This is a genomic window from Cohnella sp. WQ 127256, from assembly GCF_024519285.1.
Classification (GTDB): domain Bacteria; phylum Bacillota; class Bacilli; order Paenibacillales; family Paenibacillaceae; genus Cohnella.
On sequence record NZ_JAMZCY010000001.1, the window covers coordinates 1,153,428 to 1,211,098 of the forward strand.

56 protein-coding genes (2 of these 56 cut by a window edge) are annotated in these 57,671 nt (G+C 43.3%); 40 read left to right on the forward strand and 16 right to left on the reverse strand.

Annotated features, from left to right (window positions below):
* Positions 1-320: the final stretch of a hemolysin family protein gene (locus tag M1K58_RS04980; protein WP_256757552.1), read on the forward strand. 1,006 nt of this gene lie to the left of the window's left edge; only the last 320 of its 1,326 coding nucleotides appear in the window; its start codon lies beyond the left edge, outside the window; the stop codon is at positions 318-320.
* Between the two features lie 5 nt (positions 321-325).
* On the opposite strand, the gene M1K58_RS04985 is transcribed toward M1K58_RS04980, so the two are convergent.
* Both M1K58_RS04985 and cdaS read right to left on the reverse strand, forming a co-directional pair.
* Entirely contained in the window at positions 326-1,537 is a 1,212-nt protein-coding gene (locus tag M1K58_RS04985; RefSeq protein ID WP_256757553.1) for an MFS transporter, read from the reverse strand.
* A gap of 180 nt (positions 1,538-1,717) precedes the next feature.
* Positions 1,718-2,335 (reverse strand): sporulation-specific diadenylate cyclase CdaS, encoded by a 618-nt coding sequence (gene cdaS / locus M1K58_RS04990; RefSeq protein WP_256757554.1) that lies wholly within the window; start codon positions 2,333-2,335, stop codon positions 1,718-1,720.
* Positions 2,336-2,485: 150 nt separating this feature from the next.
* Between cdaS and M1K58_RS04995 the strand changes: the two genes are divergently transcribed.
* The 4 genes from M1K58_RS04995 (at position 2,486) to M1K58_RS05010 (ending at position 5,502) form a co-directional block, all read left to right on the forward strand.
* Positions 2,486-3,391: an aldo/keto reductase gene (locus M1K58_RS04995; protein WP_256758249.1), complete on the forward strand. Its 906-nt coding sequence runs from the start codon at positions 2,486-2,488 to the stop codon at positions 3,389-3,391.
* Positions 3,392-3,477: 86 nt separating this feature from the next.
* Positions 3,478-4,086, forward strand: coding sequence for a hypothetical protein (locus tag M1K58_RS05000; protein ID WP_256757555.1), 609 nt, complete (start codon positions 3,478-3,480; stop codon positions 4,084-4,086).
* Between the two features lie 15 nt (positions 4,087-4,101).
* Positions 4,102-4,752 (forward strand): HAD family hydrolase, encoded by a 651-nt coding sequence (locus tag M1K58_RS05005; protein WP_256757556.1) that lies wholly within the window; start codon positions 4,102-4,104, stop codon positions 4,750-4,752.
* A 12-nt stretch (positions 4,753-4,764) separates the two neighbouring features.
* Complete coding sequence (locus tag M1K58_RS05010) at positions 4,765-5,502, forward strand: peptide arginase family protein (protein WP_256757557.1); 738 nt, start codon at positions 4,765-4,767, stop codon at positions 5,500-5,502.
* Between the two features lie 235 nt (positions 5,503-5,737).
* Here M1K58_RS05010 and M1K58_RS05015 read toward each other — a convergent pair whose 3' ends face one another.
* On the reverse strand, positions 5,738-6,616 hold the full coding sequence (locus M1K58_RS05015) for a pentapeptide repeat-containing protein (protein ID WP_256757558.1): 879 nt from the start codon (positions 6,614-6,616) through the stop codon (positions 5,738-5,740).
* 129 nt (positions 6,617-6,745) lie between these two features.
* On the opposite strand from M1K58_RS05015, the gene M1K58_RS05020 reads away from it, so the two are divergent.
* Positions 6,746-7,204 (forward strand): NUDIX hydrolase, encoded by a 459-nt coding sequence (locus M1K58_RS05020; RefSeq protein WP_256757559.1) that lies wholly within the window; start codon positions 6,746-6,748, stop codon positions 7,202-7,204.
* A 46-nt stretch (positions 7,205-7,250) separates the two neighbouring features.
* Here M1K58_RS05020 and M1K58_RS05025 read toward each other — a convergent pair whose 3' ends face one another.
* Positions 7,251-8,330 carry a DUF418 domain-containing protein gene (locus tag M1K58_RS05025; RefSeq protein ID WP_256757560.1) on the reverse strand — a complete coding sequence of 360 codons (1,080 nt, stop codon included), beginning with the start codon at positions 8,328-8,330 and terminating at the stop codon, positions 7,251-7,253.
* Positions 8,327-8,914, reverse strand: coding sequence for a TetR/AcrR family transcriptional regulator (locus tag M1K58_RS05030; RefSeq protein ID WP_256757561.1), 588 nt, complete (start codon positions 8,912-8,914; stop codon positions 8,327-8,329). Before M1K58_RS05030 ends, M1K58_RS05025 begins: the two co-directional genes overlap by 4 nt.
* Positions 8,915-9,562: 648 nt before the next feature.
* Between M1K58_RS05030 and lepB the strand changes: the two genes are divergently transcribed.
* The 5 genes from lepB (at position 9,563) to M1K58_RS05055 (ending at position 12,600) form a co-directional block, all read left to right on the forward strand.
* Positions 9,563-10,144 (forward strand): signal peptidase I, encoded by a 582-nt coding sequence (lepB, locus tag M1K58_RS05035; protein WP_256757562.1) that lies wholly within the window; start codon positions 9,563-9,565, stop codon positions 10,142-10,144.
* A 65-nt stretch (positions 10,145-10,209) separates the two neighbouring features.
* Positions 10,210-10,986, forward strand: coding sequence for a hypothetical protein (locus M1K58_RS05040; RefSeq protein WP_256757563.1), 777 nt, complete (start codon positions 10,210-10,212; stop codon positions 10,984-10,986).
* Between the two features lie 32 nt (positions 10,987-11,018).
* Positions 11,019-11,579 carry a hypothetical protein gene (locus tag M1K58_RS05045; protein ID WP_256757564.1) on the forward strand — a complete coding sequence of 187 codons (561 nt, stop codon included), beginning with the start codon at positions 11,019-11,021 and terminating at the stop codon, positions 11,577-11,579.
* A gap of 355 nt (positions 11,580-11,934) precedes the next feature.
* Complete coding sequence (locus M1K58_RS05050; protein ID WP_256757565.1) at positions 11,935-12,435, forward strand: GNAT family N-acetyltransferase; 501 nt, start codon at positions 11,935-11,937, stop codon at positions 12,433-12,435.
* Positions 12,436-12,447: 12 nt separating this feature from the next.
* Entirely contained in the window at positions 12,448-12,600 is a 153-nt protein-coding gene (locus tag M1K58_RS05055; protein WP_256757566.1) for a hypothetical protein, read from the forward strand.
* 48 nt (positions 12,601-12,648) lie between these two features.
* Here M1K58_RS05055 and abc-f read toward each other — a convergent pair whose 3' ends face one another.
* Positions 12,649-14,205 (reverse strand): ribosomal protection-like ABC-F family protein, encoded by a 1,557-nt coding sequence (abc-f, locus tag M1K58_RS05060; protein ID WP_256757567.1) that lies wholly within the window; start codon positions 14,203-14,205, stop codon positions 12,649-12,651.
* A 160-nt stretch (positions 14,206-14,365) separates the two neighbouring features.
* Between abc-f and M1K58_RS05065 the strand changes: the two genes are divergently transcribed.
* A complete protein-coding gene (locus M1K58_RS05065; protein WP_256757568.1) occupies positions 14,366-15,310 on the forward strand; it encodes a hypothetical protein in 945 nt (314 codons plus the stop codon).
* Here the strand turns inward: M1K58_RS05065 and M1K58_RS05070 are convergent.
* Together M1K58_RS05070 and M1K58_RS05075 are read right to left on the reverse strand one after the other, a co-directional pair.
* On the reverse strand, positions 15,303-15,662 hold the full coding sequence (locus tag M1K58_RS05070; protein ID WP_256757569.1) for a GIY-YIG nuclease family protein: 360 nt from the start codon (positions 15,660-15,662) through the stop codon (positions 15,303-15,305). The genes M1K58_RS05065 and M1K58_RS05070 overlap by 8 nt on opposite strands.
* Positions 15,663-15,674: 12 nt before the next feature.
* Positions 15,675-16,430 (reverse strand): DUF2087 domain-containing protein, encoded by a 756-nt coding sequence (locus M1K58_RS05075; protein ID WP_256757570.1) that lies wholly within the window; start codon positions 16,428-16,430, stop codon positions 15,675-15,677.
* Positions 16,431-16,647: 217 nt separating this feature from the next.
* Between M1K58_RS05075 and hisC the strand changes: the two genes are divergently transcribed.
* The gene (hisC, locus tag M1K58_RS05080) at positions 16,648-17,715 is read left to right on the forward strand and encodes a histidinol-phosphate transaminase (protein WP_256757571.1); all 1,068 of its coding nucleotides are present in this window, start codon (positions 16,648-16,650) and stop codon (positions 17,713-17,715) included.
* A 49-nt stretch (positions 17,716-17,764) separates the two neighbouring features.
* Positions 17,765-18,295 (forward strand): YfiT family bacillithiol transferase, encoded by a 531-nt coding sequence (locus M1K58_RS05085; RefSeq protein WP_256757572.1) that lies wholly within the window; start codon positions 17,765-17,767, stop codon positions 18,293-18,295.
* A gap of 148 nt (positions 18,296-18,443) precedes the next feature.
* Here the strand turns inward: M1K58_RS05085 and M1K58_RS05090 are convergent, their stop codons facing one another.
* From M1K58_RS05090 to M1K58_RS05110, 5 genes are all read right to left on the reverse strand, one after another.
* Entirely contained in the window at positions 18,444-19,151 is a 708-nt protein-coding gene (locus tag M1K58_RS05090; RefSeq protein ID WP_256757573.1) for a response regulator transcription factor, read from the reverse strand.
* Between the two features lie 86 nt (positions 19,152-19,237).
* Positions 19,238-23,038 carry a response regulator gene (locus tag M1K58_RS05095; protein WP_256757574.1) on the reverse strand — a complete coding sequence of 1,267 codons (3,801 nt, stop codon included), beginning with the start codon at positions 23,036-23,038 and terminating at the stop codon, positions 19,238-19,240.
* A 187-nt stretch (positions 23,039-23,225) separates the two neighbouring features.
* A complete protein-coding gene (locus tag M1K58_RS05100) occupies positions 23,226-24,464 on the reverse strand; it encodes a sensor histidine kinase (RefSeq protein WP_256757575.1) in 1,239 nt (412 codons plus the stop codon).
* Positions 24,461-25,135, reverse strand: a complete 675-nt coding sequence (locus M1K58_RS05105) for a response regulator transcription factor (protein ID WP_256757576.1) — start codon at positions 25,133-25,135, stop codon at positions 24,461-24,463. The genes M1K58_RS05100 and M1K58_RS05105 overlap by 4 nt, the downstream gene beginning before the upstream one ends.
* A 32-nt stretch (positions 25,136-25,167) precedes the next feature.
* Entirely contained in the window at positions 25,168-26,943 is a 1,776-nt protein-coding gene (locus M1K58_RS05110; RefSeq protein WP_256757577.1) for an ABC transporter ATP-binding protein, read from the reverse strand.
* A 281-nt stretch (positions 26,944-27,224) separates the two neighbouring features.
* Between M1K58_RS05110 and M1K58_RS05115 the strand changes: the two genes are divergently transcribed.
* From M1K58_RS05115 to M1K58_RS05225, 23 genes are all read left to right on the forward strand, one after another.
* Entirely contained in the window at positions 27,225-27,854 is a 630-nt protein-coding gene (locus tag M1K58_RS05115) for an HD domain-containing protein (RefSeq protein ID WP_256757578.1), read from the forward strand.
* 3 nt (positions 27,855-27,857) lie between these two features.
* Positions 27,858-28,409, forward strand: a complete 552-nt coding sequence (locus M1K58_RS05120) for a GNAT family N-acetyltransferase (protein WP_256757579.1) — start codon at positions 27,858-27,860, stop codon at positions 28,407-28,409.
* Positions 28,406-29,266 (forward strand): VanW family protein, encoded by an 861-nt coding sequence (locus M1K58_RS05125; protein WP_256757580.1) that lies wholly within the window; start codon positions 28,406-28,408, stop codon positions 29,264-29,266. Before M1K58_RS05120 ends, M1K58_RS05125 begins: the two co-directional genes overlap by 4 nt.
* Before the next feature lie 223 nt (positions 29,267-29,489).
* A complete protein-coding gene (locus tag M1K58_RS05130) occupies positions 29,490-30,506 on the forward strand; it encodes a glycoside hydrolase family 130 protein (protein WP_256757581.1) in 1,017 nt (338 codons plus the stop codon).
* 61 nt (positions 30,507-30,567) lie between these two features.
* Positions 30,568-31,872, forward strand: coding sequence for an extracellular solute-binding protein (locus tag M1K58_RS05135; RefSeq protein ID WP_256757582.1), 1,305 nt, complete (start codon positions 30,568-30,570; stop codon positions 31,870-31,872).
* Between the two features lie 137 nt (positions 31,873-32,009).
* On the forward strand, positions 32,010-32,882 hold the full coding sequence (locus tag M1K58_RS05140; RefSeq protein ID WP_256757583.1) for a carbohydrate ABC transporter permease: 873 nt from the start codon (positions 32,010-32,012) through the stop codon (positions 32,880-32,882).
* Between the two features lie 19 nt (positions 32,883-32,901).
* A complete protein-coding gene (locus M1K58_RS05145; RefSeq protein WP_256757584.1) occupies positions 32,902-33,732 on the forward strand; it encodes a carbohydrate ABC transporter permease in 831 nt (276 codons plus the stop codon).
* Between the two features lie 43 nt (positions 33,733-33,775).
* Positions 33,776-35,569 carry a cache domain-containing sensor histidine kinase gene (locus tag M1K58_RS05150; RefSeq protein WP_256757585.1) on the forward strand — a complete coding sequence of 598 codons (1,794 nt, stop codon included), beginning with the start codon at positions 33,776-33,778 and terminating at the stop codon, positions 35,567-35,569.
* Positions 35,562-37,151, forward strand: coding sequence for a response regulator transcription factor (locus M1K58_RS05155; RefSeq protein WP_256757587.1), 1,590 nt, complete (start codon positions 35,562-35,564; stop codon positions 37,149-37,151). Before M1K58_RS05150 ends, M1K58_RS05155 begins: the two co-directional genes overlap by 8 nt.
* 29 nt (positions 37,152-37,180) lie before the next feature.
* Complete coding sequence (locus tag M1K58_RS05160; RefSeq protein WP_256757588.1) at positions 37,181-39,487, forward strand: glycoside hydrolase family 3 N-terminal domain-containing protein; 2,307 nt, start codon at positions 37,181-37,183, stop codon at positions 39,485-39,487.
* A gap of 293 nt (positions 39,488-39,780) precedes the next feature.
* Complete coding sequence (locus tag M1K58_RS05165) at positions 39,781-41,064, forward strand: stalk domain-containing protein (protein ID WP_256757589.1); 1,284 nt, start codon at positions 39,781-39,783, stop codon at positions 41,062-41,064.
* Positions 41,065-41,066: 2 nt separating this feature from the next.
* Positions 41,067-42,077, forward strand: a complete 1,011-nt coding sequence (locus M1K58_RS05170; protein WP_256757590.1) for a phosphotransferase — start codon at positions 41,067-41,069, stop codon at positions 42,075-42,077.
* Between the two features lie 255 nt (positions 42,078-42,332).
* Positions 42,333-43,136, forward strand: a complete 804-nt coding sequence (locus M1K58_RS05175; protein WP_256757591.1) for a class I SAM-dependent methyltransferase — start codon at positions 42,333-42,335, stop codon at positions 43,134-43,136.
* Entirely contained in the window at positions 43,112-43,915 is an 804-nt protein-coding gene (locus M1K58_RS05180) for a hypothetical protein (RefSeq protein ID WP_256757592.1), read from the forward strand. Before M1K58_RS05175 ends, M1K58_RS05180 begins: the two co-directional genes overlap by 25 nt.
* A gap of 30 nt (positions 43,916-43,945) precedes the next feature.
* Entirely contained in the window at positions 43,946-44,617 is a 672-nt protein-coding gene (locus M1K58_RS05185; RefSeq protein WP_256757593.1) for a VOC family protein, read from the forward strand.
* Positions 44,618-44,687: 70 nt separating this feature from the next.
* Positions 44,688-44,999, forward strand: a complete 312-nt coding sequence (locus tag M1K58_RS05190) for an ArsR/SmtB family transcription factor (protein WP_256757594.1) — start codon at positions 44,688-44,690, stop codon at positions 44,997-44,999.
* A 100-nt stretch (positions 45,000-45,099) separates the two neighbouring features.
* A complete protein-coding gene (locus tag M1K58_RS05195) occupies positions 45,100-46,227 on the forward strand; it encodes an NADH:flavin oxidoreductase (protein ID WP_256757595.1) in 1,128 nt (375 codons plus the stop codon).
* Between the two features lie 175 nt (positions 46,228-46,402).
* Positions 46,403-47,338: a cysteine synthase A gene (cysK, locus tag M1K58_RS05200; protein ID WP_256757596.1), complete on the forward strand. Its 936-nt coding sequence runs from the start codon at positions 46,403-46,405 to the stop codon at positions 47,336-47,338.
* Positions 47,339-47,486: 148 nt separating this feature from the next.
* The gene (locus M1K58_RS05205) at positions 47,487-48,284 is read left to right on the forward strand and encodes a PhzF family phenazine biosynthesis protein (protein ID WP_256757597.1); all 798 of its coding nucleotides are present in this window, start codon (positions 47,487-47,489) and stop codon (positions 48,282-48,284) included.
* Complete coding sequence (locus M1K58_RS05210; RefSeq protein ID WP_256757598.1) at positions 48,277-48,810, forward strand: DinB family protein; 534 nt, start codon at positions 48,277-48,279, stop codon at positions 48,808-48,810. Before M1K58_RS05205 ends, M1K58_RS05210 begins: the two co-directional genes overlap by 8 nt.
* Before the next feature lie 422 nt (positions 48,811-49,232).
* Positions 49,233-50,996 (forward strand): Rieske (2Fe-2S) protein, encoded by a 1,764-nt coding sequence (locus tag M1K58_RS05215; RefSeq protein WP_256757599.1) that lies wholly within the window; start codon positions 49,233-49,235, stop codon positions 50,994-50,996.
* A gap of 165 nt (positions 50,997-51,161) precedes the next feature.
* Positions 51,162-51,653, forward strand: coding sequence for a GNAT family N-acetyltransferase (locus M1K58_RS05220; protein ID WP_256757600.1), 492 nt, complete (start codon positions 51,162-51,164; stop codon positions 51,651-51,653).
* Positions 51,650-52,375, forward strand: coding sequence for a metallophosphoesterase family protein (locus M1K58_RS05225; protein ID WP_256757601.1), 726 nt, complete (start codon positions 51,650-51,652; stop codon positions 52,373-52,375). Before M1K58_RS05220 ends, M1K58_RS05225 begins: the two co-directional genes overlap by 4 nt.
* 43 nt (positions 52,376-52,418) lie before the next feature.
* Here the strand turns inward: M1K58_RS05225 and M1K58_RS05230 are convergent, their stop codons facing one another.
* Together M1K58_RS05230 and fumC are read right to left on the reverse strand one after the other, a co-directional pair.
* Positions 52,419-52,757 carry a DUF3889 domain-containing protein gene (locus M1K58_RS05230; protein ID WP_256757602.1) on the reverse strand — a complete coding sequence of 113 codons (339 nt, stop codon included), beginning with the start codon at positions 52,755-52,757 and terminating at the stop codon, positions 52,419-52,421.
* Between the two features lie 43 nt (positions 52,758-52,800).
* A complete protein-coding gene (gene fumC, locus M1K58_RS05235) occupies positions 52,801-54,186 on the reverse strand; it encodes a class II fumarate hydratase (protein WP_256757603.1) in 1,386 nt (461 codons plus the stop codon).
* Between the two features lie 146 nt (positions 54,187-54,332).
* Here fumC and M1K58_RS05240 point away from each other — a divergent pair, with 146 nt between their 5' ends.
* Entirely contained in the window at positions 54,333-54,986 is a 654-nt protein-coding gene (locus tag M1K58_RS05240) for a DUF3990 domain-containing protein (protein ID WP_256757604.1), read from the forward strand.
* Positions 54,955-55,212 (forward strand): hypothetical protein, encoded by a 258-nt coding sequence (locus M1K58_RS05245; protein WP_256757605.1) that lies wholly within the window; start codon positions 54,955-54,957, stop codon positions 55,210-55,212. The genes M1K58_RS05240 and M1K58_RS05245 overlap by 32 nt, the downstream gene beginning before the upstream one ends.
* A 36-nt stretch (positions 55,213-55,248) precedes the next feature.
* On the opposite strand, the gene xerS is transcribed toward M1K58_RS05245, so the two are convergent.
* Positions 55,249-56,334, reverse strand: a complete 1,086-nt coding sequence (xerS, locus tag M1K58_RS05250) for a tyrosine recombinase XerS (protein ID WP_256757606.1) — start codon at positions 56,332-56,334, stop codon at positions 55,249-55,251.
* 181 nt (positions 56,335-56,515) lie between these two features.
* On the opposite strand from xerS, the gene M1K58_RS05255 reads away from it, so the two are divergent.
* Positions 56,516-57,671, forward strand: the 5' portion of a protein-coding gene (locus tag M1K58_RS05255) for an ROK family protein (protein WP_256757607.1). Its footprint extends 59 nt past the window's final position; the window shows 1,156 of its 1,215 coding nt (coding positions 1-1,156); it begins with the start codon at positions 56,516-56,518; its stop codon lies off the right edge, out of view.

The following is a 57,671-nucleotide window of genomic DNA, read 5'->3' on the forward strand; positions in this document are numbered from 1 at the left end:
AAATTCGTGATGAATTCGATAGTGACGAGAAAAAAGAGATTGAAGCCTTGGCGAATAACCGCTTTTTGGTCGAAGGGGTTGTACTCATCCAAGAAGTGAATCAGTTATTAGGCGTTGAACTGGAGCATGATGATGTGGACTCCATTGGCGGCTGGTTATATAGCAGACTGCCTGAATTCAATGAAAATGATGAATATAAATATGAAGATCTAACCTTCATCATTCGCGAGAAGGATAAAAACCGCATCATGAAAATTGAAATTTCCAAGGACGGGACCATTAATAACAATGAGTTCATTGAGGCTGCATCTGTAAATTAAGCGACTCAACGATACCCACGTCCGGGACGAATTGTAAAAGCCGCCAATAGAGCTGCTGCTAATCCGGCAGTTGCGATAACGAAGAACAACGTCGACATGGAGCCACGCATTAATAAAGCACTAATAGGCGGTCCAGCGGCTACACCGATAAAACGCATGCTACTGTACAACGAGGTCACCGTGCCTCGTTGTTTTTTGTCTATTCCTTCTGTAATGAGCGCGTCCAAGCTCGGTAATGCTGCACCAATGCCGGCTGAGGCAATCGTTAGCATGAGAACAATCCACCAGGTTTGATCCCATTTCACAAAACCTAATAGGTACAAAACAGCGGCAGTAAGAACTAATCCGATGAAGCTCGTCCACTTCATAACTTGCTTATTTTGTCCAATCCATTTGCCACTTAAATACGATAATATACATAAACCAGCTAATGGAATGGCTAGCACTAAGCCTTTAATAATGGGCTTGATGCCACGAAATTCCAACGTTTCCGACAGATAAAATAAGCTGCCGAAAATGATAAACATGCTAATACCGCCAATAGCAAAGATGCCATACAACCATTTACCCTTCATACGTAATAGTGCTATGATCGCTTGGAGAAATTTCTTCAGCCTTATCTTAGAAACTTCTTCTTTATCTTTAGCTGGAGATTTGACCAAGAAAAGAACAAGAATAAAGGAAATCATGCTAAACACGGGAATTGCGAAAAAAGGAATATACCACGCCCAGATTGCAAGCGAAGCTCCTAAGATCGGACTGACGACCTTCCCGAACGTATTCGATGTTTCCACTAGTCCGAGGCTACTACTAACATCCTTATCACTTTTGAACAGATCACCTACTAATGGCAATACAACTGGGAAGCAACCTGCTGAACCCAAGCCTTGTACTAACCTCGCTATAAGAATAAAAATGTAAGCTTTATCCGACCACACAGCGGCTAATCCTGCTCCTACACCTGCTAAAGAGACAAGAATGAGCCCAGGGAGAATAACCGCTTTGCGGCTAAACCGATCAGACAAATACCCGGCAAGAGGAATAAACAAAATAGCTACTGCTGCATATGCCGTAATGATGAGACTAGCTTGTAGAGAGGAAATTTTTAATGCCTTTTGCATGGCAGGTAATACAGGGATGAGCATTGAATTAGCTAATGTCATCGTTAGGGGGATTGATGCAATCGAAATGAGATCCCACTTCTTTTTGGCTTCCATAATGGTCCTCCGGAATTGTGCAATATAGCTTCTTGGAATTCCTAGGAGTGACACATTTACGGTTATCCGTTCAATGATGTCAAGTCTAGCTTAGCCTGTAGTATAGTCAACAACAACTATGCTTAAACGTAACGAACAGAGGATCATCATGGCTGTCAACAAGAGTAGTTATTAGATTGTTTAGGGAGTGATGACCGGGTAAAGCTGCCCCTTGTTCGCGAAGGAAGCTTTACCTGTTTCTTCGGATACAACGAGGACAATGGCATCGCTTATCTCGGATAGACCAACAGCAGCTCTGTGACGCGTACCTGTAATGCGATCATTCCCTTGAGAAGCGGTTAAGGGAAGGATGTTCTTCGCAGATACGATTTGATTGGCTCGGATGAGAACTGCTCCATCATGTAGTGGGCTGCCAGGATAAAATATGGATTCAAGCAATGAATGCGTGATGGGTGCGCCAATGGATATCCCCGGCTGAAGGAGGGAGTCGATAGGATCTTGTCTTTCGACTGCGATTAAGGCTCCATGCCTTCTATCGGACAAGCTTTGGATCGTAAGTGAAAGGTCCATATATCGTTCGATGAAGGGTGACAGATAGCAATTCAAGTAAAAGGTTGCTGCGTTGGATTCGATGCCTAGAAAGTTTTTTTTTATTTTCTCAAAATCACCAAGTAAGCAGTCTTCTTCATTGTCGATAGTGATCATAAGATGTTCTAGCTTCGATACAATTTGTTGGATATCTTCTTTGATTAGTTTCTTCATAGGTGAGAAATCGCACGCGGTCGATTCTGGTGTCATTTCGATATACAACTCCTTGATCATACTCTGAAATAGTATGTAAAATTTGGTTAGCTAATATGCAGGACACGTTCCTTTTTTGAGTGATAGCGTTTTCCTTCAGGAAAGAGAAGAGTATAATGATAGAAAAAAGAAGGAGCGTGGATTGTGATGGAGCAAGCAACTTTGGGTAAGACCGGCTTGAAAGTAACCAAACTCGGATTTGGGGCAATGGAAATTCGCGGACCTCGGGTGTGGAGTGGAAGACCTGTAACGGATGCCGAATCTGAGCAAATCCTAAATGCTGTTCTTGATTGCGGAATTAACATTATAGATACTGCTTACGACTATGGCCGAAGCGAAGAGTTAATTGGACGCTTCATAAGTCATCGAAGACAGGAATTTATTCTGGCAACCAAGTGTGGCTGCACATTAGTTGATCATGGAGATCATGACGAAACTCCACACGTATGGACAAGGGAAAACCTCTTACATAATATTGATACGAGTCTGAGTAGGATGAAGACGGACTATATTGATCTGCTGCAATTACATGGACCTACTGTTCAACAAACGGAAGAAGGACATCTAGTAGATGTTCTCAAGGAAATCCAAGCAACGGGTAAGGTACGCTGGATAGGGATTTCAACTTACTTGCCTCATATTACTTCCTATATTGAATCTGGTCATTATGATACCTTTCAAATCCCTTACTCTGCACTTGAGAGAGAGCATGAGAAGTTAATTCAAGCAGCAGGAGAAGGTGGCGCAGGAGTCATAATCCGTGGTGGCGTCGGTCAGGGTGAACCTGGGGCAGGGCTTGGTCACGCGGATCGTTGGGCCATGTGGGAAAAGGCAGGATTGGATGAGCTTCGTGAGGAAGGCGAGAGCCGCACAGGCTTATTGCTTCGCTTCACCCTTACTCATCCACAGCTGTCCACGACAATCGTGGGTACGAAAAATCCGGAGCACTTAGCAGAAAATGTTCGTTATGCTCAGAAAGGTTCGCTATCGCAAGAAGTATATGAGGAAGCGAAGCGACGTCTTGACGTTGTTGGCTGCGTGCCTATCATTTAACCTCATTAAATAACGGACACTTAGCAGAAGTTTGGCAATGGTGTTCGTTTTTTTAATTCCAATTAATTATGAATTGAGGTGAGAAGATGAACTCCTTTATCCTGTTTCTGAGAAGCAAACGCTTCATTATTCCAGCACTATCATTGATTTTGCTCATTGGCATATTCGTCCTTGTGAGAATATATCAACATGATCAATTGAAGAAAGAGATGATGGATATTGAAATTAATGAAATCCATCTGTTCATGAATCGTGAGGAAGTCGGAAAGCTTTACGGACTAGGTATAGATAAGACAATCGGATGCTTTGGATGCGAGATGAACTTTATTTATCCGAAGTTAAAGCTATTTGGTCGGTACTCTGAAACTTTTGGTAGAATGAATGGCAAGGAGATTAACGACTATAAGAGTCCGCAGGTTAAAATGATAACGACAGCCGATCCAACAAGTAACGTTATGGGGATCAGGATTGGACATTCATTCGATGATGCGACTCGAATTCTAGAATCTAAAGGGTTTCACAAGGTAGGAACAAGCTTTGAATACGTTAAACGGGACTATTATATTCATCTGTGGAATGATGGAAACATTAACTACTACGTTAAAAATAGGATGGAAGCCCCTAGTGGTGAGGATAACATCGGAAGCATAACGATTGGGTATCGTGTGGAGAAGGATGAAGAGATTCAATATTGAATGGAGGAAAATGAAATGAGCTTAGCATTTATTTTTGACATGGATGGGGTAATTATCGACAGTGAGCCGCTTCATTTTGAAGTCGACATACTTACATTGGAACACCTTGGCACTAAGATTACGAAAGAGCAATTAGAGAGGTTTGTCGGGATGACGAATCCCGAGATGTGGAAAATAATAATAGAGGAGTATCAGTTGTCCCAAACGGTACTTGAGATCATCGATTATCAGCTATCAATGAAGCTTAATCATCTTAGGGATATGGATTTTGAACCGATTGATGGAATTAAGGAGCTTCTGGATCAACTAAAGACGCGGAACATCCCAATCGGAATCGCGTCTTCATCCCCTAGGTTATTTATTATGGCGGTATTAAAGAAGTTTCAAATTGAACATTATTTTAAACAGGTTGTTAGCGGTGAAGAAGTGGAGAAAGGGAAGCCAGCACCGGATGTTTATATTGAAGCAGCGAGGCTTCTCGGAGTATCGCCAAGTCAATGTACGGTCATAGAGGATTCCCGGAATGGAATCATTGCCGCTAAGGCAGCAGGGATGACGTGTATCGGGTACATAAATGAAAACTCAGGTAACCAGGATTTGTCGGCGGCAGATCGGATTGTGGCTTCGATTAGGGATATTAACATCAACGATTTGTTAAATGAGTAGGGAGTTATACATATGAAGTTCGACTCTAATTATAGGGTGTGTTTTCCAAAGGAACGGGTATACATATCGAGAAATCATCAATGGGCTTTTGCCGCTTGGGCAATGGGAAGAAAGGTAGGGAACCTCGGGCCTCAAACGACATTATTTCATGTAGATGCTCATTTGGATGATACTTGGGACGGAGTTATTGTAGATGGCTTGTATGAAATGAACGATGAGGTCGATTTCATGCAAGTCGCCGGCAAGCTTGAGATTGATAACTTCATATGGGCTGGATTTGCTGCTCAATTAATCGATCATATTGTTTATGTATGTCCTAAGGATGTCGATCCTTCCGATCCCTTTGACCTGTCTGATTGGAATCTGGAGGGGGAGCAATTACAGCCGATTAAATCTTTACTTATGGAGAGGGAGTATAAAGGCTCGCGATTCGACTCCGTTGTACAGCTAAAGGATCAGCTTGGAAGCCTTACGACTGGAGAGCAGGTATTAAATCTACCTAGCTCTGTCATCCTTGATCTAGATTTGGACGTGTTCAAGCTCAACTTAAATGATCCAAATGATCTGAAGCTAATGCCTGAGGAGCAAATCCGCGATGAGCTCAATTTCCTGAAGGCTCTATACCCTTACGATATGATCACAGTGGCTTTATCACCCTCATTTTGCGGAGGAGAGGACAATTGTGAGCGGCTGTATCAGATATTCCTTGAAGTTTTTGAATTAGAGTTGGCCGATGCGGAGCCCTGGTGAAGAGTGTTCGTGGGAATCAAGTGTTTATAATAGGATTAATTTTTGAAGTCTCTTAAATAAGAGTAAGCAGCTGATAAAGCGCCAACTAGTGCTGTAATTGAAAAGCACATATAAATGTACTGTTTGTAGTACACCAATTCATTTGGAACGATAAAGGTAAAAATCGTGAATAAAATGATAAGCGATATAAACATCTTATTCGTCACTGACCCAACTATGGCGCTTGAGGCTTACTTTAAGCACCAACGGTGGACCAGTGAGATGGGCGCGTGAATGAGGGTGGTAGCTTAGTGTTGGCGTCACCCTTTGCTGCGTTAAGCTGGGCCTGGGTGAGAAAGATACTATCAGTGAGATTGGCACCCCGGAGATCTGTATCTCGCAAATCTGCCCCGATAAGGTCGGCTACTCTCAGATCAGCTCCTCGGAGATCAGCTGCAATCAGGTATGCCCCTCTTAAGTTGGCCCCTCTGAGGTCTGCTCCTTTAAGTTTGGCACCGATGAGATCGGCTCCTCTGTCGTAGGATTTTCGACGACCTACGGAGCTCTTTAACTGGCGAAGAGCTTCGGCTCGCACGAGTTCACTTGTCTGTTGGAGAAGAGCGTTGACATCTGCACGGTGAGCAACGACGTCTATTACTAAGAGCGAATCGGGATCGAGGTCAGCGAGTCGTTCCGTCTCTACGAGCGCCAAGCTCATCGCACCATGAATTGATCTAGCGGCTTGCAAAGTTAGCGCTTCTGACAAATACCAGAGGAGCTCATGGAGCTGTCGCATGAGGGGTAACAATTCGAACATTTGTTTCGCGGTTTCTGGTGCTTGGCGCCAGTCGCGTCCGCCGTAAGTACTTTGCGATATCTTTTGCCCCGCGCCGAAGCAATCATATACTGTACATCCTTTTAATCCTCGTTGTCTGAGGGTAGTGTGAATGCCACAACGGAAGTTATCTTGCAGGTTATGGCATGGCTGCCCGGCAGCTTTGTCCATCGCGAAGTCTACAGAGGCTGCAAATGGCAACGCGACACAGCACAAGCCGAAGCATTTCTCACAGTCAGCTTGCAAACTGAGGCGGCTTCTATGGGGAAGAGCACTTGAATTATTGTAATTCGTAGACATTATGGGGCTCCTTTAGCATCAACGTTAGAAATGATCTTTTTACAATTCTTATATGATAGTATCGGATCTCAGATCCGTCAATCTTTGTTATGAAATGGAAATAGGTTCAGAGAACGAAGGGAGTAAGATATGATAAATCTCGGGATTGTATTGGTTGTAAGTGTGTCCATCATTCGAGAAAGTAAAGTTTTGATCGTACAAGAAAACAAGCCGCAGGTCAGGAATACCTGGAATTTTCCATCTGGAAGGATAGAGCATGGAGAAGATATTCTAGCTGCTGCTCGTAGAGAAGTAAAAGAAGAAACTGGATATGATGTCAAGTTAACGGGAACAACCGGAACCTATAATTTTATTAGCAGGTTAGGCTCTCAAGTGATTATGTTTCATTTTACCGGTGAAATTGTTGGTGGTTCTCTTCAAATAGAAGCAAATGAGATCAAAGATAGCAGGTGGATAATGGTTTCTGATTTATTAAGCTCTGGTCTTATTGAAATTCGGGAGCCCGGTGTGATGAAACAAATAGCAGATAACCTCATCAAGGGAAACAACCATTCATTAGCGTTCTATAACACCCAATTGACCGAGTAGATACGGCACTATTTTCCCAATAAATAGTAAATTTCTCACAAATGAATCAACCCAATCTTCTCATGAGTAGTTCGATTGGGCCTCTTGTCAGCCATCTTCTCCACCTATAAGAAAAATAGAGGGAGATAATAAAATAACCGCACCCATAGGCAATTGCAAAAGCGAGATTTCCATTGTCCAACCTGCCAACTGCCTCTAGAAAACCTAATCCGATGACCACGTGTCCGATATAATGAGTTAACGATAGCTGACCGGTATTGATGAGTGTCTGCACCAGAAGGGATTTTTCAAATTTATCGACGATATAAACACTGACCGCAATGATGGCAATAGCTGAACAGGTCGCTGATAATACATAGAGAATGGTGGGTGGCATCGGTTTTGTCGTAAACAAATAACTTGTACTTTCATTATCTAATACAGATGAAGTCCATTGTATCAGTGAATAGGAAACCATCTCGAAAAAAACAATCCCTAATAAAGAATAGAGTAGTAACTTTAGTCGGTTTTCCGGGTCTAGCCAACGCTGCCTACCCATCCACATGCCAAAGAGGAAAAAGCTCAACCAGGGAAATAGGGGGTGAAATCCATTGAACAACAAATTGCGGAAAAACCCTTCAATCGTCCATAAGCTCGCATATTCGTGGAAGGTCGTGTCCCAGCCCTTACTGTAATCAAATACGATTAGAAACAACTGGGAAGCTAACAGGATAACAACAGTCAAACCAAGTATTCTGTTGTTGGACACTGTGATTAAGCCCGCGGCTACAAGCATAAACCCAGCATAATAATGTAAAATGTCAGCACTCCAGCCCACAAGCAGCAATAACATTCCCGTGATTAAAAGGAAAATAGCCCTCCTGTACAAGCTGCGCCGATTGTTTAGAATGAGGTCTTTGTTCATTGAACTTCTTGCTTTCCGAGTCATTAATGACACTCCGAGCCCTGCAAGCATGACAAACAGTGCCGAAGCTCTTCCTTCGAACAAACCCGCTATTTCGATCAACCATTTAGCTCCGTTGTTTTCGGCCTGCATCGCAAGCTTATAGTTCACGATAATCATTCCGAAGATCGCCCATGCCCTTGCAAAATCAAGAGCTGTTATACGCTGTGTCGAGTGGCTCATTTAGAATCCTCATCCTGAACGAGGGTAAGAACTGCTTTTGTCCATATGTCGGCATAATCATACTCGAAGCCGTAGCTGATAAAATGATCTATACTGTCAATGATCATGTTCAGTGTCTGTGCTTTGATCAATATATCATGGTCATGGATTGCCCCAATAGAAGCCCCGTGCTGCAATAAGTTGGCAAACCCCACAGTAAATCCATCTAATAATTCAAGCAATTTTTGCGAATATTTTGGGTTTCTGTAGCCCAATACTTGATACTGCTTCATGATGCGCGAGTAATTTTCATCTTCTTGCTGACTAGAAATCATTCTAAGGCCATCAGATATAAGCTTCTCTTTGAAGTTGTTGTTGGTGTAGTCCTGGATATTGAAAAAGTTTGTAAACCCGATACTCTTGCATATCTCATCAAACAGCACATCGATAATGATTTCTTTAGACAAAAAGTGGTAGTACAAAGCTGGCTTTGATATGTTCAGTTGTTTAGCGATCATGCTCATACTTGTCTTTTCAAATCCGTGTTCTGCGAATAAACGGTACCCCGCATTCAAAATATCAGTATACGTCGAAGTCATTTTCATTTTAACATCCCCCATTGAACTTACTTACCGATCGGTAAGTAAAGTTTATCGGATATCGTGGTTATTTGCAATATTTATTATGGATGATGGGATGGATGGGGTACTACAAAAGTTAGAACTACTGAATCTTAGGAGAACGGATATAATTCAGATAACTAGATTTTACATTCTAGAATTCGTGAGTGACTCGATTATATCTCAACTAGAGGAAGTGGAACTTGCTGTGCGATTTTATAAAAACCTATGTTTATTATTTGCATTTGTTTTATCCTATTGGATTGGTTTCCTCATGTATAAAAGTGCTCTTTGGGTGATCTGGAAGGAGAGACTGGGAGGGGACAACTATTCGGTCGTATTTTGGTCAGCGTTCGCATTTATTCCAATAGGGCTAATTTATCTGTTAATATGCGTTGTTATCAATCGTAAAGTGGGTCAACCCTTACTTCGCTATTCACTCTATCCGATTTGTTGTGGGCTAATTTTTGTGATACCAACTACATTCATTATCATATTGAATGGTGGTGGCAGTTTCTTTTCACCTGAAGCCCAGCTATTTAATATATTTTTTATCTCAACTGGTGTAACTTTTGGATTGGGATATCCATTCGTTTCAAAAGCGATTTCCTAAATAGGAAAGGGTGAAAATCAATGCTGGGACGAAAAATAACAGTCCTTGGGATTACTTTACTCATTGCTTTGATTTTGAACGGTTGCACGGATACTATCACCGACAACGTGTCTCAAAAGCAAATAAAGGCGATCGAGAACCCTGATTTGTCGTTAACGAAGGTAAAGGTAAGAACAGATGGCATGTTATCAGACGTTGGTTATCGTCACCCACATCCTTTTAGTGTGCAAAATGAGGTGTTAGTAGACTTGCAATACTACGAGCAACACGAAATTTCTCGTGGGGATATTGTGGTGTTTAAGACTAAGGACAAAACAGATCAAGAGCAAAACACAGATATCGCAAGAATCGTAGGGCTTCCTAATGAATCGGTGAGCATTAATAAGGGGCAAGTCTATATCGATAACAAAAAACTGGACGCTTTCTACGGTGATGATTCTACTTTTAACAACAATGATTCTTGGGACGCGGTAGCGTTGAAAGAATATGAGTACTATCTCTTAGCGGATGTGCGCTGGAGAGGCTTTAATGACAGTCAAACGGCAGGAGCATTCCTTAAGGACGAACTGTTAGGAAAAGTAGTCGGTTATCAAAATTGGTAAAATGTTGGATAATCTCGAAACATCGAAAGCAGTAAACTCGTCTATAGCGTTTGAGGTGATTGGCTATGAAATGGATGATGCATTTGGGAAAGACGTCGCTTTACCTTTTATTAATGATGATTGTTGTCAGCTGCGGAGCAATAGGCAATGGGGAAGTGACACGACAATCCCAAGTAGCTGATCCTGAGTCTGTCGTAGAGAAGGAAACAGAACCATGCATGGAAATTCTTGAATGGGTCGATTTCTTGATGATTAATAACATTAAGTATTATCACAACTACGATGGAACCAAAGCAGTAGCGGAGGAGATACTCGGAGACAAGGTAGGTTCAGTCTCTTATATGTTGAATGAGCATGCTTGCACGGATCATGTGGTGAAGAACGGGGATGCGGCATTTCTTCCGATAGGAACAGTTATATATGCTTTGCAGGGCTATAAGTCGGATTTCCGTGTCGTAGCGAATAACAAGATCTACGAAGTTAAGGATAATCCGAATGCGGCAACCATGGGAGAGCTATTAGACATCGACGGGCGAGTGGAGAAAGTTAGCCTAGAAAGCGCATACGACGGCAGTCCGATTGGTGACTTCAGTGAGGAGGCGTCCATAGCTTTCATTCAGGAGCTTCTGCCTCTGCCCTATGTCGGCTTCGATGCGGTATATATGAAAACAAAACATGAATCCGGTATTTTTCTACGCGTACATCTACAAGATGGTACGTCTTTTCGGATGGTCTATTATCCCAAAGCGAATGGTTTTACTGCGGGTGGTTTTGGAACAGAAAAATTGAAAGAGTTAATTATGGCTCAAAGAGCACAAATAAAAGCAGCGGCAGGATTGTAGAGAGAGAACCCTTTAAGGAGATGATATTTCCGGTGACCCTATTTTATTATTTTGCTACAAGCCATGAGTTTCCGACAGGCTCGTTTGGACAGAAGAAAACGGTTATGACTCTTATGCATTACGTGACGCATGTGAATCCTTCTGAGAAGGAGAATCCCTTCATGCAAGTGCTACTGGAGAAATATCCAGAGGGTGATAAGCTAATGGATATATACGAGACTGAAGAGGATGCAGCTGGCTTGTATATCACCGGACCCATACCCATTCAAGATCCTTCGCATGTATTTCGTCATCCATTCGTGTATCAAGTGAACTCTGAAGGCGGTTCTTTCCACATTAATGACGAAATTAAAGAGTCTTTCCCCACCAGCTACCAGAAGAACAAAAAATGCTTAACAGAGCTATTCGATTACCTTCGTCAAAATATGGAATTAGGTGAAGAGTTAGAGCTCTATTCTTGTTGGGCGCATGGGCGCGAACGACTGTTGGAGCCACCAAATAAGGAGCTCGATCTCGTGCTTGATCTAACCACATTTCGCTTAGAAAATGAGTTCGAGTGGAAAGAGCGTCAGTATATACGCGTAATAAAGTAAGCCTATCTTGATACAACTTTGACGTCCCCGACGTGCTAGCAACGTTCAGTTGTGTGTATGCGAAGGCCAAAAAAGTGCCTTGGTGGAGCGAGATTTTGAGTTGAACTGAAACCCGAGAGGGAATGAAAATGTGAAGTGTAAATGAGGAACCCTAGAATGTGCTTAAGTATGTGTTTTTGTTAAAAGAAAATAAAGTGTTAGTAGTCGATGCATTTAAAAGCAATTTTCCTTTTACCGCTGCTGACAATTTTGTATTTGAGCAATGTGGATATGAAGAGTTATAATTGGCTTAGAGAATTTAGAGATTACACATTAAACACACACCTAGAAGGACTTCATAGTGGGGGAATATGAGATGCAGCTAGCATATGAAATCGTTCATGCAACAAGAGATGAATTAGAAACCATTGTTGAAATTTATAATTCAACAATCACAAGTCGTATGGTAACAGCAGACTTGGAAATGGTCTCCGTTGAGGACCGAGTACATTGGTTTGATGAGCATTCTGAGCATCATAGACCACTGTGGGTGATGAAGGTCGACGGCGAGATTATCGCATGGCTTAGCTTCTCAACCTACAATGTTAGAGCCGCATATGATGCTACAGCTGAGATTAGCATCTATATTTCTCCGAAGAGTCGTTCGCGTGGTATCGGAAGTATTTTTCTTCAGAAAGCACTCGAGGAATGTCCGCGGTTACATATTCGCAATATCGTAGCTCTAGTTTTCGGACATAACCAGCCTAGTTTAGCGTTATTAAGAAAATTCGAGTTCGAGCAGTGGGGGTTTCTTCCAGGTGTCGCGACTTTGGATGGAATCGATAGAGACGTGGTCATCATGGGGAGAAAAGTGTAAGAAGGAGAGTGAATGAAGATGACTTTACTCATTGTCATTATCATCATTATTGGATTAGCAGGCATTATTGGAAATCAATATTCTTCATTACAAAGAATGAACCAAATGCAGAAGACGTTAGAGGAAATCAGGGATACCTTAAGAGAAAAGAAAGGTCAATCTTAAAATAAGGGACAGCCCACAAGCTAAACACTTGTGGGCTGTCCCATTTCATTAGAATAATTTAGTTGTCCAAGATTCGCAGTTCCAAATCTCGGTCGCAACTTCACGGTAAAATTCCGGTTCATGGCTAATGAGGAGGATGCTACCCTTGTAAGCTTGTAGCGCACGCTTCAATTCGTCCTTCGCATCAACGTCTAGGTGGTTCGTCGGCTCATCGAGTACGAGTAGGTTGGTTTCCTTATTGATCAGGTTACAGAGACGAACTTTGGCTTTCTCGCCACCACTGAGGACATGGATTTTACTTTCTATATGCTTTGTTGTTAGACCACACTTGGCAAGTGCAGCACGAACTTCGAATTGGGTCATAGACGGGAAGTTCTTCCATACGGCTTCAATACAAGTCTCGTCTTGATTTCCTTTGACTTCTTGCTCGAAGTAGCCGGTATACATGTTCTCACCTTGCTTCACAGAGCCTGAGAGAGGTGGGATCTCTCCGAGAAGGCTACGTAGCAACGTTGTTTTACCGATTCCGTTAGCTCCTACAATCGCGATCTTCTGTCCGCGTTCCATGAGTAAATCGATATTCCTACAAAGAGGCTCTTCATAACCGATGACCAAGCTCTTCGCTTCAAAGATGAGACGACTCGATGTACGAGCTTCCTTAAACCGGAATTCAGGCTTCGGCTTCTCTCTAGCAAGCTCGATAATATCCATGTTGTCGAGCTTCTTCTGACGGGACATGGCCATGTTACGAGTGGAGACACGAGCTTTGTTACGGGCTACAAAGTCTTTCAGATCATCAATTTCCTGTTGCTGACGTTTGAACGCGGATTCAAGCTGCTGCTTCTTAGCCTCGTGTAGGAGCAAGAAGTTATCATAATCACCCACATAACGGTTTAACTCTTGGTTACCCATGTGATAGATCAAGTTGATAACACTATTTAAGAAGGGGATATCATGAGAAACCAGAATAAAGGCATTCTCATATTCCTGCAAATAACGGCGAAGCCATTCGATATGTTGTTCGTCCAGGTAGTTGGTAGGCTCATCGAGTAAAAGAATGTCTGGCTTCTCAAGAAGTAGCTTAGCCAATAGCACCTTAGTCCGTTGTCCACCACTTAAATCATGCACATCCCGATCTAATCCGATATCTCCTAAACCGAGGCCACGAGCGATTTCTTCGATTTTGGCATCGATTAAATAGAAGTCATTATTCGTTAGGATATCTTGACTATTCCCTACTTCTTCTAAGAGCTGCTCCAGTTCCTCTGGTGTTGCAGATCCCATCTTCTCATACATGTCGTTCATTTCTGCTTCAAGATCCATCAGGTATTGAAATGCTCCACGAAGAGCATCGCGAATGGTCATACCCTTCTGTAAGACAGAATGCTGATCCAAGTAACCTACACGAACTTTTTTAGACCACTCGACTTTACCTGCATCTGGCTCCAAGCTTCCCGTTATGATATTCATAAACGTTGATTTTCCTTCGCCATTGGCACCAATAAGTCCTACATGCTCACCTTTAAGCAAACGAAATGAAACGTCATTAAATATCGCACGATCGCCAAAACCATGAGTTAAATTTTTAACTGTTAGAACGCTCATAATTAGACACCTTTTTCTTTATTCATCGTTTTTTTGCACACTAAATCTTATTATAATCTGGAGAAGGTGCAAAACTCAACGATTTCAAGTTTTATGCACATTACTGTTATAATATAGGAATTGAAATGAACTTAAATTTATATAAGGAGGAGGACTCTCAATGAACAAATGGATCATTCTAATAGCAATCACATTCATGCTTACAGGCTGTAATGAGAAATCAGCACCAAATGCAAGTAAACCCACGGCTACGGCTATTCCGAAAGAAACAACCTCAGTAACACCCGCTCCAACAGCTCCTTCTGCAGAACCAATACCCGTAACGTCAGAGTTGCTGGATACTAATAAGTTGCCTAACACTTTTGGATTCGCAAACAATGAGGGTAATCGCATCATTACGGTAGCAAGTCAGCAAGAACAGACGGATCAAGAGGGAAATGTGAGTGGGGAGTTAAAGGAACAATTAACGAAGGCAATCGGAGAACAGGGTCAGATACTTACAATACGGTATGTTAAGCATCAAGCCCGTTCAGAGAAAGATAACGGTAGACAAGCTGCTCATAATTTCGATAATCTTGAAGGCGACTTATATGAGGTTATCGAAGGTACTGCAGTTGCAAATGACAGCTATTATTTGATCAATGAAACCAGCTTCAACTTGAATTCTCTAATCAAGATTAACCCGTCAGAGCCTCAGGAGCCGCAAACAGCGATTGCCGATAAGATATCTAAATCTAAGAATAGAGCCATTACCCACAGCTGGCTATTAGCAACGACGGATAAAAACCAACAGATCTTCTTAGTTCAATTCGAACGGCAAGAAGATCAAATGTTGGCTAGTTTAGTCTTATATGATGGAGTACAAATGGTGTTTATGGATTACCCAGCCACATATGATGCAAATTCGACATGGCGGGTAGATGACCAAGGTGAAGTTATACCTGAGATGTTCTCATTTCTCTTCGCTGCAGCATCCTCAGACGGGATTGTAATCGCCGTGAAGTGGATGGGGGCGGAAGGTGAGAACATTACTGTACTCAAACAGTCAGGACAACGCTTTGTAGAGACGAGTATTGAAAGTGGACGTTACTTATCACCTATTTAACGGTATGATAACCGCGATCTCCGAAAGGCTGAAGCTGATCGATCCATTTGTCCGCTAATTTCTTTAATTCATCCTTTTGAATGACAAATGGATTATCACTTGGTTTGAGTACCTCTAATACTTCCATAACGAATGCATCCGGTCCTAGTTCGTTCCAATCCTTCTGAAGTTCTTTGTTCTTATCGGTACCCATGCGAAGAGACATACTGCGTCCGTTTAGTGATTTTAAATTGGGTGTAGTATCTACGGCTAGTTTGCCACTTATTGTGTTCCTAATCTGGTACACTCCGGCTTCAATTGGAATTTTTTTATACTGGTCCACCAATCGTGCTCGTTCTTCTTTGTTATTCATAGTCATCTTCTCCTATTCTTTAAGCCAATACTGGCTGCCATCAGGCTGTCGGTCTAGAAACCCGTAATCGATCAAATAACGTCTCAATGTGACATGATCCTCATATACCGTTTTGAGGATGTCATTGACTTCCTTCTCCGTATAATTGTGATTGCCCTGGAATCGTTTGGTGATTTCACGTAATACGATCAACTTATGCTTCTGCTGCATTTTGAAAGTAGAGAGGGGGCCATCCGTTCCATCGGGAAAATACTTCTTTAGTACTTTCTCAGCTTCATCTTGGGTGATGTTGTAACGATCATCGACCATTGTCGCTGACTTGTGTATGTCAACTATGGACGGCGCATGCTGGTCTTTTTCCTTCAGTAGCTCCATCATGACCAAGAATACTTTGGATTGGCGTTCCTTTTCCTTCAGGACAAAGCGATGATTGCGAATGGTGGAGGCACTACCTATGTCCATTTCCTTCTGAATTTCGCTGTCACTTTTCCCTTGATGAAACAGATGGAGTAGGCTGTTCTGATGGTCTGTAAGGCCGGTCAGCTTCTTATCCAAACCAATCAGATAATCAAATACCGAGCCATGGGTATGCTCAATATGAATACGCATATATTTCTCAGCGTCATAGTAAACGCCATCCTCTGGATAAATGACACCAAGCTCTGTCCTCTTACCGCACAATAAACATACATAATAATCGTTTTCCCGAATATATCCTTGTTTGAGCTCGTCAATCGAGGAATTCCAGAAGAACTCTGACACATTCATTATTCAAACACATCCTAATAATGTTTATAATTATATAGACAATATATAATTATGTTTGTTTAATGTCAACTTGGAGGAGATATAATCCATACCTAATCTATACCTCGGATCATCAGTGATGTATAATTATGGAAGTGATTTAAGGCGTTCATACGAAGTAACGACATGATTACACAAACGGAATCAAAGAGTAGTACACTTCAGGGAGGTAGCTTAAATGAGTAAATATTGGAGTGAATTAACCGCATCACTTGTTCCGTACGTTCCGGGAGAGCAACCTAAGGACCAACAATATATCAAATTGAATACAAACGAGAACCCGTATCCACCTTCCCCTAAGGTGATCGCAGCTATTCATGCCGCTACGAATTCTGATCTACGATTATATCCTGATCCAACGTGCGACGAGCTTAGAGAATCACTAGCTACATACTATCAGCTATCGAAAGAGCATATTTTCGTAGGCAATGGCTCGGATGAAATATTGGCTTTCGCTTTTCAAGCCTTCTTCTCCGCAGCAAAGCCCATCTTATTTCCGGACATTTCCTACACATTTTATCCAGTTTACGCGAAGTTATATGGTATTAATTATGAGACGATACCGACGGGTGATCAGTTTGAGATCGATGCGAAGCGCTTCTGCATCCCGAATGGCGGCATTATTATCCCGAATCCCAATGCGCCTACAGCCCGCTTTATGTTGGTTGAGCACCTTAAGGAAATTCTAGATGCTAACCAGGATCAGGTGGTCATCGTGGATGAGGCGTACATCGATTTTGGCGGGGAGTCGGTCTTGCCGTACGTTATGGATTATCCCAATTTGCTAGTCGTACAAACGTTATCCAAATCACGTTCGTTAGCTGGTTTGCGTGTGGGGATGGCAATGGGGCATCCTGATCTAATTGAAGGATTAAACAGGATCAAGAATTCATTTAATTCTTATACGTTGGATCGCTTAGCGTTGGCGGGTGCCGTTGCTGCAATAGAGGATAAAGCCTACTTCGAGGAAACAAATCGTAAAGTTGTCGCAACAAGAGAGTGGACCCATGAAGCGTTGAAGCCGTTAGGGTTTCAAGTCATAGCATCCAAAGCTAATTTTATCTTCGTCACCCACCCACAAATTTCGGCGCAGGAGCTATTCCATACGTTGAAGAGCAGAGGAATTCTCGTTCGATACTTCAACAAACCGAGGATAGATCAATATTTGCGTGTTAGTATTGGAACCGATGAGGAAATGAAAATATTCATGACAGCTCTAAGTGAAATCGTCGCGCAAAAAGTTTAGCAATTGGTGTACGGAGCAATTATTTAACCACATAAAGGAGTTGTTTCTCATGACAGAGGATATGAAATATCCAATAGGTCATTTCAACCATGAAGGACCAATTACCGTTCAGCAACGAGTCGACTGGATCACGGAGATTTCAGTCCTGCCAACGAGGCTTGCTGCCGCTTTACAAGGTCTAAGCTCTGAACAGCTTGATACCCCTTATCGACCAGAGGGGTGGACGATTAGGCAGGTCACCCATCATATTGCGGACAGTCATCTGAATAGTTTCACACGATTTAAGCTGGCTTTGACTGAAGAGCAACCCACTATTAAGCCTTATTATGAAGATCGCTGGGCGCTACTCTCTGATACGTTAGAAGCACCAGTGGAGCTGTCTACAACTTTAATTAAAGCTCTACATGAACGCTGGGTGATATTGCTTCGTTCTATGACAGACGAAGATTATGCTCGAACGTTCTTCCACCCTGGTTCGAAGCAGGTTAATCGCTTGGAGCATGCGACAGGGATGTACGCATGGCATGGACGACATCACGTTGCGCACATTACTTCTCTTCGAGTGAGAATGGGCTGGTAATAAGAGCAAGTCAAATGTAGCAAAATTGGTTTTACATGGCTTAGTTCATTACTTCTCCTATGGAGATCGAGTGATCATTTGATGGCTGTAATCCTGCGCGAATAGGGCTACCTTCGATAAGAAGGAGCCCTGATCTATCTCACCTATGTTAATTAATGAACTTATAGCCGACACCCCAAACCGTCTTAATAAATTGCGGTTCTTTTGGATTGTTTTCCAGCTTGCGTCTTAGATTGGTAACATGAACGTCAATGGCACGATCATTTATGAAAGAATCAATTCCACGAACAGTATTAATTAATTCCTCCCGACTGAATACTCGGTTAGGATGCTGGTAGAATAACTTCATGATCTCGTATTCGGAGAAGGTGGTCTCGATATGCTCACCGTTAAGTACGATTGTTCTGCGTTCTAGATCGAGTTGTAGCCCTAGTTGTGGTTCAGCAGGTTGGGAAACACCATGATGCATGGGCTGAGCTGCGGCTAGACGAGGACTTGCTGTTCTTCGAAGTACGGCATCCATTCTAACCTTAAGCTCTTGCATACTGAATGGTTTAACGAGGAAATCATCCGCACCAGAGCTAATCGCCTGGATTCGAACGGTAACAGATGGCTTCATGGAAATCACAATGATCGGGATTGCGGTGAGCTGCCTAAACTCTGAACACAGCTCTGTTCCACTAGCATCCGGTAGCATCAGGTCAAGCAGCAATATATCTGGGTCAAATGTGCTTAATGCAAATTTGCCTTCTCTAGAGGACTCCACGCGATGTACTTCAAAACTCTCTTCTGTTAGATAGAGGGTGAGCATTTCTCCGATGATAGGATCATCTTCAATAACGAGTACTCTCGTCAATTCAGTCACACCCTTTAAGAGTTTGTTAGGAATACTCATACTTTACTAATATTTAACTCTATTATATATTGTCGAACGGTGTTCGTCTAACTCCTTTTTTGCAAGGTTAGGCTGTTAATCGATTCTAGTCCTTCTTGAAGTGCCCTGGAAAGGGCGTCTAAAGGCTGAAGGATGTCTTCATTGTCTTCTAGCGTTTTTTCCATCGTAGATGCAGCTTCCTGTATAGCTGTTGCCCCTAAGTGACCTGCAGCACCACTTAAGGAGTGGACTAGACGAATAGCGCCTTTCCGATTTCCTTCATTTAGAAGAATGTTAAGCTTACTATAGGTTTCGGTATGCTGGGCTAAAAATTTATCTAACAGCTGCAAATAAAGCATGCTTTTGCCATCCAATCTACTTAATGCAAGTGATACATCAATTCCTGGCGTGATCGGCCATTCAAGGATATCCTTATCAATCATGCTAGGAGAAACAGGTAGAGGTAACGGCAGCCACTTACTTAGTACAGCTAACAAGATATCAGGTTCAATAGGCTTTGTAAGGATATCATTCATTCCGGCTGCTAAGCATTTCACGTGTTGCTCCTTCGTAATGTCAGCCGTTAATGCGATAATTGGCAATTGTTCAGAGCTAAATCTTCTACGAATTTCAATCGTAGCTTCAATACCATCCATCCCAGGCATATGCAAGTCCATAAGGATCAAATTAACATTCGAATGTTCCAGGTCCGTCACAGCTACAGCCTCTGAACCGCTCTCCAATAACTCAACCTCAAATCCACTTTGGCTAAGCAATTGTTTTACAACTAATCTGTTAATAATCTGATCATCAACGACTAATATCCGTAAAGAACTATGGAAAGGGCTTTGATTGGGATACTTGATGGCCTCTTCAGAATGAGGGATAAGCTTCTTGTCAGCTTTGGAGTTAGTAAATACTTGCAAAGCCTGCTGCAGCTGTAATGGAGTCACGGGCTTAACAAGTACAGCCATTGGCTTATACTCATCAGGAAGCTGGTGAAGAGCATCTCTACCTAGTAACGAGGTATTGGAGATGATCTTAATCTCATGCGCATCCAATACAGTCTTCCAGTTCTTCCATGTTTCTTCACCATGCATATCTCCGGCTTCCATATCCACAATAAACAGATCCCATTTTAGCTCATGCAGATGTGTCTTAGCGTGCTCCCAAGAGGATACTGTAACGACATGACAGCCAAATGAAGAGAGAAGGGAGCTCCAGTATTTGGCGATCAGATCATTGTCCTCAAGTACGATGATTTTCAGTCCAAGAGGGTAAGGCTTTATTGGAAGGGGCAGCTTGTTGTCTATCGGGAAAATCAGCTCGAAGCTAAAGGTGCTGCCTCCATGATAGAGGCTATCCACGTTAATCTTTCCACCCATACTTTCGATTATCGTTTGTGAGATCACTAGACCAAGACCTGTACCGCCATATTTGCGACTTGTTTTCTCATCCACTTGTACGAAGGGTCTGAATAATTGATCAAGCTGTTGCTGAGTCATCCCAATTCCTGAATCAATCACCTGAAAGTTAAGGCGAGCTTGTCCATTGGCTATGTCGACCAATGAGATGGCAAGCTCTATTAAACCGATATTCGTAAACTTAATCGCATTGGTGCCTAGATTAAGGAGCACTTGCTCTAACCGTGTGGGATCTCCGATAAGCCAATCCGGCACTTGGGGGTCTAAGTGAATAATAAAATCAATATTCTTAGTGCCTAACAGCACAGAGAAAATACCTCCGAGTCGGTTGAGTGATTCCTCTACCCGAAATGGCAATTGCTCAAGTGTTAATTTGTCGGCTTCGAATTTGGAAAAATCCAAAATATCATTCAGTATACGCAACAAGTTTTGAGAGGAATCCGAGATTTGAAGCAAGTAATCTGCTTGGATTTTCGTTAATTCTGAACGTTGAAGTAAATAAGTTAAACCGATAATTCCGTTAAGAGGTGTGCGGATTTCATGACTCATCCTAGCGAGGAAGGTGCTCTTCGCTTCATTGGCTAAGTCCGCTTCATTTTTCGCATTAACAAGCTGAAGCTCGATTTCCTTCTGCTCGGATATATCTCGTACGATCGTGGAGAAGAAAGTGTCGGAATCATCATGCGTTCGATGTGCGACAACGGTAATCGATGTCATCTGAACTTCGTTGTTAACATTAATAAATTCAATTTCACTTTGCCAGAAGCCATGCTTCTGAGCTTCTGTTAAACCATCCGCGAATTTGACCGTCATCGGTATCGGCATGTACTGACTAAGCCGTTGATTATGTTCACTGATGGCTTCAATGCCAAGAAAAGCATGGCCTGCCTGGTTAAGATAAAAGATAGATCCCCGCAAATCGAAGGAAGCGATCATATCATGAGCACTAGCCATTATTTCTAGTAGCCGTGTGTTCATTTCAACAGCTTGTTTAATCTCGCTAATATCCCTTGCAATCAGTACATACCCCTTGATGGTTCCATCCGGATACCGCATGACGCTAGGATTTAAGGAGACCCGTATACGGGTTCCTTCACGATTAATCCATATCCATTCCCAATCCGGTAAAAATCCATTTTGTGAGAGCAAGAATAAAAGGGATTCATCCATCGCTATTGTACGTTTAAGCGTGTCTGAGTAAAAATTGGCCCGATCATGCAATTGATCATGATCATGCCAGAGTAGGAGAGACTTCCTTCCGATGACCTCGTTCTCCTCGTAGCCTAATATTTCCACAGCTCTTTGGTTAAACGCTGTAATAACGAACTCGGAATTGGTTACGATCATCGCATACTGATTGTGGTGAATGAAAGCCTGGAAAGGCTCGAATAAGTTCTGCAAGTTTTCGATCATTCCATTAACGGAGCTAGACAATGTTCCCATCTCATCTTGGCTTTGAATGTCTAACGGTCGAGTGTAGAAATTACCAGCGGCAACATTCTTCGTGACTTCAACGACCTGTTTAAGTCTATTAAGGATAGACTTTTGTGCAATAATAAATAAACAAATTCCCAGAATGATCTCAGTCAAAGCGATTAAACCTACATTCATCCATGATGCACGACGAAAAGGCGCTTCAAATTCTTCCTTTGCAATTGAAAAAACGGCATACCAGTCTTTATTCGGTATTTTTAAATAGAACATTTTCAAAGAGCGCCCATATAATTGACCTTCACCATAACCTTCTTCAATATCGCCCATTTGCTGGGCAAAATCACGAATGGCGGGTTCGTCTTTCGAGGAATCTTGCATTAAGATGGGAGATTCCTTGGAGTAATATAAAATATTAGTATCCCGATCAACCAAGATGATCGCACTTTCTTCATATTCTGAAGAGCGTACATTTAATTGATCTCCGAACAACTGGGAGGGATCAAGCGCGAAACCGATCGTTCCTATGATTCCATTAAAAGAATTGTATCGAGGAACCATTAGCCATAACATGGGTTTACCTTGAACATCCAATAAAAGGTGAGAGTAGCCGGAATCTCCTTTCAAAGCTTGCTGGTACGCTTCAATTCCTCCTACGGGTACAACTGTACCGTCGAGCATGATCATCGAACCATCAATTCCTGCTATCCCGATTTGAGTTGTCAATAAGTTAGATAGAGGGACGTCTTCCCTTAAAAAGGCAAGCTGCAATTCAATCGTCTTCAGATCTTGAGGAATCGTATGTCTCACTAATTCTGCTTCTTTAATTCGAAGTGCCAGCTTTGTATTGAGATTGGCAACGGTGCTCTTCAGATTGATCATACTATGCTTAATTAATTGCTTGTTCATTTGTTTATTTGAGGTTTCATAGTTAATTAAATTCATCATGATAAAGGAAATGGAGTTTATTAAGATGAGCACGAGAACGATCTTAAAGCGAAGGGACCGGAACAAATTGGAGTACACCCCCGAGTAGGTTTTGGGTAAATCTTCTAATCCTGACTCTCTCTATCATAACGAATCAAGGCGTAATTCGACAGACCCAACTTTATTGATCCTATATGCGCAAGATCAAAAAAAGCTTCCAACCCAATGGGTGGAAGCCAAATGATCAAATCTATTAATGACATTAATCCATTTATTAATGTAGGATGGGTAGCACAACAGTCAATACCGCTCCTAAACGGACATGATTGCTGGCGGATACTTCACCCCCATGCATATTCACGATCTTCTTCACAATCGATAATCCCAACCCGCTTCCGCTACCAGAACGTTCGCGGGCTTTGTCTTCTTTATAGAACCGTTCGAACAGATGGGGGAGAGCCTCATCGGACACCCCATCACCACTGTCGGTGATAACAATTCGAATAAGATCAGCATTCCTAACAAGCTCTACGCTAATTGTCCCGCCTTCAGGCGTGAACTTGATACTGTTATGCAGTAGATTTACCCATACCTGGCTAAGTAAATCTTCATCCGCATGAATAATGAGCTCAGGTAATTCAACATCCATCTCAATGTTTTTTTCTTGCCACAAGGGTTCACACGAGAGAATGATATGTCGAATTTGTCTATCTAACCGATATGGCTTTACTTCGAAGGGATGATGCTTAGATTCCAATGAGGTAAGCTTGAGTAAGTTATCGCTCATGCGGGAAAGACGCTTGCTTTCTGTTTCGATAATCTCTAGGTAGTGTTTTCGCGTTTCAGGTGAAAGCTTGTCGTTCTGCAGAGCTTTGGCAAACCCAGTTATCGAGGTAAGTGGAGACTGGATTTCATGAGAGACGTTCGAAACGAATTCTTGTCGCATCTGCTCCATCTGGCTAAGCTCAGTAGCCATTTCGTTAAAGCCGGTTACCAATGGACCGAATTGCCCCATAAATCGAGTGTTCGTTTCTAAATTCACGTTGAAATCGCCTTTAGACAGCTTTTTCATCGCGTCAAGAAGCTGTAAGATCCAATCCATGCTTCGGCGCACCGGAGCAAAAAAGCGACGGACCAGAAGCGTCGTGTAAAATAAGATAAACAATCCTAGGACAACGGTTAAATATTGACGAAGTAGATCGTGTCCGTATTCTGGGAACCAAGTGTTATAGATGAAGCCCATAAGAGCGTAGGCAAGTCCCCAGCTTGCGGCTATAGTGACTTGAATGCCGATCGTGGTTAAGACAACCCACTTCTTCGGAGGACGAAATTGTAGACTTAGTTCTTTCATTCGTCTCCGATGTTCCGCATCCTCCGGCTGACCTCCATCAAACCAACGATTCTTTTCGTTAGGGTTCCTTCGCAGATTCCGGGAGGCTCTACCAAACCCACGTTCCCGATCTTTGTGCTCCTGATGCTGCTCGGGGTTTCCTGTATCACGGTGTCGTTTCATGACGTCACCTCCAGTCGATAGCCAAGCCCACGAATTGTCGTAATACGAAATCCGAACTGTCCATCGGGAAACCTCTCACGCAGCCTTTTAACATGTACATCTACAGTACGTTCATCCCCTTCATAATCGAAGCCCCATAATTGTTCGATCAGCTGCTCTCTGGAAAACGTTTTACCCGGGTAGCTAGCCAATTTAAATAGAAGTTCGAATTCTTTAAGCGGAAGAGTAAGCTGTTGGTCTTCGACTTGTACAGTAAAGATGTGGCGATTCAGAACGATGCTTCCGACGGATACGTTCTGAGAGACGGATATCCGATAGCGCTTGAGTAATGCCTTCACTCTGGCAACAAGCTCAACTGGCTCGAACGGCTTGACGATATAATCGTCCGTTCCAAGCTGGAAGCCTTTAAGCTTCTGAGTGGTTTCACCTTTGGCGGTTAGCATGATCAAAGGCATCTCATAATGCTCGCGCAGCTCCTGACACAGCTCCCAACCATCCATGTGAGGCATCATAATGTCGAGGATGACAAGATCAACGGTCGTTGCTTCAAGAAGCTGAAGGGCGTGAGCTCCATTCGTCGCTTCGCAGACATCGAATCCCTCCTGCTCAAGAAAGACTTTCACAAGCTCGCGAATATGCGGATCATCATCTACGACGAGAATTCTAGTCATCTGTGACAACTCCTTTATTTTAGAATTAATGATTAAGTGAACTGTTCCTGATAGCGGAGCTGTTGTTCAGCGAACTCACGATAGAGCTCATGACTGACAACTAACTGCTCATGTGTTCCGATTCCCGTAATCCTACCTTTGTCGAGGAAGATAATCTGATCCGAGTCTACGACGGTGGAGAGGCGATGGGCAATAACCAGTGTCGTTCGACCTTTCATAAGATTGTTGAGGGCTTCCTGTACTACCCGTTCAGATGTACTATCAAGTGCGGAGGTCGCTTCATCTAACATGAGGATCCGCGGATTGCGTAGCAAAGCTCTAGCAATCGCTATCCGTTGACGTTGTCCACCCGATAGCTTCATTCCTCGTTCACCAACTTCAGTCAGGAAACCATCAGGCAGCTCGTCGATGAATCCATCTGCATAAGCCATTTTAGCAACGGCTCTTAACTGCTCATCACTCACTTCGTGATCTAGACCATACGTAATATTTTCGCGGATCGTACCTGACATTAATGGACTTTCTTGAGAGACATACCCGATCTGGCTTCGCCACGAAGTTATGGAGAAATCTTCAATCGGATGTTGGCCATAGGTGATCGTTCCTTCTTGGGGCTCATAATACCTTTCGATCAGGGAAAACAAAGATGTCTTGCCACTTCCGCTTGGACCGACTAAAGCTGTCACTTTACCGGAGGGAATGGAGAAGTTGACTTGCTTCAGGATGGGCTCGCCGTTGTCATAATGGAAGTTAAGATCCTTCAAGAAGATAGCTGCGTCCGTATCTGGAACCTTAGAGCCTCGATCTTGAACCTCTTCCGGTTGGCTGAGAATATCGATCATTCTTTCCGTTGCTCCGATTGCTTTCTGCAATTGGGTGAAGAATGAGGTAATTTGACCAAGGGGCATGACAATCTGAATGAGATACAGAATGAATGCGACAAGCTCACCCGCAGTAATTGATCCGTTGGAAACACGCAAGCCACCGTATCCGATAATAACGACCATTAACGCCATAATGACAATACCCATTAATGGACCGATGAAAGCTTGAATCTTTCCTTCGCGAACACCTAGCTTGAACAGCTTGTCTATGCCCGATTTGCCGCGTACATACTCGATGGGTTCGGCATTCGAGGATTTCACTAGCCGAACTTCCGAGAGTACTTGAGTAAGGACGGAGGTAAAATTCGCTGTTTCGTTCTGCATGTTACGTGAGATTTGGTGCATCTTCTTGCCGAGAGGCATCAAGATGATCAAGGTCAGGGGGACAGCGATCAACAGCATTAAAGTCATTTGCCAATCCAATGTGAACAAAATAATGATAGAACCAACGATGGAAATAATACCCGTAATGAACCCGGACATATGCTCAGAGACGACCTGTTTAACGACATTCGTATCATTGGTCACCCGGCTGATCAAACCACCGGTTTCTTCTTTGTCATAGTGGGACACGGGCAAATAAAGCAGTTTGCGCCATAGTAAATCGCGCAAGCCGGATAATATTTGCTGACCGAATTTGTTAAGTAGATAGATGGATAAGCCACCCGCTACCGTTTGAGCTACGAACACGCAGACGAGTAGAACAATTTGATAAGACTCTAACGAGTCTAAGGAGAATCCATCGACCAAATTTTTCGTGAACAAGGGGACAAACAAGCCAACTATGGTCGAGATTAAGCTAAACGTGAGTGCAATGACGAGCATAGATTTGGAAGGCTTGGCTTTATTGATAAGGGTGATAAAGGTTCGCCAATTGATCTTAGGTGGGGTGGAGGGCTGCTCTGACTTCTGAGTTGTAGACATATTTGAATCCTCATTTCTACTGTAGAATGATTAGGATAAGGTTTATTGTTCCATTATGAGGTTTCAATAAGACCAAATCCATCTTTTTACCAACGGAACAGTTTGTATTTGATGAGATCATCATGCATGAGGTATGTGAACTGAATATGAACGGACGGAAATGGATAGCTTCAAGGTGCGAGAGGAAAGCGGGTACATACACACATGCTAAGGGTTTAAGTCCATGTTACAATAAATGAATAAAAGAATAACAAGGTAACTTAGTGGAGGGTAATCATCTTATGTCAGACCAATGGATCAATAATGAACGTCTTTCGGGGCAAATTTCATTTCTCGTTGAAATCGACAAGCTAAAATCGGTGCTTCGCAAAACGTTCCTCATAGATAAGAGCCGTCTTGAGAATACCGCGGAGCATAGCTGGCATGTCTCATTATTGGCTGTCGTTCTCTTGGAGCATGCGAACGATCCGTCGCTTAATCTTAATCATGTTATCCGAATGCTGCTTCTTCATGATTTGGTGGAAATTGATGCGGGTGACACTTTTGCCTATGACACGCAAGGCTATTTGGATAAAGAAGAACGTGAGAATGCGGCTGCTAGAAGGCTATTCGGTTTGCTTCCTGAAGATCAGCGGGGAGAGTGGATGGAACTGTGGCGTGAGTTTGAGGATGGTGTAACCTACGAAGCGAAATACGCTGCAGCATTGGATCGGCTTCATCCGGTTATCCATAACTACTACACAGGCGGCGTCAGCTGGAAAAACAATGGGATTGTCAAATCCCAAGTATTAAAAAGGCTTGAACCTGTTCGGGAAGTTTCGGATACTTTGTGGAAATTTACGTTAGAAATTTTGCAAAGATCGATTGCTCAAGGCATCTTGCTAGATGACCCGGTAACCGAGGAGGAATAATCGATGTCGCGTTTACAAGGTACCCATATTATGCTTAGAGAATACCGTCAGGACGATCTACCCTGGATTCGCGAATGGGTGAATGATCCTGAGATTGTGCAGCATCTATCAGATATCTTCTTATACCCTCATGCGTTGGAAGCGACTGAGGCATATTTGGACGCGATGCTCGAGGGGAACTCAGACAGCAGGGGCTTCGTTATCGCAGACTTGTCTACTGAGGCATATATCGGACAAGTGAACCTAGACTCCATCGATTGGAAAAATCGGGTTGCGCGCGTAGGTATTGTGATCGGCTCATCTGAACAGATGGGACGCGGATATGGGACAGAGGCGATGAAGCTGCTTATTTCATTCGCTTTCCTAGAGATGAACTTGAATCGAATTGAGCTTGAGGTGTATGACTTTAATGAGCGTGCGATTCGGAGCTATCTCGCCTGCGGTTTTGTTCAGGAGGGGAGGCTTAGGGAGCGACAATATAAGAAGGGCCGTTATTGGGATGTTATTCAGATGGGCATTCTGAAATCGGATTGGAAGGGAGTCGTCTATCCTTGATTCCACAATTACGACCGATTCCACGCTCGCCAATCCGACTCCGTCTTGGCAAATGGGCTTATACATCGCAACGTTATATAGTATGGATATTCGGTAAGATGAAGTTTGCAAGAAGAATAAATGAGAGCACGCTTCCGCATGTTGTCATGCAGCATCGAACACCTTTATTGAGGAAGCTGGCAGACACCGATATGTGGCTACAGCGCAATAAAATTGTTAATCTTTCGATCGCCGTCCCACGCTTAAACCTTGTTGTTATACGGCCTGGGGAGACATTCTCTTACTGGCGATTGTTAGGTAAGCCTACTCGACGCAAGGGATATGTGGATGGCATGATCTTGTTCTGTGGTGAAGTGCGATCAGGAGTCGCAGGTGGATTGTGCCAGCTGTCTAATTTAATCTATTGGATGACCTTACATACAGATTTAACAATTACTGAGCGCCATCGTCACAGCTATGATGTATTTCCGGATGCAAGTCGAACCCAGCCGTTCGGAAGCGGGGCGACTTGCTCTTACAATTATCGAGATTTGCAGATCACGAACAACACTTCGACAACCTATCAATTGTGCCTTCGTCTGGATCAAGAGTACTTGCATGGGAGTTGGCTAGCTGAACAGCCTTCACGTTATCAGTATGTGGTGAAGGAACGGGATCACACGATCACATCTGAGCCTTGGGGAGGGTATGTTCGGCACAATAGGCTATATCGGGATGTCTATTCGCGCGATGGGGAATGGCTGAGAGAAGAGGAAATAACGGAAAATCACGCATTAATGATGTATTCACCTTTATTGCATGCTACTTCAAGTGAGCCGCTAGAGGGTTTAAAGGTAGACAAATTGAAGAAATCATAATCATCTATTAACAAAATTTGTGAAAGCGCATCCAGCAATTGGGTGCGCTTTCTTCGATATGTGTAAATCTCAGTTACTCATCTTTATAATTCAGATGTTTTCAATAGTTTGTGGGATATTCTGAGGTCGTACCCCGAGATATAATGTGTTGTAAGAAAGACGGATTGAATTTATTGATGAACTTTAACAAACTCGGGATTTACTCATTTAAGGAGGACATTACATGAAAATCACAAGACATCCGAACAACCCAATCGTTGTTCCAGGCCTTTTTGAATGGCGTAAAGTAACTGTATTTAACCCAGCAGTCATTATCGACAATGATAAGTTTTACATGATTGAAAGAACTGCGGGGTCACTGACTCCATGCAAAAACTTCCTTGGTCTCTTGGAAAGTGATGATGGCGTCAACTTCACTCACGTGAAGGACGAGCCGGTTGTTACACCAGATCAACTTGGTTTCCCTTATGGAAGCGTTCAAGATCCACGCATAGTGAAGATTGACGATACTTTCTACCTGAACTACGCACTTCGTCCTTGTGCCATGAATTATTATCCGACAGGCGCAGGAATCCCAGAGCGCTCCATTCCCCAATATCCAGACGGATGGGGAGAGAAAGAGGAGCATTGGTTAACTCGTTCCGGAATTATGACCTCTAAGGACCTTATTAATTGGGAGTATCTCTGCGATACAACTCCACTTGAGATCAATGACCGTGACAACATTCTATTCCCTGAGAAAATCAATGGGAAATTCGCTCTTCTACGTCGTCCAGAAGAATATGTTGGCGAAGCTTATGGTACGGAAAAAGCAGCGATGTGGATCAGCTACTCCGATGATCTCATCAACTGGGATGAGCCTAAATTGCTTGCAAAAGCAGAGAATCAAAGCTGGGAGTCCAAAAAAATTGGCGGATCAACGCCTCCGGTTCGCACGGACAAGGGTTGGTTAGTCCTGTACCACGGTGTGGATAGTGAAACCGTATACCGTGTAGGAGCACTACTGCTTGATCTGGAAAATCCAGAAATTGTTATTGCAAGAACGAATAATTTTATTATGGAGCCAGAAACCTATTACGAAAAATTCGGTTTTCAAATTCCGAATGTTATTTTCCCGACAGGTAACGTGGTAAAAGACGGATTGCTATACATTTACTACGGTGTTACAGATACAGCAATCGCATTGGCTACTGTTCCTTTGGATGATTTGGTTGAGTATATCCTTAACGAACCACAGTAATGATCATTGTTTCATCGCATATAGAGCCAAATAGCAAACACTACAGAAAAGAGGGCATAAGATGAAAACAACTAAGAACATGAAGAAAACGTTGCTTATCGGTTCAGTTGCACTATTAACGCTTGTAACAGCGGCATGTGGAAACAGCAATAATGCTAATAAAGGTTCTGCCGATGGTGAGAAAGTAACATTGAACATGATGCATCCTTGGACTTCCCCGAACGTTGACAATGAAGTATACAAGGCGCGAATTGCTGCATTCGAGAAACTCCATCCAGAAATCACCATTAAACAAGATGGTGTTGCTGCTGCTCAATACAAAACAAAGCTGAGAACACTTGCAGCAGCTAATAACCTGTCCGACATTAATGTCGTTTGGCCGGGTGCAGATCTTGAGCCACTTGTAGCAGGTAACCTGCTTATGCCAATTGATTCCGAAATGGCTAACTGGAGCTCTATTTTATCAACAGAAGCACTTGCTGGCTTCAATCAAGGCGGAAAGCAATATGCGATTCCAACGAAACAAACGTTTGTTGATATCATTTACTACAATAAAGAAATGTTTGCAAAAGTCGGCTATGACACATTCCCAGAAACGTACGATCAGTTCATAGATGCGATTAAGAAGCTCAAGGATTCCGGTATCACTCCTATTTCCTTAGGTAACAAAGAGCAATGGCCGCTTCAATCGTCATACTTGTCAGCGATCCAAGAACGTTTCGTTGGCAGTGACTTCCTGGCGAAGGTAATGAACAAGGAAGCGAAGTTCACGGATCCAGAATACGTTAAAGCACTTGGTGTAATCGAAGAATTATCAAAGCTGAAAGCATTTAACACAGATGCGAACAATATGGATTCCGTACAAGGACAAGATTATTTCATTCAAGGCAAGGCAGCAATGCACATTTCTTCTTCTACTGTAGACTCCAGAATTCGGATTACGAATGAAGAAGGAAATAAATTCGGTATTGCTCTATTCCCTAGCGTAACGGGTGGACTAGGCGATGCTAAGAAAAGCTCTGGAGTTGCTCAGTACGGAATTGCAATTTCAAGTGATTTAGATGAGAAACAAAAAGCTGCAGCACTTGAATTCATGAAGTTCTTCGTTAATGAGGATCTTTACAAAGAATTGATAAGCAAAGGTGTAGTCGTTCCTGCCAAAGTAGATGTTCCTGCTGACGCTAGCGAATACTTGAAAGAAATGATTGCTCTTACAAGCAATGGAACTTCACCAGTATTCGATAGCATTATCCCGACACAAGTGACATCCGTTATGCAAAACGGACTTCAAGCGATTACAGTTGGCAGAATGACGCCTGAGCAATTGGCTAAAGATGTACAAGCTGCTCTGGATGGCATGAAGTAATTAATCGCATCTGAGATTTAGTTAGATGAATATACCGCTTGCCTTATGAAAACGGTTAGGAACGAAGAAAACCCCAGAGAGGGTTTTCTTCATTCCTACAGCTAATAGTTGGCAGGATTGGAAAAGGAGGAATCTCTTTGCACACTCTTAAAGGGACGAAATATGCGATTTTTTTCGGTCTATTGCCTGCACTAATCATTTACTTAGGGATCGCTGTTGTTCCTATCGGAATGTCTGCTTATTATTCGTTCATGAATTGGGATGGAATCCACCCCATGACGTTTACGGGCTTCGACAACTTTACTGAAATATTTAAGGATAGCATCTTCTGGCTATCTGTTAAGAACAACATGATTATTCTTCTAACAGGCGTGCTCGGGCAAATTCCACTCGGATTGCTACTTGCTCTTCTTCTTAACCGCAGTATGAAGGGTGCAGGATTTTTCCGGACAATCGGATTTCTACCTGTCGTTATCTCATCCGTTATGGTTTCGTTAATATTTGGTACCGTGTACAACACGGAATACGGCTTACTGAATAGCATACTCGGTTCTGTTGGTTTAGACAGCTGGCAGCAAAATTGGCTCGGAGATACAAAATGGTCCATGTTCTCCATAAGCGTAGCTTACATTTGGCAGAACTGTGGTTTCTTTATGGTCATCTTCCTTGCAGCATTACAAAATATTCCGAACGAAGTGAATGAGGCTGCTGAGCTTGATGGAGCCAGTGGGTTAAATAAAGTCATGCGGATTACGATTCCGATGATTCGCGGCACTATTCTTATTGCAGTCGTATTTAGCATAAGTAACTCATTCCGCGTGTTTGATCTCATTCAAATTATGACCGGAGGCGGACCTGCACATGCAACAGAGGTTATGACGGTGTACATGTATAACAATGCCTTCGTGAATATGCGTTTCGGTTACGGGAGTGCCGTGTCCGTCTTAATTCTCATTTTCAGTCTCATTGTCGTCACTATCGTTAATCGTCTGGGCAAAGAGAAGGCTTAAAGAAAGGGGGTATACCCTGATGGAAAAGAAATCAGGTTTGTTCCGAACACTTGTTTATGCTTTTCTAAGCATGTTCGCTATAATTAATATTTTTCCGATTTTCTGGATGATCGTCAATTCGTTTAAGACAGAGCAAGAATATTCCGGTAACCCGTTCTCGTTTCCTAAGGTTCTTCAGTTCTCGAATTACTCCAAAGCTTGGGAAGTCGCGAATATGAATACTTATTTTGTAAATAGTATCATTATCACATTCGCATCGTTGATCGTGACCGTACTCCTTGGTGCGCTTGCCGCTTATTTCTTATCCAGGTTTGAGTTTAAGCTTCGGGGCTTCACCTATGGATTGTTCCTGCTAGGAATGCTCGTGCCGATTCATGCCACACTTATTCCTATCTTCATGATTATGAAAAATATTAATTTGCTGGACACCTATTTATCGCTTATTTTGCCTTATACGGCATTTCACTTATCTTTAACGATTTTTATCCTTGAAGGCTTTATGCGAGGTTTTCCACGGGACTTGGAAGAATCAGGCGTTATGGATGGAGCCGGAGTATTCCGCATTTTCTGGTCGATCATTTTACCGATTACAAGACCAGCACTTGCTACCGTAATTATTCTTAACTTTATTTATAATTGGAACGAATTCTTGTTCGCGCTAGTACTGATCAGTTCATCAGCTCTCAAAACATTACCGCTTGGACTCGCTAATTTCGTTGGTGTTGAAACCGCTAGCCTCACGCTTCAGATGGCAGCACTTACGATTGCGCTTGTCCCAATTCTCATTTTCTACCTACTGCTTCAGAAGCAGCTTGTTAACGGGATGACTGCAGGTTCTGTAAAGGGATAAATTACGGATACCCGTATTGGCCCGACAATGAAGGAGATGGGCCATGCGGGTATTTAATTGGAAAAAGAAAGCCTTCGGATTACAGAAAAAAGCAATTGCGATATTTATGTTATTTGTCATTTTACCTACTTTCGGAGTAGGCGTACTTGTTCAAGTTCAATTTAGCGACATCCTTCTGAATCAATTCACTTCGAATACTAAGCGTAATTTGGATACCGTGACCAGTCAGTTGGAAGATCAGACGAAGATGGTAGAAGATATCGCAGACTATATGATCCTTAACCCGGATATGCAAGCATTCCTACGTTTGTCACCGTCATTAAATATGGACCAAATGGAAATCCACAAAAGGAATATCGAAGATTTTCTTACGTTCCAGCTCATGAGCAAAAATTACATCAAATCGATATCAATAGCAGGTGTAAACGGCAATTCCATTGAAATGGGGGAGCCGATCCATGGTAACGAAGAGGAATGGGTAGAAGAAGCTAAGCTTCATAGGGGAGGGATTGTCTGGAGCTCCAGCTACCCCACTTACAGCAGCTGGAGTGGTAATATCGAATTAATCTCTCTCTTCCGAATACTTAATTCCTATAACAATATTACTCGTCCCATTGGCAATCTTACGATTCGACTTGGAGAAGCCAATGTAAGAAACCTCCTAGAGAGTGGAATTGCCAAGGAATCGGGTTATCTCTATGTTATCGATGATAATGGAGAAAGAATTTTGCAATCGAATTCAGCGCAATTATTGGACTACAAGCCGGATGAGAAGTTGCTTCATTCTCTGGAGGTAAGTGGTCAAGAGTATAAGCGGCATGTCGTTAACGGAGAGAAGGTCTTAACCTTCTACCAACCTATGGAGAATACGAATTGGAAAATCATAGCAATGATACCGGAGAAGGTCGTGAATGAGCAATTTCGCCGCGTGAAGCTTGTAATGAACTTTATTCTGGCTGCGATCATGTTGCTATGCTTTCTGGCTTTGATTGGGTTTCAATACACCATCATTCGTCCAATCCTCCGGTTGAAAGTAGGAACAAACCGTGTTAAGCTTGGTGACTTTAGCGTTCGCCTGCCCATTGGGTCAAATGATGAAATCGCTGAACTTAACCGCAAGTTCAATGAAATGGTCATGACGATTCAAGAATTAATCGAGCATAAGTTCAAGCTAGAGCTTCGTGAACGCGAATCTGAGCTTAAGCTGCTGCAGAATCAAATGGATCCTCATTTTCTTTACAATACGTTAGATATGATTCGTTGGACGGCTCGGTTAGAGAAAGCTAAGCAAACCAGTCAGCTTATCGAGATGTTCTCAAAGTTCTTTCGCTCGGGATTAAGTAGTGGGAAGTATCAGACTACGATCTTACAAGAGCTGGAATTTGTTCAATCCTACTTATATTTGCAACAAAGACGACTGGGTCAGGATAAGCTACGCTATACGTTGTACACGGAAGCTACGATTTCTAGATCTGTCATTCTCAAAGCAACGATTCAACCTCTTGTAGAAAATTTTCTGAAGCATGGCTTTGATCGGAAAAGGAAAATAAATAGCATAGCTGTGAGATGTTATGAGCAGTCTGACATGATTTGGATTGATGTGATAGACAATGGAAGTGGGCTAAGTCCCGATAAAATTGAGTCCATACTCGCTTTACGTAAAAGTGCTGAAACGAGCGAAACTCGTGGAGGAGCATTAAGCAATATTCATGAGCGAATATCGATCTATTTCGGAGAAGATTATGGCTTGGAGATGATAGATACTTCAGGCGAGGGAGGCTGGATTCGATTGAGAATCCCTTCTTCCAATGCCGATAGAGGTGAGGAAAGTGAGTAATCAGTTCACTGAGTTTCCGATGCTTGACGGAATGATCAAGCTCTTAATCGTTGATGATGAACCTGTAATCTGCGAGGGCCTTCGTTACACGATTGATTGGGAAGAGCAAGGTGTTCAAGTGATTGGCGTTGCCTACGATGGAGAAGAAGCTTTGCGAATCATAGAGCAGGAAGATGTTAACCTAGTGCTGACAGATATTCGCATGGATGGCATGGATGGGTTACAGCTGACGGAGCAATTAAACATTCGGTATCCTAACGTTCGAGTTATTATGATCAGTGGTTATGAAGATTTCTCTTACGCAAGACAAGCGATCCGTATGGACGTTATTGATTATTTACTTAAGCCTGTTGAGATTGAGGAATTGATAGAGGTTGTTCGGAAGGTCGTTGTTAGTATAAGGTCTGAGAACGTTACGGATTTGGTCCAAGAGGATGAGCAATGGTTGTCCAATCAAATTCGGAATGCCCCTTCCTATACGAAGGAAGTGCAGCCTGTGCATCTCGAAGGGTCACGGTATCGAATGGTTGTCACACAATTGGAGTATTTCTCTGAATGGCGTACAGCCCTCACTTCGGAGCAATATACGCTTATTCAGCAGCAGTGGATGAACATCGTACACCAATCCCTTGAATCTTGTTCTATTCGGAGTATTTCTGTATTTGATCATCCCAATCTCCTCTATACATTAGTAATAACGAGTGCTGAGTTCGGACCCTTTGACTGGCTTAATGCATTGGACGATATTATGAAGTCTAGTGTGGAGGAACACTCTTTGTATTGTGGCGTATCTGGGGTTTACGATAGTTTGGCTGCAACTAACATTCATTGTAAAGATGTAAAGCAGCTAATCCAATATCATGTACTCGAGGGAAAAACGATCCTGCAACCAGAGTTACTTGAAAGCATAGGCAGTAATCGAACGTTACCCGACTTTGAAAATACGAAGGTTGTTCAGCTTCTCGTGCATGCCATTTTCAAGCAAGATCTAGCAGAAATGAAAACGATTGTGTTGGATATGTTTCTCTTCTTCCGAGAGCACAGGTTCTTATTGCCAGAAGTATTGAAGGAATATGAGGAAATCTCAGTTCTCCTTCGTCAACGATTGCGTCAAAGTGGTTTGAATGTACTAGAGCATGTTCGGAAAGAGCTTATCGACTTGAACGAGAACAACTCTTATGAGAGCTTACAAGCTATTGTCGTGGATGAGCTTGAGCAATGGTTACAGCTCGTGGATAAGAACGGAATCGATAAATCCTATTGGATTATTGAGAAAGTAAAGAAGTATATGGCTGAGCATTATCGTAACGATCTTAAAGCTTTCGAAGTTGCTGCATGGCTTAAAATAACACCAAGCTACTTCAGCCTCATATTTAAGCAGGGAACGGGAAAAACCTTCTCCGAGTACATTAACGAGCTACGACTTGAAGATGCCAAGCGGTTGTTAGCGACGACGTCCGATAAAGTATTCGAGATCTCTGATCAAGTTGGCTATAAGGAATACAAGTACTTTGTAACGGTGTTTAAGTCTTATACGGGAATGACGCCTAAGGAATACCGGGTGTTGAATGCTAATCGATAAGTCATACATAGGGAGAAGTGTACTCTAACATGGATAACTACAAAGATAGCTCGTTGACTATAGATGAACGCGTGACCGATCTAATTGATAGGATGACTCTGAAAGAGAAGGTTGGACAGCTTAATCAGAAAATGTACGGTTGGGATGCTTATCAGTGGAGCGAAGGAAACTTTGAATTGACGCAGCATTTCAAGGATCAAGTGGCTATTGGCGAAGGGATGGGTGCGCTTTATGGTTTGTTCCGTGCCGATCCCTGGTCACAGGTGACTTATGACAATGGGATCCCAACAGAGGACAGTGCGAAAGTCGCAAATGAAATCCAACGCTATATGATCGAGAATACCCGACTTGGTATACCTGTACTTTTATCGGAGGAAGGACCCCATGGGCATCAAGCTCTTGACGGCACTTTACTCCCTGTTAACTTAGGCGTAGGATCCACCTGGAATCCACAATTGATTGAGCGAGCTTATGCCCAAGTTGCGGCTGAAATACGATCGCGTGGAGCCCACCTTGGCCTTGTCTCGACTTTAGATATTTTACATGATCCTCGTTGGGGACGAACGGAAGAGTGTTATGGAGAAGATCCTTACCTTGCTTCACGATTGACAGAGGCAGTTGTGAGAGGTATGCAGGGGCATGAGCCTGAACAGCTGAAGTCCTCCAATAAGGTAGCTGCAGTGCTTAAGCATCTGAGTGCCCAAGGAACAGCAATGGGAGGACGTAATGCAGGTCCCGCTTCGATAGGGGAAAGGGAACTCCGTGAAATTCATTTACCTGCCGCGAAGGCTGGAATCGAAGCAGGTGCCTTAGGCTGTATGGCTGCTTACAATGAAATAGACGGCATCCCTTGTCATGTGAATGAGAAGCTCCTTACAGGTATTTTACGTGAGGAGTGGGGCTTCGACGGCATCGTCATGGCGGACGGCTGCGCGCTTGACCGGCTGATCGCGATGACAGGTGATTATGAATCTGCGGCTGCATTAGCACTTTCCTCAGGGGTCGATATCAGCTTATGGGATACGGCTTTTACAACGCTACAAAAAGCAGTTGAATTAGGTCTAGTAGAACAATCTTTCATTGATCGCGCGGTTGAACGTGTCTTGAGATTAAAATTCAAGTTGGGCTTGTTCGATCAGCCCTATACGGATGAGAAGTTGGCTGCAAACGTCGTAAGCAATGCTGCGTTTCAGGAAATTAATCTTCAGGTCGCACGTGAATCCATCGTGCTCTTGAAGAATGAGAACAATCTACTTCCGTTAAATGGAGCCATTCAGCGGATTGCTGTCATCGGCCCTAATGCTGATCGTCTATACAATCAGCTGGGGGATTATACAAGCGTTCAGCGCAAAGATAAAGGGACAACTGTGCTGCAGGGAATTAAGCTTGCTTCACCGGCTGGTGTGGAAATTGTGTATAGCCCAGGCTGCGGTATCCGTGATTTGTCCGAGAAAGGCTTGGACGAAGCGGTTGAGAACGCTCAAAAATCCGATGTCGCCATTCTGGTCTTAGGCGGTAGTAGTGCGCGTCAATTCGACGGACAATTCGATAGTAATGGCGAAGCGATCGTCGCTGAAGGAGCTCTCTCGGAGATGGATTGCGGTGAAGGTGTCGACCTTGCCGATCTTCGGCTTGGAGGCTTGCAAGAGCGATTGGTACGCGAAGTTCAAGCAACAGGCACACCCGTTATTGTTGTACTTATCCAAGGACGACCTCATGCATTAACCGAAATCGTTGACCATTGTAATGCGCTGCTGTGCGGATGGTACCCAGGTCAGGAAGGGGGGAAGGCAATCGGAGAAGTTCTATTCGGCGCTATTAATCCGAATGGGAAACTGTCCGTCAGCCTGCCACGTTCCTCAGCTCAGTTGCCGGTTTATTACAACCAGAAAAACCCGGGACGTCCAAGACCTTATGTAGATATGCCATCTGCTGCGTTATATCCTTTCGGCTACGGACTAAGCTATACGACTTTTTCGTATGGACCAATGCATATTAGCAAACAAGCAATGAAGGTTAGTGAAGTTATTAAAGGTGACTGTTATGAGGTTAGCATCGAAGTGACCAATACCGGAAATCGAGCAGGTGCCGAAACGGTGCAATTATACCTTCAATCCAAGAGGTCTGGTATCTCACGGCGCATTCTTGAGCTCAAGGGTTTTGAGAAGGTGTGGTTGGAAGCTGGGGCTAGTCAGTCGATCACTTTCCGATTGGGTCAGGAGCAGCTCTCGATCTGGAATCGTGATATGAAGTTTACGCTTGAGCCTTGCGAGGTGACCGTGCTGGTGGGGACGAATTCTACTTCGCTTGCTGGTATAGATATTCAGGTTACGTAGAGTAGACTTAGTTATTCGATCAGGCTTTGCGAAGGCTTGTGATTGCTTAATAGATCAAGATAGGTAACGCTTAGGTCAATTACCAAAAGAACCCCTTAAAATGGCGCATGATCTATGTGTCGTATGGGGTTCTTTTCTATTTTGTATCCCAAAAATAAGTTCCTCCGCAATCCCTTATGGAGGATGAGAGCAATTTTGAATGTACACTTTTAGTCCTACAGCCTGATTAAGTATATTGCCCTTCCTGTTATAATTAATCTTTCATTGTAGGAATAGGTATGGGAGATTAAGAGATGAATAGATTAGGATTGGGAAAAAAAGCTATGATCGCCGTGATGGGAATAACCCTATTAGGTAGTCCATCCCTAGGTTCATCTGTGTCTGCAACTGCGATAAAGCCTGAACTGAGCATGATCCTGGATGACGTACCGCTTACTCTTGGAGTTAAACCTATGTTGAAAAATAATGTAACGCTTGTCCCTTTTCGCGCATTAGCTAATACTCTTGGCATTGCTGTGACTTGGGAAGCTAAGACGAAGACAATTTATGCTCAAGGTCTGGTCGATGGAGTAATACGTAATGTAGTGCTAAGGGTAGGGCAGAAGACAGCGTCAGTTGACGGTAAAACCGTAGATTTGACCGCGGCTCCTATGGTGGTGAACAATCAAACTCTCATTCCGCTCAGTTTCTTCGGCACGCAGTTTGGTGCTAAGGTGAGTTGGAGCAAAGATACAAACATCATTACGATCGTTTCACCGAAGAAAGCAATGCATTTAAGGGCCTTCTATGCTTTGGGATCGTTCGGACAGCGTGCGAGAATTTCCTCCATGGACTCTGTCGCATTTGGCTGGACACGGATTAACGAAAAAGGCGAGCTTACCTTAGAAGGAGCGGATTATTACTGGCCAGAAGCAGCAGGGGAAGTCACCCCAGAAGCATTGGTACAAGATTCTTCTGCACAAGGTGCTAAGCCTTATTTGATGGTCTATTCGGTCGATGGTAAAGGTGAATTAACGAAGATGCTTAGTGATGAGACGCTTCGAAATACGTCCATTGATCATATCGTGAGATTGGCAGAAGACACTCGCTTTGATGGCGTTCTGCTAGATTTCGAGGGATTAGGATTATGGCTCGATCCTCTTGGACAGCAGAAGCTTCTTAATGATTACGTTCAAGTACTTGATGCAAAGCTAGAAGCCAAAGGTGTGAAGTTATCCTTAGCTGTACCTCCACCGAATAGTAATTATAAGGGTTATGATTACAAAACATTAGCTACCTATGCGGATGACTTAGTCATCATGGCTTATGATTATAACCCAAAGGGGACTCCAGATCACACCCCAGAGCCCAATACCAAAGTTGAAGAAGCTATCCAGATGATGGTCACAGCTGGAATCCCGGCGGAGAAGATTATTCTAGGCATCAGCTTATGGAATGAAACGACAGAAACTGTTGACGATAAGCTTGGACTAGCCAAACGTTACGGGTTAAAGGGTGCTTCCTTCTGGCGGTTAACCTTTTACGGAAATGATTTCGCAAATGCGATAGATCGTGTTGTAGAGAAAGTAGGAGAATAGCGTTGCCATTCGGAACTATTTTACGGAAGTACTTTGTTAATGGGGTATGGACTATCGAAGAGGGACTTTCGGGGTGGAACAACACAACGAGGTTCGTGGAAGCGGAAGGACTTAGGTGGGTTCTTCGAGTATATGAGACACATAAGGATATTGCAAAAATACGTTATGAGCATGAGATTCTCATTTCGCTCAATGAGCTTCGTTTACCCTTTCGAGTTCCCATGCCCGTAAGTAGCATCGATGGACATACCCTTGTTACGCTGGAGGATGGCACAGAACGACTGGCTTGTCTATTTACTTATATTGAAGGACGTAGACCCGATGAGAGCAGTAACGGTCTGCTAGCTTATGATTACGGAGTGGCGACTGGACAACTGAGTAAGGCACTGGAGGAATTGAAGGTATCCAGTGAGCCTGTATATCCTCCATATTACGAGATGGATTCCGCGCATCCGCTATGCACCTCAGAGAAAGTTGCAGCATTTTGCAAGTCACCTCCGTCTGAGCTTGAGGGAGAAGCTAGTGCTCTGCGAGTGATCGGGACAGCGATTCAGAACTTCCGCGCCTACTTGCCTCAATTCCGAACATTACCTCATCAACTTATTCACGGAGACATTAACCTCTCGAATTCACTAGTAAGGGAAGAGGATCTGAGGCAGCTTGAGGCCGTACTTGATTTTGAATTCTGCACCTGGGATTTAAGAGTAATGGAAGTTGCCGTTGTCGTATCCGGATTCTTGAGCGATGGAAGTGCTATAGAGAATATAGATAGATATCTCGAAGGTGTGGGTAGTCAACTGAACTTGGAGCAAGCGGAAATCGCAGCGATTCCTTTACTTGTTCAGCTTCGAATTCTCGACGTATTTCACCATTTCCTTGGACGATACCTGGACGGAGTAGATGGTGCAGAAGTTCTTCGAGAACAAGCGATATCCGTATACGAGGGTCTTCTGGAGCTCGAGAATATTAGCGATAAATTACAAGATCTCTGTATTCAACACTTATCGAAATAATTATTTAACAACATTAATGATGTGCTGATCTCCTTGGAGTTAGTACATCTTTTTTTAATACGCGGAAGGGTTTTCCTTGTTAATCACAATAAGCAGTAGCGTTGAAGCTCTCGGGACCTATCCGATTAATACCATTGCCAATAATATCACCCGAAACAAACACACTATAAACGAGCGTCCCATTACTCATTACAGAAGAAGTTATTGACACGATTGAAACAATATCCTTATTCTGGGTTGAAAGGAGCTGATGAGATGAGTGGAGTTGTCGATTATTATAATAGTTATGATGAAGATTCTAGGTTTTCGCGTAATTCGCGAAAGATTGAATTCCTGACGAGTACACATACTCTCGATAAGCTGATTGGTGCAAAGTGTAAAATTCTTGATGTAGGTGCGGGTCCAGGCGCTTATTCGTTCTACTACGCTGAACGAGGGCATGATGTAGTGGCGGTTGATTTAACCCCAAGACATATTGAAACCATTATTCATAAATCACAGGAACAAGGAATGTCTAATCTTCAAGCCTATGTAGCAGATGCTACAAACCTAAGTCAGTTTGCATCCCAATCCTTTGACGTCGTAATGTGTTTTGGTCCGCTTTACCATCTTACGACTTCCGAGGCTAGGGAGAGCTGTATCCAAGAGTGCCTAAGAGTCTTGAAAGACGGGGGTATTCTAGCCATTGCATACATAAATAAATACTCGATTATGCCTATGCTAGTGACAAGAAATAATAATTTCATTAGAGAAGATATGATTGACAAGGTTATTGATAATGGATCCTTTAAAGAGGATTCAGAGGATTGTTTTTGGACGGAATCTCATTTTACTTCTCCAGATGAAATTGTAGATTTCATTAGCAAATTTAATACAGAAGAGATTGATCATGTTGCGACAGATGGATTAAGTCATTTAATAGGGGAATATGTAGATCAGTTATCCGATGATCAATTTATGGCGTGGTATAAATATCATCTTGAAACATTAAGAGTGAAGTCTATTCTAGGAATAAGTACTCATGGCTTATATATTTGCAGAAAAATACGGTCAGTCTGATGAAAAAGATAACTTTCCTATTTCTGACTATTGTTATAAGTGTGAGCCTTGCTGGATGTAGTGAAAGTCAAAAAAGTCTAGCTAGCGTTGGAAATACGCCAAGTGAAGATGCTATGGCATCTTCGTTCGCTACACCCTCCGATTCACCAACGACTGAAGTAGAAGAAGAGATGAACACAAAAGAAGTAATTAATGACGTTAATAAGGATAAAAATTCTTTTATCCCTTCGGGATGGCAGTTGTTTGAGAATGTTGAAGGGGAATCCATGCAAGCAGAAGGAGACCTAAACAAAGACGGGATCGCTGACATTGCTTTGGTGATCGAACAAAGTGGAAGCACTGAAGGAGAAGGTGCACCTCCCAGAGCGTTAATCATTGCATTTGGCAGCAAGGATCATACTTATACTTTGTCTATAAATTCGGAAAAAGCACTCTTGAGAGCAGATGAGGGTGGGATTTGGGGTGACCCCCTTGAGAGTATCACGATAGACAAAGGATCTGTTGTCATTACCGAATATGGTGGAAGCAATTGGCGATGGTATAACGTCTATAGATTTCGATTTCAAGAAAATGATTGGTACTTAATTGGAGCGAAAAAGGGACAATATTTTAGCGGTACTCATACGAGAGAGAATGCTGATGAAGAGGATTACAATCTCCTCACCGGTGATTACGTCATTCGAAAAACGGACGAAGATGGCCACACCACAATAACAAAAGGCAACAGAGGGAAGAAAAAATTAATAACCTTAAAGGATTTTAATCGGGATGATATTTAATATATTTAATGTGAGGGGGATAGAATACGCATGAGAATTCAAGAAATTAAATTGCTTACGAATGACTTAGAGCCATTAATTGATTTTTATCATAGAGGCTTAGAGCTCCCCCTTATTGAGAATACGGAGAGTTCAGTTTCATTTCGTATAGGGTCGTCTAGATTAGTGTTTGAACGAAGTGAGGAGGCCGCTAACCCCTACTACCATTTTGCGATAAACATCTCGGAAAGTAAAATAGACCTAGCACTCGTTTGGTTGAAGGAAAAAGGAGTCCGTATTAATTTAGCTTTCGGCGAGGAAGTTTTTTTCTCACAAACCTGGAATTCTCATGCTATCTATTTCTATGACCCTGCTGGGAACATTGTAGAACTTATTGCTCGGCACAATAAGAAGTCAACTACAGGTCACGAATTTACGCGTGATGACATGATCAACATTAGTGAAATAGGTATGCCTGCAGAGGATGTGCTGAGTTTATCCGAATACTTGTTGAAACAATATAACGAGCAAGTATATATTTCAGGGGACTCCATGTTCACACCGATTGGAGCGGAGGATGGATTATTAATCCTGTCCTCGCTTGAACGAATATGGTTAGGGTCAAATAAGAAGGTTGCGATATTCCCAATGTCCATTATCCTTGAATCACGTGAAAGCACCGAAACAAAGCAAGTGCTACATTATCCTTATTTGATCTCTTAGTGTTCAAACGTATATAGAGAAATAAATTTAAATGTATTTACATTTCTATAAAAATAGATATACTAAAGCCATGGATACTTTATCAGTTATTAAAGCACTGTCTAATGAGACACGTTTTAAGATCATGGAGTGGCTGAAGGAGCCGGATGTTCATTTCGGGCCTCAGAACCATATGCCCACCGATTGTGACTTTCATGGTGGGATCTGTGTAGGAGCAATCTCTGAGAAGGCAGGCTTAGCTCAGTCGGTGATCTCCGGTTACTTAGTCAAAATGCAAAAGTCTGGGCTGTTGGAATCTAGACGCCATTGCCAATGGACTTATTACCGGCGCAACGAGATGAGCATTCAGCAGTTTAAGGAGAAGCTTTTTGAGGAAATATAGTCTTGATGCGTTATCAAGCTATTTTCTTCTTCAATGTATATCTATATTTATATAAATCGAGATATACAATATAAAAATGAAACTATTTGGAGGGAACACCATGGAGAAAACGAATACCACTCAGCAATTGAAATCTGTCGATTCACTTTTCAAATCACTATCCTTAGGGATTTTAGATTTATCTACTCGTATCGTAATGGCCCCAATGACCCGAAGCTTTTCCCCTGATGGAATACCTGGACCGGATGTGGCGGCCTACTATAGACGTCGTGCTGAGAATGGTGTTGGTCTGATTATCACTGAAGGTACAGTAATCAATCATCCTGCGGCTACGGGAGATCCTAATGTTCCTCATTTCTATGGGGAGAAGGCACTTGAGGGCTGGGCAAATGTTGTTGCTGAGGTACATGAAGCAGGTGGGAAGATCGTTCCTCAGTTATGGCACGTTGGCATTACACGGCGTAGTGGTTCTTTACCCCATCCAGAAGCTCAATCCGTAAGCCCGTCGGGTATTAATCTGCAAGGGGAAAAAATAAACGAACCTTTAACAGAAGAGGAAATTAACTCCATCATTCAAGCTTTCGCGTTAGCGGCTGCCGATGCGAAGAGAATTGGATTTGATGGGATAGAGCTGCATGGTGCGCACGGTTACTTGATCGATCAGTTTTTGTGGGAGAGAACAAACCAACGGACGGATGAGTATGGTGGAAGCATGATCGCACGTACTCGATTTGCCGCTGAGATTATTAAAGCTTGTCGGCTTGCTGTGGGCCCTGATTTTCCGATTATTTTTAGAATGTCACAATGGAAAACATCCCATTATGAAGCGAAGCTTGCGGCAACACCGGAGCTGTTGGAGCAATTCTTAACTCCGCTACTCGAAGCGGGTGTAGATATTTTCCACTGCTCCACTAGACGCTTCTGGGAGCCCGAGTTTGAAGGCTCAAACTTGAACTTTGCCGGATGGGTTAAGAAAATAACAGGGAAACCAACGATTACGGTAGGTGCTGTTGGTCTCACTGAGGATTTTCTAGGTGCATTTAGAGGAAAGAGTTCTGGATTGGCAGATATTAATGAACTGTTAGTCCGTATGGACAATGACGAATTTGATCTTGTTGCCATTGGCCGTGCCTTACTGATAGATCCAGCTTGGGCTTCCAAGGTTCGTGAGGGAAGATTCGATGATCTCGTTCCATTTAATGCGGAGGCATTGAAAACCCTGTATTAAAGGTGAGAACCGACGCGCTCAACTAGATGAGGGAATCAGATTCTAATCATTCGGATTATTTAAGACACTCCTTGGAGTGTCTTTTTGTCGTAAGTTGAATTGATTGTTTAGGAGTGATAAAGTAAAAGAATAAAACCGACTAATAGAGTAGGATTAACTGGAGCGGAGTGAGCTTATGTCTAAAATTGCGAAAAATCTAACGGATCTCATCGGGAATACACCGCTTCTAGAATTGACAAACTTTATGAAGCTTAATGGTGCTGAAGCAAGTCTAATTGCTAAGCTGGAGTACTTCAATCCAGCCGGTAGCGTAAAGGATAGAATTGGATTTGCCATGATCAAGGATGCTGAAGATAAAGGGTTAATCAATAAGGATTCGGTCATCGTTGAACCGACTAGTGGGAATACCGGAGTAGCTCTTGCGTTTGCGGCAGCTGCTCTAGGTTACCAGTTAATCATTACCTTGCCGGAGAGCTTCAGCGTTGAGCGTCGCAAGATTTTACTGGCTCTAGGAGCACAGTTAGTCCTTACGCCAGCAAACGAAGGGATGGCTGGAGCCATTCTCAAAGCGGATGAAATCGCTGCTTCGCTACCCAATGCCTATGTCCCCCAGCAATTTAACAATCCAGCTAACCCAGCTATTCACAAGATTACGACGGCTGAAGAAATTTGGACAGATACGGACGGCGAAGTAGATATTTTCGTTGGTGGCGTCGGGTCTGGTGGGACGATATCCGGTGTCGGTGAAGCTCTGAAAGCTAAAAATAGCTCAGTGAAAATTATCGCTGTAGAGCCTAGCGATTCTCCGGTTCTCTCCGGCGGCAATAAAGGTGTCCATAAGATCCAAGGCATAGGTGCTGGTTTTATCCCTGGGAACTATAATGCCTTGGTTGTAGATGAAGTTTATCAGGTGAAGAGCGAGGACGCATTCGAGTCTGCTCGGCAACTGGCAAGAAGTGAAGGCTTGCTCGTTGGGATTTCATCTGGGGCAGCCGTGTATGCAGCTCTACAAATTTCCATGAGACCAGAGAATAAGGGGAAGAAGATTGTCGTGTTGTTACCGGACACTGGCGAACGGTATCTCTCAACAGCCCTATTCCCTGAAGTATAATACGTTACTAAGGAGCAGCTACGGTCGAATAACGGCCATGTAGCTGCTTTTTTTCTGATTTTATATCCATGTAGAATAAGGTAAAATAGGAGTAAATATAGGATAACACTTGAATGATTCGGTTATTGATGCTAAAGGAGAAAGAGAATTGAATATATATATCGTTGATGCGTTTACGGACACACCCTTTGGTGGAAATCCGGCAGCCGTGTGCCTACTCGATTCCCACAAACCGGACTCTTGGTTACAGAATGTTGCCGCCGAAATGAACTTGTCAGAAACAGCGTTCCTGATTAAAGGGGTTAACGACTATTCACTGAGATGGTTTACACCAGCAGCAGAAGTGGATTTATGCGGACATGCGACTCTAGCAAGTGCACATGTATTATGGTCAGAAAGGTTATGCCATGAGAGTGAAATCTCCTTTATGACAAGAAGTGGGCAATTAACGGCGACCAAAGATAAGGATGGCATCCATCTAAACTTCCCTATTGAACTCGAGAAGGAATGCCTACCTCCTGAGCGACTCGTTCAAGCTTTGAATGTTCCCTTTACTTACGTTGGCATGAATCGCTTTGACTACCTTGTAGAGGTTGAAAATGAAGAAATGGTCAGAGGATTGCGTCCGGATTTTAATTTATTAAGCCAGATCGATACAAGAGGGATTATCGTGACAAGCAAAGCCTCTAAGTCAGATGTTGATTTCGTATCCCGTTGCTTCTTCCCAGCGATCGGTGTGAATGAAGACCCCGTTACTGGTTCTGCTCATTGCTGTCTTGGTCCTTATTGGCAAGCCAAGCTGAACAAGAGCCAGCTGGTCGCTCAGCAATTATCAGCTAGGCAAGGGACGCTCAGGCTTAACTTGATCAAGGATAGGATCATCATGAGCGGACAAGCGGTAACGACACTTAAAGGACAATTCATAGGAGGTCATAATAATGATTAATATGGACAAAATCTATCTCATCACGGACATGCCAGGATATCCTCCACAAATCAGTCGGCTCTTATCGATGATGAATTATGCTAGACATACAACGTTCGAGGCAGCAAAAGATCTCGATGTGAACCAATTGGACTTTTTGTTAGATGAGAATAGTAATTCGATTGGTGCACTCCTGTTGCATTTCGCTGCTGTCGAGTTTGCTTATCAGGTGGAAACCTTCGAAGGTAGAGATCTAAATGAAGAGGAGCTCTCTAAGTGGGGGGCGGCTCTTGATTTAGGAGAAGCGGGACGACAACAGATTAAAGGTCAAGAGCTCAGCTATTACATTGAACACTTGAACACTGTGCGGGAACGCACGTTTGAGTTATTTCGCACCGTAGACGATGCATGGTTAAGCACGGAGGAGCCATTCTGGTATAACAAGCCTGCCAACCGTTATTTTATGTGGTTTCATGTATTCGAAGACGAGATTAACCATAGGGGACAGATTAGGCTTATTAGAAAAAGAAGCGCAACTCAATTCTGAAGTAAAGGTTATGTTCGTTAAGCTGTCCTGGAGCAGAACGCTCGAGTAACGATATCGGAGGAGCTTTCCTAGGGGAGCTTCTTTTTTTGCTCAATAATGCAACTATAAAAAGGTTATAGAGTCTGAATTTTACCGATATCACTACAAGGAGTTGGAATTATGCGTAACAAGATTTCATTATCTTTGATATTAAGCAAAGATCTGAATTTACTCAATTACCAAGCGACGTTGGTGATATATCAACACAATAGATTGTTAGAAATGATTATCGTGTAAAGGGATTAATTATTTGAATCGCATGTAGAAGCTGTGGCTGGGAGATTAAGGTATAATAAAAGTATAGAAAATATCGCAAAAGATTCTGACCGCATACGATTGTTAGAGTTTGGAGTGCAGCTTGTTCAAAAAAGGAGGCTGTAACGATGAGTGTCAGTTTAAACTGGATTTCAGCAGGTGAATTGGAAGCGCTTAAACAGGTCGGTGCAAAGGTTATACGAGGCGGTATTGCTGTTTTTCATCATGAAGAGCAAGTATACGCGGTGGATAACCGCTGCCCGCATTTAGGCTTTCCGCTTCATATGGGGAGCTTGTGCGACGGAATTTTGACATGCCATTGGCATCATGCCCGGTTTGACATCTGCAGCGGCGGTACGCTTGATCCATGGGCAGATGATGTTCCTTCGTATGAAGTGCGAGTCGACGGCGGCGAAGTGTGGGTAAATTCGGTTTCCAGAAGAGAGAAAGGCGCAGAAAAGTATAAGCTTAAACTGAAAGAAGGACTGGAGCAAAATATCGGCATTGTCATCGCGAAAGCGGTCGTCGGATTGATCGAATCGGGTGTGCCGGAGCAGGATATAGCACGCATTGGCATCGAATTCGGCACGACATATGGAACGGGCTGGAACGCCGGACTTACGATTCTTACCGCGATGGCGCAAAGCGTCGACAAGCTGGATAAGAACGGCAAAATACTCGCTTTGTACCAAGGCCTTGTCCATGTGACTCGAGGCAGCTCGGGCAGAGGAACCCGCCACTTGCTGACGGCGCTACCGTCGGCGGACGTGCCGTTCGAACGGTTGACCGAGTGGTATCGCAACTGCATAGAGGTGCGGGATACGCAAGGCGCTGAGAAAGTGCTGATCACCGCCATAATGAAAGGAATTGACACGAAGCGACTGTCGGAAATGATGCTTGTCGCCGCAACAGATCACTTTTACTTGGACGGCGGGCATGTGTTTGATTTCCACAGCAAAGCTTTTGAGGCGCTGGAGTGGGCTGAGGTGTCGCAAAAGGTGCGGATTCTAACTTCGCTCGTGCCGATGATGGCTCGTCCGACACGGAGCGAGGAGCTGCACCAGTGGCAGTCGCCAGTGAACCTCGTAGAGCCGATCAAGCAAGCAGTCATCGAGCTGGAGAAGAATGTGGTGCAGATGAAGCTCGCTGGTGGGTCAACGAATACGCGGCTGTCTTCTGATACGGAAGAGCAATTGCTGAAGAAACTGCTAAGCGATACGCCGGAGCAGACGATTGCTGTGCTGCGCGACCTACTCATCGCGGGAACGGCTCCAGCGCAATTGGCGCAGCTCGTTGCTTTGGCTGCCGCGGAACGGATCGTTCGTTTCCATACGCAGAACGATTTCGGCGATTGGATTGCAGTGCTCCATACGTTCACGTATGCTCACGCTGTGCATGAAAGGCTGCTACAATCGGATGAGCCGCTTCTGCAGCGGGCGATTTTTCACGGAGCCGTCAGCGTTTATCTTGACCGTTTCTTAAACGTACCAACAGCCGTGCGGCCAAAGGCGTCCGGTTCCGCCGCTCCGGCCAACCATCAGGAACTGCTCGATTTGCTCGATCTGCGCCAGCAGGTCGGATCAGCCGGGCAATGGGTGATGGACTACATTCATGGAGGTGGAGAGCCAGGAGCGCTGCTTAACACACTAGGCCATGCGCTGTTACGGGAGGATGCGGAATTCCATTCGTTCCAAATGTATGAGGCCGCAGTGGCCGAATACGACCGCTGGCAAGCGGTCGCGGGCTCTTTTGCGGAGAAGGCCAGAGAAACGATGCTTCTCGCCTGCACCCGATATTTGGCGGCACACGCGCCAACCGCGCGCGAGCTTCCACATACGGCTAAAATTGCTTGGAGACTGCATAAAGGCGAACGGTTGTTTGAAGAAGAATAGCAGATGGACACGATGTTATATAAAACGGAGGACCACTAGTAGACTAGCGGTTCTCTTTTTTGCGTTTGTCGAGATAAAACATCAAGAAATTAAAGGAAAAGACTAACCAACATTGAATTATTAAATGAGGTTGTTAATATCATTAATAGAAAGGGGTGAGGCAATGTGTTTCAATATCGTGATGCAACATTTGCCGATTTCAATCAAATCGCCTCTTTTCCACAAAGCGAGCAAGAGCTATGTTACATGTACCCTAAAGGGAAATACCCTCTCAATGCTGAACAATTAGCAGAAGCAGCTGCTGAGAGGAAATCGCTAACTGTGGTAACCGATTCGGATGAAGTTGTCGCTTATGGCAATCTCTACAACGTGATTGTAGGAACGGAATGCTGGATCGGCAATGTTATCGTTCAACCCCAAAGTCGAGGTACCGGAGTGGCTTGTTTATTAATTCAATCTCTGATGAACAGAGCAGCCGAAGAGCACCTAGTGAAGACGGTTCATCTCGTGTGCCATAACACAAACACGCGAGCTCTTTTTTTCTACCAAAAGCTTGGTTTTACCCCTTACGAGATCATGCTTGTGGAGGGTTACAATACGGAGAAGGTTGCCGGGATCAAGATGAGGATTGCGGTGGAAGGACAGGTGACTTTATGACACGAACATTAATGATTAGTGATATTCATGGCTGCATTGATCAATTAAATGAGCTGTTAATATTGACTCAATTCGACTCTAACAAGGATCAACTCATCTTATTAGGTGATTATGTGGATAGAGGGCCTAAAAGTAAGGATGTTGTTGATCGGGTAATGGATTTGGTCGACAATCATCGTGCTATTGCTTTAAGAGGGAACCACGATCAGAGATTGATTGATCTCATAAGAACAAATGATACACATATTCAGGCCAAATTCATGGAGCACGGTGGAGTCCAGACCATTCACAGCTATTGCGATGACTTCATCGGTTTAGAAATGAACGTTGAACGACTTCAAGCAGCTAGAAATCATATCGCTACAAGCTATGAGCATCATATCGAGTTTCTCAATGAGCTTCCTTATTACTATGAAGATAAACAACATATTTGTGTGCATGCGGGTCTGAATCCTCATTATGCGAATTGGAAGGATCAGCCGGCATATGACTTTATGTATATTAAGAACGACTTTATTCGTGCCAAGACACGGGTGAAAAAGAAGGTCGTTTTCGGTCATACACGCGCTATAGAAATAAGTGGTGCTGCTGATATTTGGTTTCATGAGAACAAAATTGGAATTGACGGTGGATGCGCTTACGGCTTGCAATTAAATTGTTTAATCTATGAAGAGGGTACATATCTTACGCAAATGATTAGAAATAGTAAGTCAGCTCTTTAATCCTATATGGCCTACAGATGGGACCCTAAGGGTCCCATTGTTGTTAATTAGTTTCTAGGAACTTGATCGATATAATCTGATCATTCGTTGTATGAAAACGGATCGAAATCCGCACCCCGAACTCATGCTTACTGTCCTTTAGCCACAGTTTAAATGTCTCTTCGGCAATTCCCTCTGAAACTTGGGTACGCCCGACATGCAAATAGTCAACAATATCGGCTTGATACTTGGCCTTCGTTTGAACCATGGCGAGTTCTCCCCATTTGGCATATTCGGGCTGAATGGAGAATGCATTTGCTATCGGAGTCAATACCTGACTGCTTAATATAATCGTTACACTTAAACCGATAACGAGCAGTAAAGAACGTAACGCAATTATCATAATTACACCTTCACTTTCCAACTAGCTGATAATTACTGAGCATTTATAGGGGATGAATCATTTGTTCTGGTCGAACGATCTCATCGAATTGAGCTTCAGTCAACAAGCCGCTTTGCATAGCAGCCTCCTTCAAGGTGAGTCCCTTACTATGGGCGGACTTAGCGATAGCTGCTGCATTCTCGTAACCGATATGCGGATTAAGAGCAGTGACAAGCATTAAGGAGCGCTCTACATTCTCTTGAATTACCGCAAGATTTGCTTCTATACCGACTGCGCAGTTATCATTCCAGGAAACTATGGCATCTGACAGCAACCTCGTGGTTTGCAGGAAATTGTAGATGATGACAGGCTTGAACACGTTTAGTTCAAAATTTCCTTGGCTAGCCGCAATTCCTATCGTGATATCGTTACCCATAACCTGTGCCACAACCATCGTCAGCGCTTCAGACTGTGTGGGATTCACTTTTCCCGGCATGATGGAGCTTCCGGGTTCGTTCGCGGGGATGGTGATTTCGCCAATCCCGCTTCTTGGCCCACTTGCAAGCCATCTCACATCGTTGGCAATCTTCATCAGATCAGCAGCTAAAGCCTTCAGTGCTCCGTGAACATACACGAGTTCATCATGACTAGTGAGCGCATGAAACTTATTGTGTGCGGTTTCGAATGTTTTCCCGCTTAATTCACTAATCTTATTCGCAACCTTCGCACCGAATTGGGGGTGGGCATTGATCCCCGTTCCTACGGCTGTACCACCAATGGCTAGCTCTCTTAGGCTCTTTGAGCTTTCTTGTATCATGTGAGTTGTTTTGTCTAGCATTCTCACCCAACCGCTCATCTCCTGCCCGAGAGTAAGAGGGGTAGCATCTTGTAAGTGTGTCCGACCGATCTTGATTACATTAGCGAATTGATTGCTCATGAGGTCTAATGTTTCTTTCAGCTTCTTGATCGCAGGGAGAACCTGGTCTTCGACCGCGATAAGAGCGGCAATATGCATTGCAGTTGGAAAAGTATCGTTGGAGCTCTGAGATTTATTCACATCATCGTTCGGATGAACACGAAGATCACTACCTTCAGCAATTAAGAGCTGATTGGCACGATTGGCAATGACTTCGTTGACGTTCATATTGGATTGCGTGCCGCTACCTGTTTGCCATACCGCAAGAGGGAAGTGACTATCCCATCTTCCTTGTATGATCTCATCTGCTGCTGTAATTACCGCGTTAGCCTTAGCACTGTCCAGCTTACCAAGCTCAAGGTTTACGATTGCTGCGCTTTTCTTGAGCAAGGCGAATACATGGATTAATTCGATAGGCATTTTCTCCATACCAATTCGAAAATTGGCTAAGCTACGCTCTGTTTGCGCACCCCAAAGCTTATCTGATGGCACTTTTACCTCTCCAAGAGAGTCTTTCTCGATTCGGAATTCCATAGACACACCTCACATTCGATTAATGGGTAAGGAAGAAGATGAGCATTAAGCGTAGGATTCATCTTATATAACAAAATTAAACATAAGCTTCGGAAATGAAAAAATAATTATTCTCTAACCCAGATTATGAAAGTTATAATAGATTCATGTTCTACACAGCTGAGTCGTTGGAGGTGCCTCTCATATCTATAGATGTTGTATTTCCGGCTAGTGTATATCACGGCACAGTGGATATTCATCTTGAATCATTCAAGGAACGCTTATTGAATAAGAAGTATTGGAAATACGGTCGAGATTTTGGCCAAGGGTTCTATACAACGAACTCAATCGAGCAAGCTAAGTCATGGGCTCGATCTATGCGAGATAAGCTGAATGAGGGAAATCCCTGTGTGTTAGAGATCAACATAGATACACAACGACTGAGTAGCGAGCCTAGTTATCATATTTTCACAGGCATTTCCTCCAAATGGGCGAAATATATATATCAACACCGGACAGTCCCCACCATGGGAGAAGACCCTTGTCAATGCCACGCGAATATCATCATAGGTCCAATGGCTGATGCCGATACTGGTAAGATTGTGCAGAATGGGGTAAGATTGAAGAAGGATAGTGAATGGTTTCTGGACAAGATCACGCGTAATCATTCGAATCGACAGCTCGACAGTATGGAGCTTGGTAATCAGATTGCTTTTAGTGATGAGAACCTCGCACCCATGCTTACAATTACCGGCATTTATCTCTACCAAGGAAGAAGGTGGCGCTATAATGGCAACGGGGAAGAGATTAAGCAACTATGAGAAAGCCATTGCAACTGAACTCCAAACGCTGTTCGATTACACACCTGTGGAAGCTAAAGAAATTGTGGATGAATATAGAGCAGTGATGGAAATGCTCGGCGGCTATCCGATGGCAGCGGACTATGCGGAATATTTCCACAAAGCCAAGCAAGAAGGACGAACGGGCAAAGAATGGTTGAACGCCATTATGAAGAGAAGAGAAGAAGCTGCGGCTGTCGCTCAATAATGAAAAAAACCACTCCTCTGAGTGGTTTTTTCATGATTAGCCTTCCTCTTTACGACGATCAATGGCTTCAGCCATCGTTTTGTCGGTGAGATGGGCATAAATTTGTGTCGTTTCTGGTGAGGCATGTCCAAGCTGCTCTTGGGTTTTATATAGATCATTACTTAAGTAGTAATCGGTGGCAAATGAGTGCCGGAGCTTATGTACGGACAAGAAGGGTTTGCCGAATCGTTTGGCATATTTCATGACCATTTCCTGTATCGCTCGCTTGGTCATGCGTGAGCCCTCCTTTTTCCCATTGGCGATAGCAAGGAATAGGGCTTTTTCTTTCTTCGGTGCTTTATATCTGGATTCACGCTGTCCTAAGTACTCCTCTAGATCGCTAATGGCCTCTTGCCGGAAGTAAACTGGAGTTTTGAACGTATCGTCATTTTTCCCTTTGCGGAACACATATACAAGCCTTTTCTTGAAGTCGACATCGTCCATATTCAGGTTGACGAGCTCAGATACCCGCAAGCCAGAATTGAGGATGAGGCTGACAATACAGCAATCGCGAATGCGATTTAACTCATGGGAGTAGATGGCTTGTTTATTCGCCGCCACGTCATGTGCATAGTCTAATTTAATGTAGTTAATGAATTCAATAATCTCTTGTTCCTGAAGTAGTTTGCCTTCAAGCTTTGCAGCAGTATCTTTAGGCTTCTGAGTCCGTTTAACCGATACCTTGGCCATGACATTACGCTTCAATAGCGGGTAAAAGTTATCATCTTCGGCAATTTGACTTAAATAGTGGAACAAGGAACGTAGGGAGGATAGCTTGCGGGAGATCGTTGTCTTCGTATTAGCGTTGTCTCGTTTTGTAGCGAGATGCATTCGGAAGTTATCGACACTATCCATATGGAGACGTTCCAGGTCTTCGAGAGGGACTTCTGTCATTTTTGCTGCAGAAGTTAACCCCTCCGCCATTAACCACGACAGAAATACTTCATAATCTCTTATATACTCCAACAGGGAAGAGGGCGATAGGTCGGGAAGCTTATAATTCATGAACTTCTCCACGTACCAAGGCATCCTCGGGATACGTTGATCTAGCTCTTCACGATCCTTGCGTTTCTGTAAGTTCATTCCTTCACCTCATTCGGTATAGTTCAAATGTAAGGGGTATAGCTGAAAAGATCAAGATGTCCAGCGGCGCATTGTTTGATAAGTTTAAATTGACTCTTGACAAGAAGTTTGGATGCCATTAGTCTATTAATTAATAAACCTAATTAATGAAATGTTTTCTAGTCAGAAAAGAGGAATAGCATTGGTTAAACGCTCGGCGGATCAAAGGCTTATCCGTCTTACGAATCAGAAGCTCATTATGGATACCATTCGATCTAACGAAAGCGCTACGAGAAGTAGCCTCTCGAAAGCTCTCCAATTAAGCGTGCCTAGCGTATGTACGAACGTTGACCAGTTGATTGATCTTGGGATAATTCGGGAGACAGGTGAGGAGATCTCGAGTGTCGGCCGCAAAGCCAAAATGCTGAAGATGAACTACAATTTCGGATATCTCGTTTCGATTGATCTTAGTAATCCTTGCATCACACTCGCGATCAGTAACTTGAAACCGACCATTCTCGATGAGCTCAAGTTTGACCTGGAACAATTTGAACTTGAACAACTGATGGATCTGTTATTTCAAAACATCGATAAACTATTGAACACCAGTGGGCTGCCTCTTCATCATTTATTAGCGATCTCCCTTTCCGTACCGGGAATCGTAGACAGTAAGAAGGGGATTGCTCATTGTGGATCCTACTTGTCCCCGTTGGGTGAAGTACATTTTCAAGAATTATTACAACAAAAATATGATGTTCCTGTCCTGGTACAGAAGGATATTGATGCTGCTGTCTTAGCGGAAACGAATTATGGAATCGCTAAGGAACGCAGGGATGTCGTATTCGTAAGCGCAGACGTTGGCGTCGGACTTGGTATCGTACTGAACGGGAGCCTATTCAAGGGTAGCACGTATGCTGCAGGAGAAATGTGCAATTTCGTTATGGATAAAGATGAACAAGCGAAAGAAATCTCCGAACGAAGATTAGTCGATTTCGTTTCCGTCAAATCGCTCGTTCATGCGGTTAGAAGAGATATCGCTTCTGGTGCACAAAGCAAAGTTCTGAATGATGCAGGGGGACAAATCGATAAGATCGATTTTAACACAATCATTAAAGGGACTCTCGCAGATGATCCTCTATGCGTCAAACATGTTTCCGAGTGTGCTCGCATCATGGGGATCGCTGTAACAAATATGTTATTATTACTCGACTTGGAGTGCGTCGTACTCGGGGGCGGTTTCGTATCACTGGGAGCTCATTATACGGACACGTTAACTGCTGAAGTACATAAGCATATTCCTACCAATCCCCTTATTGTAATAACAGAGCTAAAGAACAAAGCCGTGTTGATGGGCAGCA

Bases quoted from the DNA above. Each gene is read 5' to 3' on its own strand.
- M1K58_RS04985 (WP_256757553.1), bottom strand. From the start codon at position 1,537: ATGGAAGCCAAAAAGAAGTGGGATCTCATTTCGATTGCATCAATCCCC.
- cdaS (WP_256757554.1), bottom strand. From the start codon at position 2,335: ATGACACCAGAATCGACCGCGTGCGATTTCTCACCTATGAAGAAACTA.
- M1K58_RS04995 (WP_256758249.1), top strand. From the start codon at position 2,486: ATGGAGCAAGCAACTTTGGGTAAGACCGGCTTGAAAGTAACCAAACTC.
- M1K58_RS05000 (WP_256757555.1), top strand. From the start codon at position 3,478: ATGAACTCCTTTATCCTGTTTCTGAGAAGCAAACGCTTCATTATTCCA.
- M1K58_RS05005 (WP_256757556.1), top strand. From the start codon at position 4,102: ATGAGCTTAGCATTTATTTTTGACATGGATGGGGTAATTATCGACAGT.
- M1K58_RS05010 (WP_256757557.1), top strand. From the start codon at position 4,765: ATGAAGTTCGACTCTAATTATAGGGTGTGTTTTCCAAAGGAACGGGTA.
- M1K58_RS05015 (WP_256757558.1), bottom strand. From the start codon at position 6,616: ATGTCTACGAATTACAATAATTCAAGTGCTCTTCCCCATAGAAGCCGC.
- M1K58_RS05020 (WP_256757559.1), top strand. From the start codon at position 6,746: ATGATAAATCTCGGGATTGTATTGGTTGTAAGTGTGTCCATCATTCGA.
- M1K58_RS05025 (WP_256757560.1), bottom strand. From the start codon at position 8,330: ATGAGCCACTCGACACAGCGTATAACAGCTCTTGATTTTGCAAGGGCA.
- M1K58_RS05030 (WP_256757561.1), bottom strand. From the start codon at position 8,914: ATGAAAATGACTTCGACGTATACTGATATTTTGAATGCGGGGTACCGT.
- lepB (WP_256757562.1), top strand. From the start codon at position 9,563: ATGCTGGGACGAAAAATAACAGTCCTTGGGATTACTTTACTCATTGCT.
- M1K58_RS05040 (WP_256757563.1), top strand. From the start codon at position 10,210: ATGAAATGGATGATGCATTTGGGAAAGACGTCGCTTTACCTTTTATTA.
- M1K58_RS05050 (WP_256757565.1), top strand. From the start codon at position 11,935: ATGCAGCTAGCATATGAAATCGTTCATGCAACAAGAGATGAATTAGAA.
- M1K58_RS05055 (WP_256757566.1), top strand. From the start codon at position 12,448: ATGAAGATGACTTTACTCATTGTCATTATCATCATTATTGGATTAGCA.
- abc-f (WP_256757567.1), bottom strand. From the start codon at position 14,205: ATGAGCGTTCTAACAGTTAAAAATTTAACTCATGGTTTTGGCGATCGT.
- M1K58_RS05065 (WP_256757568.1), top strand. From the start codon at position 14,366: ATGAACAAATGGATCATTCTAATAGCAATCACATTCATGCTTACAGGC.
- M1K58_RS05070 (WP_256757569.1), bottom strand. From the start codon at position 15,662: ATGAATAACAAAGAAGAACGAGCACGATTGGTGGACCAGTATAAAAAA.
- M1K58_RS05075 (WP_256757570.1), bottom strand. From the start codon at position 16,430: ATGAATGTGTCAGAGTTCTTCTGGAATTCCTCGATTGACGAGCTCAAA.
- hisC (WP_256757571.1), top strand. From the start codon at position 16,648: ATGAGTAAATATTGGAGTGAATTAACCGCATCACTTGTTCCGTACGTT.
- M1K58_RS05085 (WP_256757572.1), top strand. From the start codon at position 17,765: ATGACAGAGGATATGAAATATCCAATAGGTCATTTCAACCATGAAGGA.
- M1K58_RS05100 (WP_256757575.1), bottom strand. From the start codon at position 24,464: ATGAAACGACACCGTGATACAGGAAACCCCGAGCAGCATCAGGAGCAC.
- M1K58_RS05105 (WP_256757576.1), bottom strand. From the start codon at position 25,135: ATGACTAGAATTCTCGTCGTAGATGATGATCCGCATATTCGCGAGCTT.
- M1K58_RS05110 (WP_256757577.1), bottom strand. From the start codon at position 26,943: ATGTCTACAACTCAGAAGTCAGAGCAGCCCTCCACCCCACCTAAGATC.
- M1K58_RS05115 (WP_256757578.1), top strand. From the start codon at position 27,225: ATGTCAGACCAATGGATCAATAATGAACGTCTTTCGGGGCAAATTTCA.
- M1K58_RS05120 (WP_256757579.1), top strand. From the start codon at position 27,858: ATGTCGCGTTTACAAGGTACCCATATTATGCTTAGAGAATACCGTCAG.
- M1K58_RS05130 (WP_256757581.1), top strand. From the start codon at position 29,490: ATGAAAATCACAAGACATCCGAACAACCCAATCGTTGTTCCAGGCCTT.
- M1K58_RS05135 (WP_256757582.1), top strand. From the start codon at position 30,568: ATGAAAACAACTAAGAACATGAAGAAAACGTTGCTTATCGGTTCAGTT.
- M1K58_RS05145 (WP_256757584.1), top strand. From the start codon at position 32,902: ATGGAAAAGAAATCAGGTTTGTTCCGAACACTTGTTTATGCTTTTCTA.
- M1K58_RS05150 (WP_256757585.1), top strand. From the start codon at position 33,776: ATGCGGGTATTTAATTGGAAAAAGAAAGCCTTCGGATTACAGAAAAAA.
- M1K58_RS05160 (WP_256757588.1), top strand. From the start codon at position 37,181: ATGGATAACTACAAAGATAGCTCGTTGACTATAGATGAACGCGTGACC.
- M1K58_RS05165 (WP_256757589.1), top strand. From the start codon at position 39,781: ATGAATAGATTAGGATTGGGAAAAAAAGCTATGATCGCCGTGATGGGA.
- M1K58_RS05175 (WP_256757591.1), top strand. From the start codon at position 42,333: ATGAGTGGAGTTGTCGATTATTATAATAGTTATGATGAAGATTCTAGG.
- M1K58_RS05185 (WP_256757593.1), top strand. From the start codon at position 43,946: ATGAGAATTCAAGAAATTAAATTGCTTACGAATGACTTAGAGCCATTA.
- M1K58_RS05190 (WP_256757594.1), top strand. From the start codon at position 44,688: ATGGATACTTTATCAGTTATTAAAGCACTGTCTAATGAGACACGTTTT.
- M1K58_RS05195 (WP_256757595.1), top strand. From the start codon at position 45,100: ATGGAGAAAACGAATACCACTCAGCAATTGAAATCTGTCGATTCACTT.
- cysK (WP_256757596.1), top strand. From the start codon at position 46,403: ATGTCTAAAATTGCGAAAAATCTAACGGATCTCATCGGGAATACACCG.
- M1K58_RS05210 (WP_256757598.1), top strand. From the start codon at position 48,277: ATGATTAATATGGACAAAATCTATCTCATCACGGACATGCCAGGATAT.
- M1K58_RS05215 (WP_256757599.1), top strand. From the start codon at position 49,233: ATGAGTGTCAGTTTAAACTGGATTTCAGCAGGTGAATTGGAAGCGCTT.
- M1K58_RS05225 (WP_256757601.1), top strand. From the start codon at position 51,650: ATGACACGAACATTAATGATTAGTGATATTCATGGCTGCATTGATCAA.
- M1K58_RS05230 (WP_256757602.1), bottom strand. From the start codon at position 52,757: ATGATAATTGCGTTACGTTCTTTACTGCTCGTTATCGGTTTAAGTGTA.
- fumC (WP_256757603.1), bottom strand. From the start codon at position 54,186: ATGGAATTCCGAATCGAGAAAGACTCTCTTGGAGAGGTAAAAGTGCCA.
- M1K58_RS05240 (WP_256757604.1), top strand. From the start codon at position 54,333: ATGTTCTACACAGCTGAGTCGTTGGAGGTGCCTCTCATATCTATAGAT.
- M1K58_RS05245 (WP_256757605.1), top strand. From the start codon at position 54,955: ATGGCAACGGGGAAGAGATTAAGCAACTATGAGAAAGCCATTGCAACT.
- xerS (WP_256757606.1), bottom strand. From the start codon at position 56,334: ATGAACTTACAGAAACGCAAGGATCGTGAAGAGCTAGATCAACGTATC.